Consider the following 57,671-nt stretch of genomic DNA (forward strand, 5'->3'; position numbering starts at 1 on the left):
GTGTGCTCGTTCCATTTAACAAGATTCCCGAGGAAGTCAAACAGATTTTCTTAACATCTGAGGACCGCCATTTTTACGAGCATAAAGGCTTTGACTTTATGGGAATGGTGCGGGCTACTGCTTCTAACGTAAAAGACAAGAAAATTGACCAGGGTGCCAGCACCATCACACAGCAGCTTTCAAGAAACTTGTATTTGAGCCACGAACGCTCCTTCAGCCGCAAGCTGACAGAGCTCGCGTATTCCTATCAGCTGGAGAAAAAATATACGAAAAATGAAATTCTTGAAGCTTACTTAAATACCATTTATTTCAACAACGGTGTTTACGGCGTCGGTTCAGCAGCTCAATTCTATTTCAGCAAACCGCTGAAATCTCTCACAGTGGGAGAAATGGCTTTTATCTGTGCTATACCTAATAACCCTACATTATATGATCCTCTCAAGCATTTTGACTACACGAAAAGCCGTCAAGAACGTTTGCTTAAAGGGCTAAAAGATGCCGGGGTCATTAAGGACAAAGAGCTGAAAAAAGCCGTAAAACAAAAAATCAAACTGGATGTTGAAAAAAGAGAAGACAAATATCCTGACTACGTTTCCTACGTCAATGATGAATTCACTCAGCTGGTGTCTGAATCAGAAGGCTTTGATAAACGCCTTCAAAAAGCATCAGGAAAACAAAAAGAAAAGATCGAGAACGAGCTGTCCGCAAGAGTCAGCACGCTGATGAAAGACGGTGTGAAAATTTATACTGCACTTGATCCGTATATGCAAAATCAAGTTGTGGCACAAATGAATTCCAAGCTCCCGTATGCGGACGTACAGGGCGGAGCGGCTGTGATTAATCACCAGACGCATCAAATCATCGCTCTATCCGGCGGGAAAAACTATCAAAAATATGACTTTAACCGCGCCTACCAGGCGTACAGGCAGCCGGGTTCATCCATTAAACCGCTTCTTGATTACGGCCCTTATATTGAACAGACCGCCGCGACAACAAGCAGCACCATTGATGCCAGCAAGTTTTGCAGCAAAGACTACTGTCCGCAAAACTACAATAACCGCACTTACGGCACAGTGACGCTTGATACGGCGTTTAAAAATTCATATAATACCCCGGCTATTAGAATGCTCGACCGCGTCGGCATCCAAAAGGCATTCAGTTATATTGAGCCGTATCATTTTGCCAAACTTGTCGACAGTGACTATCTTCTTCCGGCGGCGCTTGGCGGATTTACAAACGGCATGACGCCTCTTGAGATGACAAAGGCTTATACGACATTCGGAAACAGCGGAAGCTATACGCCGAGCCATGCGATTACAAAGGTGACAGACCTTAAAGGAAAAACGCTTTATAAATGGAATGATAAAGCGACTCAAATATTCAGCGTCCGCACGAACATGCAGCTGAAAAAACTGATGTCTTCCGTTGTGAAAAGCGGAACAGGGAAAAAAGCATATTTCAATGCGCCTTACATCGGCGGTAAAACCGGAACATCAAATGATTATCACGATATGTGGTTTGTCGGCCTGACTGATACGTATACAATGGGTGTCTGGGTCGGAAAGGACACACCGACCAGCGTTGAATATCTTCACAGCATCAGCCCTCAGCTTTCCATCTGGAAAGGAACGCTGCAAGCGGCTTATTAAAGGATCGGAGGGGATATGGAGTGACTTCAGAACAAATTCCAAATCGCGTTTTGCTGTTTGACGGTGTCTGCAATTTATGCAATGGCGCCGTGCAGTTTATCATTAAACGTGATCCGGACGGATTGATTTCTTTCACATCGCTGCAGTCGGAAACAGGACAGAGCCTGCTGAAAAAAAGCGGGCTTCCGACTGATCGGTTTGACAGCTTTGTCTTTATTGAAGACGGCCAAGTGTACACAAAGTCAACTGCAGCCATTAAGGTTTTCAGGCATCTGCGAGGCCCATGGCGGCTCTTCGTCCTGTTTTTCGCAGTGCCGAAGCCTGTCAGAGATATGGTCTATTCTTTCATTGCCAACAACCGCTATAAGTGGTTTGGCAAAAAAAATGAATGTATGCTCCCCTCCCCTTCTATTAAAAAAAGATTTTTACCGTAAATAAAAAATGGCTAGGAAGCTAGCCATCACAGATTGTTGACAAAATCCTAAAACGGCTTCGTTTTAGGATTTTGTCATCTTTTCAGCGTGATTGAAAACTTTTGAAGTCGATGAAGAGCGAGCATTGGATGTGAAACGGCGGAAACCTGAGAATCTAGCCGCCGTTTTATTGCGTATAGAGCACGAAGCGCAAATCTGACCACCAAACGCTGAAATGGCTAGCTTACACAGGTAAGCTAGCCATTATGCTATTATAAAGCTTGATAAATATGAACAGAATACCGATAACAAAGGTAAACCAAAACAGCAGTTCCAATAGAATGAACCCGACTAATGACATGAGAGAAAGCGTCGAATAAATCCGGTATACGGTAAACACAAAGTAAGCGAGCGTGACGACCGCAAACCAGATCACAATCCAAATGACATTTTGCAAGAGCACAAAGGATAAAATCCCGCCGCCCAAATAAATCATGGAACCCATTCTGAGTTTTTTCAGGTTGTTCCCTTCCGGATCATTAGCAAAAAACAGCAATGACAGCTCGGTCACGGTATTTGCAATCAATTTCAGAGCGGACAGAACCATAAAATATAAAAGTGCAAAGGCAGCAAATAACGCAAGCCTGATCCCTTTCTCTGAAAAATAATCGAGCATTCCATCATACATTCCAAATGAAGACAGCATCTTCAACGCATAAAGTGAAGTTGAGATGGATAAGGACGAACTAAAAAGCAGGATCGCAATCAGCGGAAAATATCCTGTCAAATAAGTATTTTTCATATAAAAAAGTCCCTTTCTATAATCTACCTCATTTATTATGGAGGACTTAAAACACATTGACAAGATAAATTATTCCATTTTTTCTCCTTTTTACGAATTACGGTCCCAAATCTTCACAAAGCAGCATTTTGAGAGTAAAGTAGTACGCAGGAATCATAAAACGTAAGGAAGTTTTATATGAAAAAAACATTAAAACTGCAAACCAGACTCACCATATTTGTTTGTATCGTTGTATTAATCGCATTGCTCATTACGTTTTTTACAGTCGGTGCCCAAACCACCAAACGAATTAGAGATCAGGAAAAGGCCACTGCGCTGCAGACTGCTGAAATGGTAGCTGAGGCGCCGATGACAGCCGCTGCTTTAGAAAACGGAAAAAAACAAAAGGAACTGCAGGGCTACACAAAGCGGGTTCAGAAAATTACCGGCACGGAATTTGTTGTCGTCATGGATATGAACGGTATCCGCAAAACTCATCCTGACCCGAGCAAAATCGGAAAAAAATTCAGAGGCGGTGATGAGTCCGAGGTATTAAAAGGGCATGTCCATATCAGCACAGCCTCTGGCACGCTCGGGAAATCGCAGAGAGCGTTCGTCCCTGTCTACGCGGAGAATGGAAAACAGGTCGGTGCAGTCGCGGTCGGCATCACCGTAAATGAAATTGATGAAGTGATCAGCCATAGCTTACGGCCGCTTTACTTTATTATTTGCGTCAGCATCTTCGTCGGTGTGATCGGAGCCGTTATCGTCGCCCGTACAGTGAAAAATATCATGTACGGACTTGAACCTTATGAAATTGCGACTCTGCTTGAAGAACGGAGCGCGATGCTGGAATCGACGAAGGAAGGAATACTCGCTGTCGATGAACATGGCAAAATTAAACTTGCCAACGCGGAAGCAAAACGCCTATTCGTCAAAATGGGCATCAACACAAATCCCATTGATCAGGATGTAGATGACATCTTGCCGAAAAGCCGCTTGAAAAAGGTCATTGAGACAAAAAAACCTCTTCAAGACAGAGACGTCCGCATTAACGGGCTGGAGCTTGTGTTTAATGAAGTTCCTATCCAGCTGAAAGGACAAACTGTCGGAGCGATTGCAACATTCCGCGACAAGACCGAGGTAAAACATTTAGCTGAACAGCTTTCCGGTGTTAAAATGTATGCAAACGCACTGAGAGCGCAGTCTCATGAATTTATGAACAAACTGCATGTGATATTAGGTCTCGTCCAGCTGAAAGAGTATGATGATCTTGGAGATTATATTAAAGATATAGCCATACAGCAAAAATCAGAAACAAGTGAAATTATAAATGATGTCAAAAGCTCCGTACTGGCCGGTTTTCTGCTCGGAAAGCAAAGCTTTATACGTGAGCAGGGCGCAAATCTTGATATTGAATGCAACGGTGTCATCCCGAACGCGGCAGACCCTTCTGTCATCCATGAACTTATTACAATCATCGGAAATCTCATCAACAATGGCTTAGACGCTGTTGCCGATATGCCGAAAAAACAAATCACCATGTCCATGCGCTTCCATAACAGCATACTTGATATTGAAATTACCGATACTGGAGCAGGCATGTCTGAAGAAGACCAAGCCAAAGTATTTGAACAAGGCTATTCAACAAAGGGCAAAAACCGGGGATTCGGCCTTTATTTCACACAGCAAAGCATCGAAAATTTAAAAGGCCAAATGATCCTCACAAGCGAAAAGAATGAAGGAACAACATTCAGTATTCGCATCCCGTACGAACCGAAGGAGGAAAATCATGATTAATGTACTAATAGTTGAAGATGACCCCATGGTGGGTGAATTAAATAAACGATATTTAAGCCAAATAGATGGCTTTCAGCTGAAAGGCATCGCTTCTTCCTTTCAAAGCGCTCTGCATATTTTAGGCGAGCATCATATCGACCTCATTTTGCTTGATATTTATATGCCGGGAAAAAACGGGCTGGAACTGCTGACGGAATTGAGAGCCCAAAATGAAGCGGTTGACGTGATTGTCATCTCAGCGGCCAGCGAGCTTGACGTGATCAAGAAAACACTTCGGTACGGAGCTGTTGATTATTTAATCAAACCGTTTGAATTTGAACGATTCCAAACGGCTCTGTCTGATTACAGACGAAAACAAAAGGTGTATTCAACCCATCGCAACATGAGCCAAAAAGAACTGGACGCCGAGCTTTTTCAAAAGAAAGAAGCAACAGAAAAAGTGCAGCTTCCTAAAGGCCTGACAAAAAGCACGCTGAAGCTGATCTGGTCCAGTATCCAGTCATTTGAAAATGAATCTTTTACGACAGAAGACTTGGCAAAGCACACTGAAATCTCTCAAGTATCCATACGAAAATACTTAAAGTTTCTTGAAGATATACAGGTTCTGAATGTAGAAATGGCGTACGGAACGATCGGAAGACCTGTGTTTCAGTACAACGTCAACAACAGTAACCTTAACGGAATAAAGCAATATCTATAAGAAAAACGCACTGCTTGCTTTGAGCAGTGCGTTTTTCCTGTCATATCTCTTGCCAAGATGCTTGATTCTATTGTTGATAAGTTATACAAGAATAACAAAGGGCCTTTCACATTTTTAAGCAAACAATTCTAAAAATAGATACTTTTTAAAAAATTATGCGAAATTCTATTTATTTCTTATTAGTTAAATGATAAATTATGATTGGTTAGTTGATCCCGAAAAACTAAGTCATAAGTCTTACTTCAGAAAACGATGTCACGGTTTTCCGCCCGGAACGCCTTCCGCATCCTTCTCTTCCCCGCCTTTCGAAGGAAATACTCACACCACGCTTATTCAGGGAAGAATAGAACTGTCTCAGCACATTCCATTTGTTATTATCAGAAAATTTTATCGATTTTAAGAAATTGTTCAGGACAGCCCATCACATGACTGGCCGGATCAGCTTTGAACCAAATTTTTCTGGGGGGTTATATCTTGAATAAACGAAAAATCGGATTGGTGATGTCACTTGTGATCGCAGCAGGCACCATATTAGGAGCATGCGGAAACAGCGAAAAAAGCAGCGGCTCAGGCGAAGGCAAAAACAAATTCAGTGTGGCGATGGTTACTGACGTAGGCGGAGTGGATGACAAATCCTTCAATCAATCAGCCTGGGAAGGCATCCAAGCCTTTGGGAAAGAGAATGGGCTGAAAAAAGGCAAAAACGGTTACGACTATCTTCAATCCAAATCTGATGCAGACTATACAACGAACTTAAATAAATTGGCGCGTGAGAATTTTGACTTAATTTACGGCGTCGGCTACTTAATGGAGGATTCAATCAGCGAAATTGCTGACCAGCGCAAAAATACAAACTTTGCGATTATAGATGCTGTTGTCGATAAAGACAACGTCGCAAGTATTACGTTTAAAGAGCAGGAAGGCTCATTTCTCGTCGGAGTGGCCGCAGCCCTATCAAGCAAATCAGGAAAAATCGGCTTTGTAGGCGGCATGGAATCAGAGTTAATCAAAAAATTCGAGGTCGGCTTCCGTGCCGGCGTGCAAGCAGTTAACCCTAAAGCCGTTGTAGAAGTGAAATACGCAGGGGGTTTCGATAAAGCCGATGTCGGCAAAGCAACCGCCGAAAGCATGTATAAATCAGGCGTAGATGTTATTTATCACTCTGCGGGCGCCACTGGCACAGGCGTCTTTACTGAAGCGAAAAACCTGAAAAAAGAAGATCCAAAACGCGATGTCTGGGTCATCGGTGTCGATAAAGACCAATACGCAGAAGGCCAGGTAGAAGGAACAGATGATAACGTCACCCTCACTTCCATGGTGAAAAAAGTAGATACAGTCGTTGAAGATGTAACGAAAAAAGCGAGTGACGGAAAGTTCCCGGGCGGCGAAACACTTACCTACGGGCTTGATCAAGACGGAGTCGGCATTTCTCCATCTAAACAAAATCTATCGGATGATGTGATCAAAGCGGTCGATAAATGGAAGAAAAAAATCATCAACGGATTGGAAGTCCCGGCAACTGAGAAAGAGCTGAAAACCTTCAAAGCTGAATAAGAATCGCAGGGATAAGGAGGTCGAGCCCTTATCCCTTGTTTTTCTTTTATTTTGAAATAAAGGAGCGGTCAATCAATGGAATATGTCATTGAAATGCTCAATATCCGTAAAGAGTTTCCTGGTATCGTCGCCAATGACAATATCAATCTTCAAGTCAAAAAAGGCGAAATACACGCGTTGCTCGGTGAAAACGGGGCGGGGAAATCAACGTTGATGAATGTCCTTTTCGGGCTGTATCAGCCGGAGCGGGGTGAAATTCGGGTGCGCGGCGAGAAGGTGCACATCAACAGCCCGAACAAAGCGAATGACCTTGGAATTGGAATGGTACACCAGCACTTTATGCTTGTTGACACCTTTACAGTTGCTGAAAATATTATTCTCGGGAAAGAGCCAAAGAAGTTTGGCAGAATTGACCGGAAGCGTGCTGGCCAAGAGGTGCAGGACATTTCCGATCGATACGGCCTGCAGATCCATCCTGAAGCAAAAGCAGCTGACATATCAGTCGGTATGCAGCAGCGCGCAGAAATATTAAAAACCCTCTACCGCGGTGCCGACATTTTGATTTTTGATGAACCGACGGCTGTTTTGACGCCTCATGAAATTAAGGAACTGATGCAAATTATGAAGAACCTGGTCAAAGAAGGGAAGTCCATCATCTTAATCACCCATAAGCTGAAAGAGATTATGGAGATTTGTGACCGCGTTACGGTTATCCGTAAAGGAAAAGGCATCAAAACCCTTGATGTCCGTGATACAAACCAAGACGAACTCGCCAGTCTAATGGTCGGCCGCGAGGTATCGTTCAAAACTGAAAAGAGAGCTGCTCAGCCGGGAGCGGAAGTGCTTGCGATTGACGGCATAACTGTAAAGGATACCCGCGGAATAGAGACAGTCAGAGATTTGTCTCTTTCTGTCAAAGCGGGAGAAATAGTCGGCATAGCAGGCGTCGACGGAAACGGGCAATCTGAGCTGATCGAAGCGGTGACAGGACTCCGCAAAACAGATTCAGGAACAATCACCTTAAACGGAAAACAGATCCAAAACCTGACGCCAAGAAAAATCACTGAATCCGGGATCGGGCATATTCCTCAGGATCGCCATAAACACGGTCTCGTCCTTGATTTTCCAATCGGAGAGAATATCCTGCTGCAAAGCTATTACAAAAAGCCGTATTCAGCATTGGGCGTTTTACATAAAGGCGAAATGTACAAAAAAGCACGCAGCCTGATCACTGAGTACGATGTCAGAACGCCGGATGAATATACACACGCGCGGGCATTGTCAGGCGGAAACCAGCAAAAAGCGATTATCGGGCGGGAAGTAGACAGAAATCCTGATTTATTAATTGCCGCCCAGCCGACTCGCGGCCTTGATGTCGGAGCGATTGAATTTGTCCATAAAAAGCTCATTGAGCAGCGTGATGCCGGGAAAGCCGTTCTTCTCCTCTCGTTTGAGCTTGAAGAAATTATGAATCTCAGTGACAGAATCGCCGTTATTTTTGAAGGACGCATTATCGCCAGCGTTAATCCGCAGGAAACCACTGAACAGGAACTTGGTCTCTTGATGGCAGGAAGCACGCAAAAGGAAGCGGGGAAAGCAAATGGTTAAACGACTCTCTCATTTACTCGTGCCGCTCATCGCAATCATCCTTGGTCTTGCGGCCGGCGCGTTGATTATGCTTGTGAGCGGCTACAGTGTAGCCAGCGGATATTCGGCTTTGTGGAATGGGATATTCGGAGAAATCTATTATGTCGGAGAAACAATCCGGCAAATTACGCCTTATATTTTATCCGGATTGGCTGTCGCCTTTGCATTCCGAACCGGACTCTTTAATATCGGCGTCGAGGGCCAGCTGCTCGTCGGCTGGACAGCAGCGGTTTGGGTCGGTACGGCGTTTGACGGACCGGCATATATTCACTTGCCGCTCGCATTGATTACAGCCGCAGCTGCAGGAGGATTATGGGGGTTTATTCCCGGCATTTTGAAAGCGCGATTTTACGTTCATGAAGTCATTGTCACCATTATGATGAATTATATCGCGCTGCACATGACCAATTACATCATTTCAAACGTCTTGACAGATCATCAGGACAAGACGGGGAAAATTCACGAATCCGCCTCCCTCCGCTCTCCTTTTCTTGAACAGATCACCGATTACTCACGGCTGCATTTGGGAATCATCGTTGCCCTTCTCGCAGCAGTTATCATGTGGTTTATCATCAACAAAACTACAAAGGGATTTGAGCTCCGGGCGGTCGGGTTTAACCAGCACGCTTCCCAGTATGCCGGCATGAGCGTGCGGAAGAATATCATGACCTCCATGCTTATCTCCGGCGCTTTTGCAGGCCTTGCCGGAGCCATGGAGGGCCTAGGGACATTCGAATACGCAGCAGTGAAAGGCGCATTTACCGGCGTAGGCTTTGACGGTATCGCTGTCGCTCTTCTCGGGGGAAACACAGCCATCGGGGTTATACTGGCAGCATGCCTGCTTGGCGGGCTGAAAATCGGCGCATTAAATATGCCGATTGAATCAGGCGTTCCATCAGAGGTCGTTGATATTGTGATTGCTATTATTATTCTATTTGTGGCTTCAAGCTATGCGATTCGTTTCGTCATGGGCAAATTGAAGAAAAAGGGGGCGAACTAAGTGGACATTGTGCAGATTTTATCTATCATTATCCCTGCCACACTCGTCTATGCAGCCCCGCTTATTTTAACTGCTCTCGGCGGCGTGTTTTCCGAGAGATCAGGTGTGGTGAATATCGGCTTAGAAGGCCTCATGATTATCGGGGCGTTCACCAGCGTGTTATTTAATTTATTTTTTGGTCCGGAATTAGGTGCCGCCGCACCTTGGCTTTCGCTCCTTGCCGCCATGGCAGCAGGCGCCCTGTTTTCACTGATTCACGCGGCAGCGGCGATTTCGTTTCGCGCCGACCAGACAGTCAGCGGTGTCGCCATTAACATGCTGGCGCTTGGGGCAACTTTATTTATCGTCAAACTGATCTACGGCAAAGCGCAGACAGACAAAATTCCAGAGCCTTTTTATAAGACGAAAATCCCCGGTTTGGGCGATATTCCCATCTTGGGAAAGATCTTCTTTTCGGATGTCTATTATACGTCTATTCTTGCAATAGCACTTGCCTTTATTTCCTGGTTTATCTTGTTCAAAACGCCGTTCGGCCTTCGTATCCGTTCTGTCGGAGAGCATCCGATGGCGGCCGATACGATGGGAATCAACGTATATAAAATGCGCTACGTCGGCGTGATGATCAGCGGATTGTTCGGCGGTCTCGGCGGCGGCGTATATGCCTCCACAATTGCGCTTGATTTCACGCACTCTACCATCTCCGGGCAAGGCTTTATCGCCCTGGCAGCGCTTGTATTCGGAAAATGGCATCCAATCGGAGCACTGGGGGCCGCCCTGTTTTTCGGATTCGCCCAAAGCTTAAGCATCATTGGATCGCTGCTCCCTCTTTTCAAAGACATACCAAATGTGTATATGCTGATGGCTCCTTATGTCTTAACGATTCTCGCTTTAACCGGCTTTATCGGGCGGGCAGATGCGCCAAAAGCCAATGGCGTGCCCTATATTAAAGGAAAAAGATAAAACATTTTCCCCTGGGAAGACGATTCTCAGGGATTTTTTTCTAATCCAAAAGACCCCCTTAATTTAATTGTTTATTAGTTTTTTAACTTAAAAAAATATGAAGTGTTAACGCTTTCTTGTAGACTGTAACAAACAATACATGGGGGTGTATGACATGGGAGCAATTCCAAAAACGGGGACAATTTCACCTGAGCCAAAAGACTCACAGGGGAAAAACCTGTTTCAAAAAATCTGGTCTTGGGAAATCGGTGTGATTCCTCTGCCATTATACACAGTATTAGCAGTTATTATTATTCTTGCAGCCTATTACAATGAGCTGCCGGCAAATATGCTTGGCGGGTTTGCCATCATTATGATTCTTGGTGTGTTTCTCGGAGACATAGGCCAACGCATACCGATATTGAAGGATATTGGCGGCCCTGCTATTTTATCTTTGTTTGTTCCTTCATTTTTAGTCTTTTACAATGTACTGAATTCAACATCTTTAGACGCTGTAACCAACTTGATGAAAACGTCTAACTTCCTTTATTTCTATATCGCTTGCCTTGTTGTGGGAAGTATCCTCGGTATGAACAGAATTGTTTTAATACAGGGGTTTATCAGAATGTTCGTTCCACTGGTTGCAGGAACGATCGCGGCCGTTGCAGCCGGCATCCTTGTCGGATTTATTTTTGGCTATAGTGCCTATGATTCCTTTTTCTTTGTTGTTGTCCCAATTATTGCCGGGGGAATAGGTGAAGGAATTTTGCCGCTTTCAATCGCCTATTCACAAATACTGGGCTCATCCGCTGATGTATTTGTGTCTCAGCTGGTTCCAGCCGCAATTATAGGAAACGTCTTTGCTATCATATGTGCAGCCTTAATGAAAAAGCTTGGTGATAAGCGTCCAGATCTAAATGGGAACGGACGTCTCGTAAAATCTAAAAAAGCAAATGAGATTTTCAATCAAAAAGAAGCCGAAGCAAAAATTGATTTTAAGCTAATGGGAGCAGGAGTTCTGCTCGCGTGTACATTCTTTATTTTTGGCGGGTTATTGGAGAAATTCATCTTCATCCCGGGCGCGATCTTAATGATTATTTCAGCTGCGGCTGTCAAGTATGCGAATATTCTTCCGAAAAAAATGGAAGAAGGCGCTTACCAGCTTTATAAGTTTATTTCTTCAAGCTTTACATGGCCGCTGATGGTCGGTCTCGGCATCCTCTTTATTCCGTTGGATGACGTAGCGTCTGTGATTTCTATTCCGTTTGTCATCATCTGTATTTCAGTTGTTATCGCGATGATTGGTTCTGGATATTTCGTAGGCAAGCTGATGAACATGTATCCGGTTGAATCCGCAATCGTTACCTGCTGCCACAGCGGCCTCGGCGGAACGGGTGATGTTGCCATTTTATCGGCATCAGGAAGAATGGGCCTTATGCCGTTTGCCCAAATTTCAACCCGTCTCGGCGGTGCAGGCACAGTTATTTGCGCGACAGTGCTGCTTCGTTTTTTCACTTCATAAACAGAAAGAGTTCCGTTTTATGCGGAACTCTTTTTTTATTTATTCACAATCCGAATATACTCCCGGGGACCAAACGGCAGATCCTTTGATTCCGTCTCACTCATTCTGGCTGACAGGTGGTGCTCCAGTAAATACAGCTCCCACTCATCACTAGCCGCCACACCGCTGCGCCCGTCATATTGATTCAACATGAATGCCCCTGCAAATACTGAGCAGAATAAACCTGAGCACATCACGACTTTTCTTTTCACATGACCAGCTCCTTTCCTTCAGCTTGATCAGGATTGATTTTAAATATACAAATAACCTCTTTTTTGTTAGACTTATTTTGAGGTCAAAAGAACTCATAAAACCCATTACAGCAGTTCGAAGCGTGGCAGCTTGCAGAAAAGTGCGATATAATTTGGACTAGGTCGTTTGACCGTATATTTCATACATAGCGCATTTTTCAATTGAGAACGAGAAAAGGAGGTCTTATCTTTGCAGCTCTTACATCTTGCTATTTTATCGCCTTTTTTATTTGCTTTTATCATTCCCTTCTTGGCAAAATACGCAAAAAGAGTGCATACGGGCTGGTTTGTGTTGATCTTGCCCGTCTTGCTGTTTATATACTTTCTCCCAATGATCAGGATGACGCAATCTGGAGAAACACTTCGATCGGTATTAGAGTGGATTCCGTCACTCGGCATTAACTTTACCGTTTATATAGACGGCCTCGGGTTATTATTCGCCTTACTGATCACAGGCATTGGCTCTTTGGTCACTCTTTACAGCATTTTTTATTTATCGAAAGAAAAAGAACAGCTTGGGCCCTTTTATGTCTACTTATTGATGTTCATGGGCGCCATGCTCGGCGTCGTTCTAGTAGACAATGTCATGGTTCTCTACATGTTCTGGGAGCTTACAAGCCTTTCATCCTTTTTGCTGATCGGCTATTGGTATAAGCGGGAAAAGTCGCGCTATGGCGCAGCCAAATCACTTTTGATTACGGTCAGCGGCGGGCTGTGCATGCTCGGCGGATTTATTCTCCTTTATTTGATAACGGATTCCTTCAGTATTAGAGAGATGGTTCATCAGGTTCAATTAATTGCCGGCCACGAATTGTTTATCCCGGCTATGATTCTCATTTTATTAGGGGCTTTTACGAAATCAGCGCAATTTCCTTTTTACATCTGGCTCCCTGACGCGATGGAAGCTCCGACGCCTGTCAGCGCTTATCTCCATTCAGCTACTATGGTAAAAGCCGGCATTTATGTGATTGCGAGATTCAGTCCTATTTTCGCCTTTTCAGCTCAGTGGTTTTGGATCGTATCCCTAGTTGGCCTCTTTACGATGGTTTGGGGTTCATTCCATGCCGTGAAACAAACTGATTTAAAATCGATTTTGGCGTTTTCAACCGTCAGCCAGCTCGGAATGATCATCTCTATGCTCGGAGTCAGTGCTGCGGCCCTTCATTACGGCCATACAGAATATTATACAGTTGCCGCTATGGCTGCCATTTTCCATTTGATCAACCACGCAACCTTTAAAGGAAGCTTGTTTATGGCAGTCGGGATTATCGATCACGAAACAGGCACACGGGATATCCGGAAGCTAGGCGGCCTGATGGCGATTATGCCGATTACATTTACCATTTCCTTAATCGGGACATTTTCAATGGCCGGCTTACCGCCGTTTAACGGATTTTTGAGTAAAGAAATGTTTTTCACAAGCATGCTTCGCGTGACACATTTTGACCTGTTCAACGTGCAGACATGGGGCGTTCTGTTCCCTCTTTTCGCATGGATCGGAAGTGTATTTACGTTTATCTACAGCATGAAATTGCTTTTTAAAACATTCAGAGGAAGTTACCAGCCTGAACAGCTTGAAAAACAGGCTCACGAAGCGCCTGTCGGCATGCTCGTACCACCGGTCATTCTTGTCGCTTTGGCTGTCAGTCTCTTCTTTTTCCCGAATATATTGTCGTACAGCCTGATAGAGCCTGCGATGAACTCAATCTATCCGACACTGCTGGACGGCCATGAGAAATTCCACGTTCACATTTCACAGTGGCATGGGGTTACAACGGAATTGCTCATGACTGCGGGTATTGTTGTGATCGGAACAATTGGTTATTTGTCGCTGAATAAGTGGAAAGGAATCTATAAACTGTTTCCTTCGAAACTCACACTCAACCGTTTATACGATAAGCTTTTGACTCTGATGGAGAAAGGCTCTTACCGGGTCACAAAACAATATATGACCGGGTTTTTAAGAGATTATTTGCTGTATATCTTCGCTGGTTTCATCATTCTGATAGGCGGAGCTTTTGCCATTAAAGGCGGATTTTCATTTAAAACGGAAGGCATGGCTAAAATCGGTGTATACGAAATCATTTTGACGCTTGTCATGATCAGCGCCACAGTGGCGACTGTTTTTGCTAGGTCAAGACTGACGGCGATCATTGCACTCGGTGTTGTCGGTTATACGCTTGCATTGTTTTTTGTCATTTTCAGAGCGCCGGACTTGGCATTGACTCAGCTCGTCATTGAAACGATTTCTGTGGCACTGTTTCTGCTTTGCTTCTACCATTTGCCGAAACTGAGGCTGAAAACAAAAACGAGAACGTTCCGGATGACGAATTTTATCATTTCTTTAGGCGTCGGTATTATCGTTACTCTGCTCGGCATCGCATCCTCAAGTCAGCGGACAAAAGACAGCATTGCGTCCTTCTTTGTCAAACACAGCCACGATCTCGGCGGAGGGGATAATGTCGTCAATGTCATTCTCGTTGATTTCAGGGGATTTGATACAATGTTTGAAATTACGGTATTAACAATAGCCGCTCTCGGCATTTACAGCATGATTAAAACAAAAGTAAAAGAGGAGGGGAAAAGCGGTGAATGAACAAAAAACAAATGACTTGATTCTTCAAACCGCGACAAAGCTTGTATCCTTTATCATTTTGCTTTTCTCTTTCTATTTATTTTTATCAGGGCATAACGCGCCCGGAGGAGGCTTTGTCGGCGGACTGATCACGTCCTCTTCCATCGTTCTCTTGCTTCTGGCATATGATTTAAAAACCGTGCGTTCCCTTTTGCCGGTCAATTTCATTTATGTCGCGGGAGCCGGCCTTCTGCTCGCTGTATTAACAGGCGTTGGCTCCTTTGTCTTCGGGTCTCCTTTTTTAACCCACACATTCGGATACTTTCAGCTGCCGATCCTTGGGAAAACGGAGCTCGCCACAGCGACGATATTTGATTTAGGCGTTTATCTTGTTGTCGTAGGCATAACGATGACCATTATTCAAACGATTGGAGAGGAAGAATAATGGAAATCTTAATGGCTGTATTAGCCGGTATTATTTTTATGGCTGCTACGTATTTGCTGCTGTCTAAAAGCCTGCTTCGCGTCATTATCGGAACAGCACTGTTAAGCCATGGCGTTCATTTAATGCTTTTGACTATGGGAGGATTAAAGAAAGGCGCCGCTCCGATTTTGAGCGAGCATGCCAAATCATTTGTCGATCCGCTTCCGCAAGCCCTGATTTTGACCGCAATTGTCATTTCTTTTGGCGTTACGTCATTCATCCTCGTCATGGCCTTTCGCGCTTATCAGGAATTGAAATCGGACGATATGGATCAAATGAGGGGAAATGATCAACATGAATAATTTTGTTATTTTGCCAATCCTGATCCCGCTTTTGTCGGCTATTCTTCTGATTTTCATGACGAAGAATCTTATGCTCATGAGAATCTTCAGCACGGCGGCATCGGCCATCGGGATTGTGATTAGCGGCATACTTGTACAGACTGTCTTCACAAAAGGCATCCAGACACTCAGCCTAGGCGGATGGAAAGCGCCGTACGGCATTGTGCTTGCCGCAGACCAATTCGCCAGCCTTCTCGTTCTCACAACAGCGGTCATCGGTTTATTGGTTGGGCTTTATTCCTTCCGTTCTGTCGGTGAAAAACGGGAGCGCTCCTTTTACTACTCCGGCGTTCAGTTCTTGCTTGCCGGCGTCAGCGGAGCGTTTTTAACAGGCGATTTATTTAATATGTACGTATTTTTTGAGCTTCTGCTTATTGCTTCCTATATGCTGATTGTATTAGGCGGCACAAAAATTCAGCTGCGGGAATCCCTTAAATATATTGTGTTTAATATCGTATCGTCTGCCCTGTTTGTCATAGGGGTCGGCTTTTTATACGCTGTAACCGGCACGTTAAACATGGCGGATCTTAGCGTGAAAATCAGCGAATCAGGACAAACCGGGCTGATCACTGTGATTGGTGTCCTGCTGCTTTTGGTATTTGGCATGAAGGGCGGAATCTTCCCCCTCTACTTTTGGCTTCCAGGCTCTTATTACGCGCCACCGGCGGCAATCTCCGCGTTGTTCGGCGCTTTGCTTACAAAAGTCGGGTTATATGCGATTGCGAGGGTTTTCACATTGATTTTTATTCACGATACTGCCTTTACCCATCAGCTGATGATTTGGCTGGCGGCGCTGACTGTGATTTTCGGTGTGATCGGTTCACTCGCCTATTCGAATGTCATGAAAATTGTGATCTATAACATTATTACCGCTGTCGGCGTGATTTTGTTCGGTGTGGCAGTACACACCCCCGCATCCATTCAGGGCGCGATCTACTATCTGATTCACGATATGCTGATTAAGGGCGCTTTGTTCATGCTGGCAGGTACGCTGATCGCATTGACTGGAACCGCGAGCCTGCATAAAATGGGCGGGCTGATCAAACGCTATCCTGTTCTTGGATGGATGTTTTTCATTTCCGCTATTTCTCTTGCAGGCATTCCGCCACTGAGCGGATTTGTCGGCAAATTTAAAATTGCAGAGGGCGGCTTCGCAGAAGGTGAATTTACGATATCCATGCTGATTCTGCTTTCGAGTCTGCTCGTACTGTACTCTGTGCTGAGGATCTTTATACATGCGTTTTGGGGCGAAGAAAAAGAAACGCCAAAACCAAATCATCGAACAGCTAAAGGACTTCTTTATCCGGCAGCTATTTTTCTCTTGCTGTCTCTTCTCTTCGGGTTGGGTACAGAATGGGTGTCGCCTTACGTTGATCAAGCGGCCGAGACGCTGCTGAATCCGGAAAAATATATCGAAGCTGTTCTGAAGGAGTAGATCGCATGGCATTTCAAATTTTATTAAATGTGTTTCTCGCTTTTTGCTGGATGTTCTTAAGCAACAGTCCAAGCGCCGCAGGATTCATTACAGGCTATATTCTGGGAATGCTCTCTCTCTTTTTCTTCCGGCGCTTTTTCACTCGCCAGTTTTATCTATGGAAATTGATTTCTATCATCAAGCTCTGTTTCATTTTTATAAAGGAACTGTACCTTGCCAATGTCAGTGTGATGAAATCAGTCTTATCTCCAAAACTGAATATCAGACCGGGTATTTTTGCTTTTAAAACTGAACTGACGAAGGACTGGGAAATCACCCTGCTTTCTCTGCTCATTACATTAACGCCGGGAACCTTGGTGATGGATATTTCAGATGACAGAACAATACTTTATATTCATGCAATGGATATCGAGGATGCGGAAAAAGCGATTTTTGATATTCGGGAGTCATTTGAAAAAGCCATACAGGAGGTGAGCCGGTGATGTTTACGCTGATCCTGCAAATCGCGCTCGGCATTATGGCAGTGTCTACCTTTTTGTATGTCATTCGTGTCATTAAAGGGCCGACTGTGCCTGACCGGGTCGTGGCTCTGGATGCAATCGGCATCAATCTGATCGCAATCACGGCGCTTGTCTCCATTTTGCTGAAAACAAGTGCGTTTTTGGATATTATTTTGTTGCTGGGGATTTTATCGTTTATCGGAACGATCGCATTTTCCAAGTTCCTGGAGAAAGGAGAGATTATCGAAAATGATCGAAACCGCTAAAGTCGTTGTGGCTGTATTCATATTGCTGGGAGCTCTTGTATGCCTCATTGCTTCATTTGGCGTACTTCGCCTTCCCGATGTGTTTACACGCGCTCATGCTGCTTCTAAAGGCTCAACATTAGGTGTCAATATGATTCTGCTCGGTGTCTTCTTCTATTTGTGGTTTGTGACGGGGGAGCTCTCCGCTAAAATCCTGCTTGGGATTCTCTTTATCTTTATTACGTCGCCGATCGGCGGGCACTTGATCTGCCGTGCTGCGTATAACTCCGGCGTCAAGCTTGATGAGAGAAGTGTACAGGATGACTATAACGGAATCAGAAACTTTGTGATTAAACGAAAAGAGGATTCTTATTTATAAAAATAAGCAGCCGGACAGGCAGAGTTCCGGCTGTTTTTTTATTTCTTGATGACAGCCAGCGTGCATCTGGATATACAGATCAGCCTCTCTTGCTCGTCATATATGTGAATGTGATAGACAATCGTCGTTCTGCCTATGTGAACGGGCTCGGCTATCGCCTTTACCGTTCCTTCCTTTACAGATTTTAAATGGTTGGCGTTAATCTCCAAACCGACACAAGCCTGTGTTGAATGATCAATCAAGTTCTGTGCACCTGCGCTCGCCGCTGTTTCCGCCAGGGCCACTGAAGCGCCCCCATGCAAATATCCGAACGGCTGAACCGTCCGATGATCCACCGGCATGACCGCAACGCATCGTTCTGCTGTGTTTTCAACAATCTCTATACCAAGCGCTTCAAGCAATGTGTGTTTCGTATCCATCATCTACACCTCCAACATTTAAAGTACACCGTCTGATTTCGCAATCAAAACCGCTTCCGTCCGTGAACCGACATTCAGCTTATTGAAAATCGATGTCAAGCTGTATTCAATGGACCGCTTGCTTAAATGAAGGGCATCTGCGATTTCTTGGTTTGTAAATCCCTTTTCAACTTCTTGAAGAATCAGGCATTCTCTAGGTGTGAGCACATCTTGTTCTTTTTGAGAGGAAGGAGCCGGCTTTGTTTTTTGCTGAGTCATCAGCTGTTTAAAGTAAGCAAAATCGACTAAAATTTCTCCGTTGAGCACGTGGTATATGTATTGGGTGATCTTTTCTTTAGATTCCGTTTTGCTGATGGCACCGTGCAGACCCGCACGAATCGCTTCCTCGAAATAATCCTCGACCTCATAACCGGTATACACGATAATTTTACAATGAGGATTCTCTTGTAAAATCTGTTTAGAAAGCTCCATCCCATTGACCTCGCCGCCTAAATTCAGATCCATTAAAATGAGATCATATGACGAGAAATCATGCTGCTTGATAAACTGTTCGCTCGGTTCAGGACTGAGACAATCAACAGACAAATTCGAATCCGTTTCCAAAATTGTCTTGGTGCCTTCCATGACAGCCGGATGGTCATCAATCACTAGTATCTTTTTCATGTTTTCCTCCCTTTTACTCACTCTTTTCCATTTTATAAAAAAGACTTGGCCTGTGCCAAGTCGTTTCCGTTATAAATCCATTACAATTCGATTTCAATATCAGCCTTAAAGCCCTTTCCTTCACTTGTTTCAATCCGAAGGCGCCCATCTAAAGCCCTGACTCTCTCCTTAATGCCAGAAAGCCCCATGCTCATGGAATGCTCAGTATTCTTTTCCTGATCAAACCCTACGCCATCGTCCTCATAATGAAGAACGATTTTGTTTTGAATACTGATGAGCATAATCAGCACATCCGTCGCCTGAGAGTGCTTGACCGCATTAGACAGAAACTCTTGAATGATCCGGTACAAATTCAGCTGCGAATCCAGATCAAGGGAAGCCGTAAATCTCCCGGTATTTAAACGGATATGAAACGGAACCCGCTCCTGCTGCTGCGCCACCAGCTTCGACAGCGCCTTCACCAATCCAAGATCATACAGAAGCTGCGGCCGCAGCTCATGACACGTCTCCCTCGTCATCGAAATCACATCAGACATCTGCTCATTCATCTGCACAAGCTTGTCCAGCACCTCTTCACGGCACGGATTATCATCCTTCTTAAAATCACCCAAAAACAGCTCACACTGGCGTTTTAAGGAAATCAAATCCTGAAGAACCGAATCGTGGAGATCGCGGGCGAGATCCGAGCGTTGTTTTTCCTCGATCGTGTACATGAGTTTTTTGAGCCATACGGGGTTGGATTCTTGTTGTTTTAAATCCTCAAGATGCACCATCAATTCCTCTATTTTCATCACGTTTTCCAATGAAACATTTGTATAAAACGCTAATGTTTGAAGCCATGCAATTTCATCTCTTGTTAATTTAAAAGTATTATAACTTGAGAAACAGAGTACTAAAAATGATTTGTCTCCTCGTTCACCTATTTTAATAATAAAACCTTGTTTAAACTCTTTAATTTTGCCGATATCACCAGTAAAATTTTTCACATATTGCTCATGATTTTTATAAGTGAGATCTTTAAAGTTATTCTTGCTAAGGAGAGTAATTTCTCCTTTTGAATTATCATACACACAAGCATTATCTATATTTAATACATCTAAGATTGTATTCTTAAAGTGATTAAGTACTTGATCTACTGATGATGCTTGCTTTATTAATTGAGTAAATTTAAAAATCCCATCTTGATAATTAAATTTTTCAGTAAATCTTTTTAACTTGAAACGAAAGTCAATAATCTCTTTAAAGTAAAAAACGGCAAACATAAGCACATATATTGCAATTGTTAGTTTAACTAAATAAAAGATATCCTTTGGTTGCTGAATGTAATTAAAGATGGTCACTACGATAATAGTAGGTGTAATGGCTAAAAAACCGTAGTACTTAAGCCGCCCCACAACAAAGTCGATATTATAAAGTCTATTAGTCATAAATTGATATACTAAAGAAAAAGGTATAACAAGTGTAAAAGCAGCCAAACTAAAAGGTGAGACATACTTCTCCAAAAACACATATGGAACAGCAAAAAAGACAATAAACGGACTGAAAGAAAAGATATTTGTATAAGCAAGGACTTTCAAAATTGACTTTTGCTCTTTTTGTTTAAATTTTCTTATCCCTTTATGGATAAGAATCGATACAGTAAGAACTAGGACAAAAAATGAAATCAAATTCAGATTAGACAAAAAAGCCGAAGATTTTAATCTATTACTCAGAACGTCCTCTAATAAAAGATTTATTAGAGGGAGCATATACATAATGATTAAAATCTTCTTTTCGAATAACTTTGTTCCTAATTCTATAAAGTATTTATATATAAAATGAATATATAACACCGGACAACTGACTAAAGTAAGAACAAGCAGGTAAGTGCTTAGCTCTTCACCTCTTCTTGCCCCGCATGCACTTACATACGCTACTGATACAAATAACAAAAATAATATTAAAATATAAGCAGAAGTTGATTTTCTTACTTTATTTATTCTATAAATAAAAAATATACAAAATAAACAGATTGAATAAGATATTACAGGAATGAGATACATAAATAAATTTTCTTCACTGATTAGGCTTACATTTTGTAAATGAAATGATTTATTATCTCTCTCAACAATTAAACTTTCTACATTGACTAATCTTCCACTTTTTAATTGAATATCACTGCCTTTCTCCCCATTTACTTCAAGAATGATATCTCCCTTTTTCACACCTGAATAATATTCATCTGTATAATCTAAAACATTGGTGACCTCTAACTTACCCTGTTCATTTATCTTTACATCCGCACCTACGAAGATGTTAAAAGCAAAGCTATACGAGAGGTATATAACATAAATAAAACTTAAAATGATAAAAACTAGAGACAAATATTTATAGACGTTAATATATCTGTACATCACATCATCCCGTAATTAAATCAAACTTTTTCTTTTATCATCCTCAAAAAAATTACTAATAGCTTCTATTGGAGGCCACTTGCTTGTTCTTGGCACCTCTCCTTGTTCAAACGCGTATAATATTGCTTTCTTTTCTTTTTCATTTATATTTAGCAAGGTTAAGTTCCCATTCTTAAATTGATCAAACGCTTCCGGGTTGTTTACTAGATGGCTAATGATTTTATCAATATGTTTCAAATTAAATCCCCCTTAATAATTGAATAAGTAATTTATTTTTTCTTTGTTCATCTAATCTCAGTTTTTTGAATGATTCCTTAAAATTTTCCACTGCTAAATTTTTTATAACATTCAAATATTGTATTACACCTGATTCTCTTAACTTTCCCTTCAAATCTTCCAAATTATTTATCATATGATTTTCTTGCGCATAAAAATTTAATAAGTCAATTGATGATTGGTTAAATTTATTTTTAAGATAATTGAAGGCAAGCGTATGTCTAGTTTTGAAGTCATTGTTGTTAGGGTAATAAAGTCCATAGTGATCATTTGCAATTTGCTCGACTACACCTAAATAACGCGAATACTCCTCAACTGTTTCATTACATTTTCCAGTTGCCAGATATACACCAAGAATACTGGGCAATGTTACCAGAGAACCAGACTTAAGTTTAATCATTTCAATATACTCTGATTCTGATGAGGCTGTTAAATTCAAATCTACATGTTGTCCTTGTAAAGATTGGAGTGAATATTGCAAAGTAAGGCTTAAAAGTTTTGGATGATTTGAGACTGAACCTATTACTTGCAGACTTAATGTATAAAGTGCGGTAGCTGCGTTAGTTGCTATAGAAGGATCTAATTTCATCCAAGAAGCCTGAAGATTGTCCTTATCCTCAATATCGTCAAAAATGTCCGCAGATAAAATTAAAAGTTCTATACCTGATGCCAATAACTCAATTGCTTTGTCGTTTTTTCCATCAAATGCTATGTAATGGTAATAAGCCAGTTCTGCAAATGAAAATTGTTTTTTTTCTTCGATAAAAGAAATGAGCTTCACTTTTAAGTCCTCATTTAAAATAATTTCATCTACAATCTCCTTCATTTTCTCCTTGATCCGGACAGAATCTAAACATATCTGCTCAATAACGACTTCCCCCCTCCCATTCCATTTTACTAAATGGGACATTTAAAGGACAGCAGGTTTTTCGTTTTTTAACAATCATATAATACTTTATCCATTTATTGTATCGGCAGAACGAAAAAAAAGACTTGTTTCCAAGTCTTTTTCACGAAATTTTCATTGCATAATTGTATTTATCGAGTTGATCAATGCTTTTGTTAATGTTTCGTAATGAATCTGTCGTTTCTTTAATATCAAGTTCGAGTCGGAATAACAATTGTTTTACTTCTTCAAGTTTCTTTTCCATCGTTTCCACACTCCTTTTTTTGAAAGATCAATGAATTGTGTATGGTGAACGAGTCCTAGGTATTTGATCTGTTACTAATAGTGTATCTGCTTTCGGCTCATTTTTCACCGAAAAGTATGCAAAAAAGTCCTGCGTGACACCGCAAATATCAATAGGTCCTTATACTCAAAGGGATCACAACAAGAACGGGACTATTTTTCTATGTGCAAGAGCTTACATTTCTGCTCAAATTGAGAAAGATTCTTAATTCCCTTGATTTTAACGTGTTTCGCATTTTCACTAAGTAAGACTATAGTCCTTCATACCGTATTTTCAAAATTGAATATGCGATTCTTGGCGTTTCCTGACCGACAAACACCGAAAAAGACCGCAACGCTAAAGTTGTGGCCTTTTCGCTTTGTCATATTCGGCAATTAGGGATCTATACATATAGAAACATCCCTTTTGTGTGAGGTGCTCCCATGAGATATCGTTATCCCTGGTTTTACGTGTATCCGTATGAGGTACGCCGTCCGCCCGCTCCTGCCAACAATATTGATACCTTTATCCGTTCAGCGAAGCAGGCCGCGGGGATATTTGCGGATGCCCAGCTCGTTCTCGGACGCATTGCGGGCTCGCGGGATCTCTCGCGCCGCATTCTGACCGCAGCCGAGCAGTCCGATAAACAAACCATAAGGCGCCTGATCAAACAAATGGGCGTCCGGCATGAAGTGGATACGGTCTTTAATCCCGACGGCATCTATATCAGCCTTATCGGAACGCAAAGCCGAATGATTCTTGCTTTGCGGTGGTCAGAGGACCGCAATCATTTTGCGTCCATAAGATTATGACACCATTCCAGAGCCTCTAAATAACATTCATACGCTTCTTCTTTGTCGAGTTGATTGCTTAATTCCGAGCAAGTGTCCCAGTTGTTGCTTTCAATTAATTTCACAAGCTCAAGCATTTGGTAGTAGTCGTTTTGATGGCCTAATAATGCTTGCCCGACTTCATCTTTTAAAGGCAATTCTTGAACAATTTCCTCTATTTCTCTATGCAGGAGGGTGTCTATGAGAGAAAACATTCCGATCAGCATATAAGAAGCAGGCTGCGGCCGGGATGTCTTTCTCGCCAGCAGTTCGCAAAGCTTTGCTCTTATCAAAGAAATCTTAATGATTTCGTGCTTGCTGGAATGCCCTTTCCTGCTTAAATCCTTAAAGGAAAGAATATATATCCACCGTTTGATTTCATTAAATCCCAACAGCATAATGGCCTGTTGAATGCTTTCAATTTTCTGGCTCAAACGGCTGTGGGATGAGTTTAAAAATTTTAAAATCTGATAGGACAGTGATAAATCCCGCTCTATGTACTCTGTCACACGCTTTATGTTAGGCTGCTCTTTGCTCAGTTCGTTAAGCAGTTCATAGTAAGAATAGAAATGAGTCGATAGGTCATGCCCGCTGATGATGCGCGGCTCGCTGAAAAAGTAGCCTTGGAATAATTGAAAGCCGTCTTGGACCGCCTGTTTATATTCTTTTCGGGTCTCTACTTTTTCCGCTAAAAAAATCAGGCCGCGGCAGCCGTAGGTTTGCAAAATTGTTCTGCGTTCCATTCGTGTTGTTTTGAGAAAATCAATTTTCAATATATCAATATAGCTCATGAGTTTTTCCAGTAAGTCCTCATCTTGCGGGTTTATTGCATAAAAATCATCAAGCGCCAGCATATACCCCATTTTTTTCAATTCTTTGCATCTAGAAATGAGGGCCGGCGTGATCGGTATATCTTCAAGGATTTCAATGACAAGCTGTTTCGGATTGAAGGAGGTGGGAAGATTTGAAAACATCAGGCTTTCCGTAAAATTAACAAAACAGCGTTTCCCTTCCGTCAGCTTCTCAATTCCGATGTTTAAAAAGCTGTTGATCACCAAATCTGTTGTTGCCTGATCGCCGTCTTTAGCGCTATACACGTTCTCTTCGCTTTCTCTATACAGCAGTTCATAAGCAACAACCTGTTCTTTTCTATTAAAAATAGGCTGTCTTGCAACAAACACCCTCATTGATTTATCCCCCTTACAATACGCGCGGCTTTCACCCCTAAGTATATCAAATAATTTGACGAAAATTGTCTAAACATGAAAAATAATATATACATAAAGAAAACTGGCCCTTCGCGAACGAAAGGCCAGTTTTTCTTTATTCTTCCTCAAGCTCTTCTTCAATTCTGCTTTTCACTTCGTGGATCCGCTGCATTTTATTGCTCCAGCAGTCCTCACTTAAATCAACCGGGTATTCCTCCGGCTTGCTGATTCTCTTATATTCCTCCCAAAGCAGGCTGAGGTTATCCTGCACATACTGCTGTATGTCTGAAATCTCAGGGTTTTGGTAGCAAAGAATACCCTTCTCAAAAATCAGCTCATGAAGATCCTTCGCATAAAAATTTGTGACAAATTTGCTGATGAATGTATGAACCGGGTGAAACATTCTGAGCCGCTTCTGATCATTCACCTGCTCATCATAAAGCGCAATATAGTCGCCTTCAGAATGATGGTTGGACTGATTAATAATGCGGTAGACTTTCTTTCTGCCCGGTGTCGTCACTTTTTCAGGATTGGACGAAATTTTGATCGTGTCAACCATTTTCCCGTCTTCTTCAATGGCAACGAGTTTATAAACTGCGCCGAGAGCCGGCTGGTCATAGGCTGTAATCAGCTTCGTACCGACACCCCAGACATCAATGCGCGCTCCCTGAGCCTTTAAATTCATAATGGTGTGCTCATCCAAATCGCTTGAAGCAATCACCTTCGCATCTGTAAATCCTGCTTCATCAAGCATTTTCCGGGCTTTTTTTGACAGGTACGCCAAATCGCCGCTGTCCAGACGGATGCCAATGAAATTAATGCGGTCGCCGAATTCCTTGGCAACCCTAATCGCGTTCGGCATGCCTGAACGAAGCGTGTCATACGTGTCAACTAAGAAGACGCAGTCCTTATGTGTTTCCGCGTATTTTTTGAAAGCTGTATATTCATCGCGGTAAGCCTGCACAAGCGCATGCGCATGTGTGCCGGAAACCGGGATATTAAAGCGCTTTCCGGCTCTTACATTGCTTGTCGCGCTAAAGCCGCCGATTAAGGCTGCTCTCGCTCCCCACATGGCCGCATCCATTTCGTGCGCCCGTCTTGTTCCGAATTCAAGCGCAACTTCATCACCAATGACGCCTTTAATCCGGGCAGCCTTTGTTGCGATTAATGTTTGATAGTTCACAATGTTGAGCAAAGCTGTTTCAATCAGCTGCGCTTCTACCAGGGGTGCCTCCACCCTCATAATCGGCTCATTGTTAAAAACGAGTTCTCCTTCTTTCATGGAGTAAAGTGAACCTGTAAAAGATAAGCCGCGCAAATATTCAATAAAATCTTCATGATACCCGAGTTCATCCTGTAAATAACTCAAATCGCTATCCGTAAACTTGAAATTTTCCAAGTATTCAATGGCTTTTTCCAAGCCCGCAAATACGGCATAGCCATTTTCAAACGGAAGCCTTCTGAAAAACAGCTCAAAAATCGCTTTCTTTTCATGAATGCCGTCTCTCCAGTACGTTTCCGCCATATTGATCTGATAAAGGTCTGTATGTAATGACAGGCTGTCATCTTTAAATCCGTACTCTAACACTGTTTTTCCCCTTCCTTACTCTGCCACTTGCGCTCCGATGCTGTTTGCAAAATGGGAAAGAGCCCATGCGTGCCCCTCCTGATTAAAGCTGGCAACAGCTTGTTTATGCACAACAATCCGAAAACCTTTGTTATATGCGTCAACAGCTGTATGCAACACACAAATATCTGTGCAGACACCGGCAAGGTGCAGTTCTCCAATCTGCCGCTCTCTGAGTTTGAGCTCTAAATCAGTTCCCGCAAAAGCAGAATATCTCGTTTTTTCCATGTAGTAAACATTAGGTTCATGTTCATGTTTCTGATATAGAGGCAAAAGCTTTCCGTACAGATCTTTTCCTTCCGTGCCTTTTATATTATGCGGAGGAAAAAGACGGGTTTCAGGGTGATATTGATCCCCTTCATCATGAGAATCTACTGCTAATACGACGTAATCACCGTTTGTGATGAATTCTTCAGTTAAATTGACGATCGCCTCTTCAATCATTCTGCCGGGCTCCCCGCAGGTCAATTTTCCGTCACTCGCCACAAAATCATTCGTATAATCAATACAAATAAGTGCTTTTTTCATAGCCGGCCTCCCCGCCATCAGTATGAGAACATTATATCTTATCTCCAGTTGTAAGTGAATTGCCATGAACAAAAAGACAAACGGTCCGTTTGTCTCTTAAGATTTCAGCACTGACCGATTATAAATGTCGTCCTGAATATATATCAATTCACGATTCACAGCGATGTCAGCTGCAATGACGAGGCCTAAAGGCGTATGAAACTGAAGATCAGATACAATCTTGAAGGGCACTCCGTACCGGTTCGCCATTTGGATATAAGGAGAGTAAGACTGATACTGAAGCTCTCCATTAATCAAAAGGGTGACGTTATGGCTGTTTTTCAGCTCGTGCTCTGCCTCTTTATACGGTTTGCTTCTAAGCACCTGTCCTTTCGTCAGTGCCAAAACGACTCTTTCTCTTAAAGAGCCTAAAAACAAATGGCGCTCGTCAGGTTTTGTCTCCAAAGGCCCATACATTCCTTGCTGCAAATAGAGATCCATTTTGTCTTCACTCAAAAGCCTGTCCTCCCGTCTTGTTTGTTTTCATTATCACCTGATCAGGCAGGAGCTAAACTTTCAAGCGCCGTTTACATTTCTGTTACCCAATGAATGATTTTTTTGGCCAGCTCACCAGCAGGGGTTTCCTCTGTATGCCGGCGCAACGACGCTTCCAGCCGTTCAGGCAGAGTTGCTTTATCTTCTTCATAGGAAATGATCGTGCTCCACTCCAGCTGCGGTACCGCTACAAGCGTGCGCAGTTCTTTTCTGTTTTCATGCAGATACACGTCCGTGATCATTCCGGTTTGCGTATTGATATTTGCTTTTCTGATTTTCATAACATGACCTCTCTATTCAAAGACTACCCATATTATACAATAAAAAAGCAACAGCCTCTTGTGAAAAGGCTGTTACCCGTTAAACGAAACTGTTTCATCAGTGATATCGGCATCTTTGAAGAGAGTTTTACTCGTTTGGTTGTTAATCTTCACAAAATCACCAAGCTGAAATGCGCCTGACCCCGCCCCTGAATGAGCGACGCTTTTGGGCGAAATCGCAAATACGTCTCCAAAGCTTGCCGCGGCATTACCCGTAACTGACATGATATAAATCGGCCCCACAATTGCAGGCATTTCCCCACCTCCGCATTGATTTACAGCATCATATGCAAAGAGCCAATAATGGTGCCCGCCTATTCAGCTGGCTTTGAGTTTTCCTCGAGTCGTGACCGCTGGCGCAGCTTGATTAAGCGGACAATATTCAGGAAGAACGCCTTCACTACCGCATAAACCGGCACCGCTAAAATCATGCCGAGAATTCCGCCGAAGCTTCCCGCTCCGATTAATAGCAAAATAATCGTAAGCGGATGGGTATTCAGCCGCTTTCCGATCACAAGAGGAGACAGCAAGTTTCCGTCCAGCTGCTGAACGATGACGACCACAATAATCGCAAACAGCGCTTTGGCCGGCGAGTCCATAAAACCGACAATGACAGCCGGCGCAGCACCGAGAAAAGGCCCGACATAGGGAATGATATTGGTAATCGCCATGACAATCCCGAGAATCAGGGCATACGGCAGTCCGGCAATTAAATAGCCGATAAAACACGCTGTCCCGACAAAAAGACAGATTAACAGCTGACCCTGGAAGTATGCCGCAAGCGTATCGGATAAATCTTTAAAAATTTTCAAGCCTTCTGTCCGATAAGAAGCCGGAAGAATTTTTACTGCCAGATGCGGAAAGCGGTGTCCGTCTTTCAGCATGTAAAAAAGGATAAATGGAACAGTAATAATAACAAGCGTGATGTTTGTCACGACACCAAACACCGCAGATAAACTGGACGTGATATTTTGCGGCAGGTTTTGGAGAAAACTTGTCAATGACTGTTCAATTTTTGATATCGATACATAATCCTGGTTCATCATCCAGGTAAACCATTGAGAATGGGACAAATCCTTTGTCAGCGCCTGAATCTGTTTTATATAATCAGGAAGGTTGTTAAACAGCCCTGTCACCTGTGAGGTGATGATAGGTCCGACTGACGCTGAAATAAAGGCAAGCAAACCGATAAACAGTAAATAGATCAATAGAATGGATAATGTCCGCGGAATTTTTTTCTCAAGCAGGCGGACCACCGGATTAAATATGAAATACAAAATTCCCGCAATCAGCATCGGGAAAAACAATGTCGAGATAAAAACAATAAACGGCTGAAATACAAATGAAACTTTTGTTGCTACAAAAATAATCAGCAAAACAAATAAAATCTGCAATGTCCAAAAATGGACTTTTGATTTCAACAAGCTTTGTTCCTCCTAGTTTTTCTTTGTCTGTCAGATAAAAGAACTTATACCCCATCATTGTAACAAAAATGAACTCATATCAGAACTCTTAATATAATGAAAGGAGTGTTGGTGATGAAGGCCGTGACATACGATACAGATTCAGAACTGGCTTATATCTATGTTCATCCTCCGGAAAAGAACAGGAATATGCGGTCTGAGGAGCTTAAGGTCAATGATTGTATCCTGCTGGATATCAGCCAAGACGGCAAAATTGCCGGATTCGAATGTTTTGGTAAGGCAGCACACCTCTGTGCCCATTTACCGGGAAATCCCGGCTTTATGTAAAAGATTCAGACGGTTTTCATTTTCGGGTCTGCCAGCATGCTGCAGTCCGTTCCTGCTATACAGTGTACGGCGTCATTTTCTGTTTTTCAGATGGTAACTATCAGGAATTTGCCGGTTTTGACCTTGACGGAACAATGTATCATAGTACATTTTTACAGCGCTTAACTGAAAAATAGGACGTCCTGTTGTACGCCTATTTTTCATGCGCAAGCACTGTTAGACCCGCTCACTGTAATCTGGGGTGACGGAAATCATGTGCTGGATTCTGATCAAACAAACAGAGTTTCGGGCTCCTTCAATTGTGATATGGTCAGGTTTTACATCGATCAGTCTGCCTCTGACCGTATCTCGTACTGTCTGTATAACGAACCTTGAGCCGATGAGCTTTTTAATGGTCTGATAGACATAAGGATCGACTAAAGAGACCAGTTGCGGACTACCTTGGTTGACCATACTTTTATCCCCTTTGTGTGTTTTATCTCAGCTTATGCCGCGCTTATGGATAATGACACAGGCTTACCTGATAAAACAAAGGGGTGCGGAGATTTTAGGAGAATACGTTTGGAAGCGGGTGTAAAGGAAGTATCGATGAAGCGGAGACAGCGAAGAAAGCTGGGCGCTGTTCCGTACTTATACAGGCTTTATCACGGATGCCTGGGCTTGGTCGATTAATTGGTCCAGCTTTTCTATTTTTTTTCGTGCGGTTGAAGGATCAATTTGGCGGTAATGATGGTGGCCGCCCGGCTCTTCATCCAGTTCGTCCGCTTTTTTGACAATCTGCTGCAGCGTGTTTTTATCTAATTCGCCTTCAGGCAAATAGGAATCTGTATGAAGCAAAATGGCTAGTGCAATCTCTTTTGCCGCTTTCGGTTCCTCGCCAAGCCGAATCAGAAGCTTATGCGCGCGTTCCGCCCCTTTAATGGCATGAATGTCATTTCTTTTATATTTCTCATAATCCCACTTTCCGTCTGTATACCATTCATAATGGCCGATGTCATGCAGCAGTGCCGCTTTTGCTGCTAAATCAGGATTAATGTCAGCCTTCACAGACAGCCTGTATGCATGATAAGCGCAGGCAATCGCATGTGCCACGCCGGAACGCTGAAGATATTTTTGTGCAATTGGATGGGTGAAAACATCCATTAATGTAACCTTTCTCATGGAAACCCCTCCTTTAGATATTTTTAGAATCCTAACATAATTTGCAGAGAAACTCAATTCTTATGTCACATCATTTTGATCTTCTTATCATCATTGTTATACCCTAAAAGCAGCGTTTCAGTCAGTATATGCGGCTGTTCAATAAAATGCGCTGGCTGTAGCCTTTTGTATAAAAAAAAGAGCAGAAAATATCTGCTCTACAAAAACTCTTTAATATCATAAATGCGGCCGTTTTCCGTCCCTTTTTCTAGTAAAGAAAGCAGCGTGCCGGCAATAAAGTCCGGACTGCGAAGGCTTCCTGTTTCATTTAATTTCCGGAATCGTTCAATGTGGTGGAAATCCTTTTTCGATGAAGAACGGATGACGGCCTGCATCTCAGTGTCCATCACTCCAGGTGAGAACGAAATCATGTTCACTGGCAGCTCTTCATCCTCCTGTTCAAATCCGAATGTCCTCGTAAACATGTCGAGCCCGGCTTTTGAACTGCAATACGCGCTCCATCCCTTATATGGATTTTTGGCGGCTCCTGAAGTAATGTTGACAACCGTTTTTTTGCCGCTGTATGAAGCAAACCGTTTTGTAAACAGCTGACTCAAAAGCACGGGCGCAGTCAGGTTCAGCTGATAATGGCGCTGAAGCTCGTCAAGAGACGCTTCGCCGGCACGTTTGATCGGCGTTACCATTCCGGCGTTATTGACCAGGGTAATACCAGAATAACGATCTGGATCGATGGATGAGAGCAATGTTTCAAATTGCTGTTCAGCTTCTTCGAGATTGATGAGGTCTATTTGATGCTGCGTTAGTTTTTTGTGAGAGACATCTGTTTTCGTTCTGGATAAGGCATGGACTTCATGCCCCTTTTCTAAAGCCTGTAATGCAATGGCTTGACCCAGCCCTTTTGACGCTCCGGTGATGATATAAAGTTCCATTGGAAACCTCCTTTTCCGTTATTATTGTACGGCACCGCTTTTACACAACACAAGCACGCGGCTTACGCCTTCTTGTTTTCCTGCGCTGTGACTTTTGGGATGAGGAACACGATGCCTGCAATTCCGAGCAGGATCAGTACGACATAGATCATCGGCAGCAGCAATGATGATGTTTCTTGTTCATCTTCTGTTTCCGTTGATGATGTCTTTGTCATTGGTTTTTCAGCAAAAGTAATTCCAAGCTGTTTCGACTGGGCCGCAATCGTGTTGGAATCCTCGGCATTTGTTGATGTAAACAAATCTTTTATCAGCTCGGCGTCCTTGTCCTTTGGTTTATCAAAAGTGATATCCTTCTGTTCCTCAGGCAGTTCTGTTTTTTCTTCATAGTAGGTATCTTCATGCAAATAATTCGTATCGATTTCGATGTCTTTTTTCTCATACTGGTTTGGCGCGACATCTGTATTTTCTTCAGTTTGGGCAGCAGCTGCAGAGGGTATGAAAAGGGAAAAGGAGAGCATACAAATCATGATCCCCTTTTCCATGCTGCGATTACGCTTCATACGTTTCATCGCTTTCTGCTGTGTGTTCAGCCATCAGCCGGATAATCAGCGGCAGAGCCGCGGCAATCACCGTAATGATCAGCAGAACTGTTATTCCCATTGTAAACAAGTGCCCAGTACCGTACTGGATGTCGATATATACTTTCGAAACCGGATCTTCAAATGTAAAGTTCGGCATGATCAAATCAATAAGCGGTGCGACATAGAATAGAATCATTGCCGCTGAAGCAACCCAGCCAGGGATTGATCCGAATCTGAATGCCGTCCGGATGAAGGCAGAGCTTGCGACCAGCAATAGAATCGTAAACACCGACCACTTAATCGTCTGATCGTCCGGCAGTGAATAAATATTCAAACCGAACAAGCTGATCATAAGTCCGACAAGGATATTCAGAATTCCGAATAACGCTCCTTTGACGAGAAGCGGTGCGTTTTGGTAATACGAGCTGAAATAGCCGATTAACAGACTGCTGATCAACACAATGACAAGGATGACAACCGGAGGTACCGTCTGAATTTTTTCTTCCGGAACCTCTCCGCTGATTTTAAGCGGATTCGCCAAGTAATCATATACATAGCCATTGTTTTGCCCGTCTACTAATGTGTTTCCGAGTATGCCGTATACGTCATTGCGCACGAGTTTCGTGGAGGCTACATTTTTCCCCCAGTTGTTGTTTAAGGTGTCGGCTTTCGCTTGAACATCATTGACGCTTTGCTGCATGTTGGTTGTGTAATCAATGATGCCTGACTGGCGATCAGACAATGAACCCATCATGTCTGACATTTGCAGCACTTCCTGACCGACCGTATCTTGGACACTCAGTGCCATGGTGCCAGACAGCCCATCGTTGCTGAACGTCGCAGATTCCTGTGTTGCGCCCGTTACAAGCTGTTCTGACGCTTTTGCGGCACTTTCAGAGATTTTCGTCAGTTCGTCGAGAACACCTGCTTGAGAGTCACGAATAAAGCCGCTGTAGTCATCCGCAAATTTGGTCATTCCTTCGATGAAGGTGTTAATGTCTTCATCAGTTTGCATCGTGTTGTTTTTCAGAGCTTCCCAGCTGGCTGATTCTTCAGGTGAGAGAGCCAGGACTGATTTGACGTTGTCCTGCTGGCCGTTAATGGCGCCGGCTTTTGCAGCACTGTCAATCGTACCGGATAATACAGAGTCATAAACAGACAAATATTTATAGTATCTCATTAAAGCGGAGATGCTTTCTGTATTGATTTCTCCTGAGAATTGAAGCTGATCTTTATTTTCAAGCTCGCGAATCGCACTGTAAATCCCTTCAAACTCCCGCTTCCGTTTCGCTTCGAGATTTTCAAGTTTACCTTCGAGCTTTTTCACTTTGTCTTTCAGGTCATCAATTTCATCAGTGAGACCATTCATTTGCTCTGTTAGTTCCTCTAACTTCTTTTTCAACTCTTCATTATGAGCAGTTTCTTTTTCTTTGAGCTCTTCTTCAATTTGCTTGATTCGCTCAGACGCTTTGCTGAGCTGTTCTTTTGCTTTGGCGATATCAGAAATGTCGTCGTTTCCTGGTTGATCTTGGTCACCAGGCTCCATCGTATCTCCCGTATCTCCGGTTCCGCCTTCATTTGCTAGCTTGATAAATTGAAGGGCTGAGTCAGATGAAGCAGTCTGTTCGGCAGATGTGCCCGTTTCGGTTTGTCCGCTGTCGGACGCACCATCAGAGGCATCGCCGTTCTGCACCTGACCGTCAGTTCCCTTCTGCTGGTCTTGATCCTGAGTACTGCCGTCCGTTTGTCCGTCATTACCGGTATCACTGCTGTTATTGTCGTTCCCTGTGTCGCCCTGTGTATCATCGGGATTTGTACTGCCCCCGTCATCAGGTTTTTCTGGGTTATCAGTGGACGGATCGTCTGGTTCAGTACCCGGGTCCTCCGGTGTTGGATCCTCTTTTTCAGGCTCCTTCAGATTGTCTGAAATATCCTGAATATCAGCAGCGATATTTTTCAGTTCTTCACGCTGTTTTTCAAGATCAATTTTGAGTTCTTCAGGATCTTCTTCTTTAGGGTCTTTATCTTTATCATTGTTGTCAGAACCATCGTCTATGACTGGGTCGTTCCCTTTCGCAACTGTCAATGCCTGACGTGCCGGGACAAGCAATTCATACACCTGATTTAGTGCAGCCTGTCTTGATGCGGCCTGATATTGTTCGATTAAATTACTTTGGATTTTTGCCATGCCAAGTTCCTGCTGGGACACTTGCCCTTCCCTAATTTGCTGGGCGTTTGCCAGCACATTACTGGTTTGTCCGAGCTGTGTCTTCGCTTGGCCGATCCCAGTTGCCAATCCGCTCATGCGTTCGCTGAACTGATTCGCCTTTTGCTGTGCCTGGATGGCATCCAGACCTGTCCGGATTTGCTGCTGTGTTGAATCCTGGGCTGCCAAAAGCAGCTTTTTCTGATTTTCTTGATATTCCTTGTATCTTTCAACTGTATCAATGAATTCTTTCAGCGTATTTTTGGCTTCCTCCGCTGTAGAAGCTTTTTCTTTTGTCGTGCCTTGCGCTTCATTCATTGATTTCTTCAGCTCATCGATTAAGTCTTTTTGCTGTTTGATTTCACCTGCTAAATCATTAGAGCTTGGTTTGTAAAAGTTGTACATGACATTCTGGAATTCAGATTCTTTATTGACGATCTTGTCAAATTCTCCTCTGATGTTGTCCACTTTTTGTGAAACAAAATTCCAGTATAAGGCCGACATTTTTTTGTTCATTGTCTTTTGGGCATCCTCAAGCTCACGCTGAACTTTTTCTTTGTTAACCGCATTCAGGTTATCTTGAATGCTGAATTCGAGCGTTGCTTTTTGAGGATGGTCTTTGTCATAGCTCAAAATGTTTTTTGAGAAGTCTGAGGGAATGTAGACGATCGCATCGTATTTCTTTGAAGCGAGACCGGTCTCGGCCGCGCTTCGGTTTACGACCGTCCACGAATAATCAGGACGTTCACCCAGAACGGCCGCTACTTCCTTGCCGAACTGGGCGGATTTGTCCTCTTCATCAGACTTTACCTCATCACTCAATACGCCTGTGTCTTCATTCACCACCGCGATTTGCCGGGTGGAATTGACTGCTTTTTTCGTTGGGTCGTCTCCGATAAATCGGAAAAACAACACCGGCAGCAGCAAAATGATGATGACGGCAGATATTAACTTGATCAAGCTTTTTCGTTGTTCTGTCATCTAGCACTCTCCCTTTCAGCAGAACATAAAGGAATTTGAACTTTTTGCTCCTTCCCGTTTTCCACAACATATCCGAAGCCCGGCTGAATCTCAGGCTCCTGTCTTTGGTACGGGAGAGGAATGACATTTTGCTCAGACTTTTTCATCAGCAGAATCGCGTGGCGGATTTGCTTCATCTCAGTTGTCAAGGAGTCATAGCCTTTTGAGAATTCGCTGTGATTTCCGCCCGGGATAAAGCTGAACCCAAGATGAGCGTATGATTTCATGAAGTTAGCGAGACGGTCTTGTATTCTCGTATCAATCGTCTGCTGGAATCTCGTTATCCCGTCAATCATCAGCACCACTTGTGAGAATCGCAGATTTTGCGCGTCTCCTTGGCGGACGGCTTCTACATACATGGCCTCTCTTGTTTTGAAAATGTCTTCTGCTGTTTCAATCCACTGCTCAATATCTTCTTTCGTTTCCAAATATGAAACATCTGATTCCTTCGCATAATGAGATAAGCCGCGGTCAATCGAGTCAAACAGGCCGATCATTTCGGTTTCATCATCAATCAGATGTTCGAGCATTACTTTTAAGACGTTTGTTTTCCCGCGCTGAGTCTGGCCTAAAATCAGGCAGTGCTTATGCTTGCCTAAATCAAAATAGACTGGGCTGACTGTTTCTTCATGAAGCCCGATCGGTACAGATAAAGGCTTGCGTTCCAGCTTGAAGCGGAGAGAAAATTCTCTCGTAGACAAGCTCTCAGGCAGCATCGGAATCGGTGCCGGCTGCTCCATTGAAGCAAATCGCCCTTGAAGTTTCTGTACGTCTGATTTCAGCTCGTTGAACATGCCGATATCATCATCGGCGTCAACAGGCAGGAACATTTGCGCGAAATAAAGCTCTTCCTTTTGAATGATGACGCGTCCCGGAATCGGCTCAAGATTGAATTTCGGACGGCCGTAAATGGAATATCCTTCTGATTGATCCATGAGATAATGGACAACCTTTGTTTTCAAGTTATTTAACAATGACTGGCGGACAGCATTCACCCGCGTTGCTGTCAGCATAAAGTAGATACCCAAGCTTTGTCCGTCTCTGGAAAGCTGAACAAATTCCGATTCAAGCTCATGCATCTCATCCTTGACAATGTCAAAGTTGTCAATGGTGATAAAAATGAACGGAAGCTCTTCTTCGCTCAGCGCATTGTACATTTTGATGTGGCTGATTTCTTTTTCCCGGAACAAACGTTTACGGCGGTCAATTTCTTCTTTGATGCGAATCATGAACTTTTCAATTTTCCTTGACTGGTCCATCAGGAAGTAATCCGCGGTATGCGGGAGCTTCGCTAATGGCAGCAGCGTTCCGTTTCCGAAATCAAAGATATAGACATGAAGCTCTTCAGGTGTGTATACGTCCGCAAAACTCATCAGGAACGTTGCGGCTGCAATCGATTTTCCGTAGCCCGAAGAGCCGAAGATGCCGATATTTCCATCTTCCATCATCTTATAAGCAATTGGCGCCTGTCTTTGCAGATCAGGTTCATCGACATACGCAAAGTGGAAATGGTCTTTTTCGTTTGAAGGGAAAAGAGTGCGCGGAATACGTTCCGCAAGCGGCGGCAGCCAAGGGCTTTGCAGCTTCTCGATTCCCATTTCATCTTGGATGCGTTCAATTTCGTCAACTACAGCTTCGATTTCGGTTTGAACGTCTTTTTTCGCGTTATCTTCGGTATCAACCTCAGAAAGCGGGATCAGACCCGTATCTGTAACGATCGCGATTTCATCCTCGGTACCGTAGACTTCCTCTAAGTAAGGCGCCCCGCTCCATGCAGATTGGAACAGCTCATACACTTCATTGTTTCCGACCTGCAAATAGCCGCGGCCGGTTACGGTAATGTTTGCGGCGTCGCTGTTTTTCAAAATTTCTTTACTGTCGGTGGCATCCTGGACCTTGAGCGCTACTTTAAAGCGCGAGTTACTCCAGATTTGGTCGTCGATGATGCCGCCTGGCTTCTGTGTCGCCAAAATCAAATGAACGCCGAGGCTTCGTCCGATACGCGCGGCACTGACAAGCTCCCTGATAAAATCAGGCTCCTCGCTTTTCAGCTCGGCAAACTCATCAGAAATTAAGAACAAGTGAGGCATCGCCACTTCTGCTTTCCCCTGCTTGTACAGCTTTGTATAGTCATTGATGTGATTGACTTGATACTGGTCAAACAGGCGCTGCCTTTTTTTCAGCTCGCTTTTAATGGAAGCAAGCGCACGCATACTGAAGTTTTTGCTTCCTTCAATATTTGTGATCGTGCCGAGGAGGTGGGGAATGTTGCGGAACGGCTGCGCCATTCCTCCGCCTTTATAGTCAATTAGTAAGAAAGCCGCTTCATGCGGATGAAAATGCACGGCAAGTGACAAGATGTAGGTCTGGAGAAATTCACTTTTCCCTGATCCCGTTGTCCCCGCAAGCAAGCCGTGCGGACCGTGTGCTTTTTCGTGAAGGTTCAGATACACAATGTCATCTTTCCCTTTATAGCCGATCGGCACTGACAGCGACTTTGACGATTCACTTGTCAGCCATCTTTGCTGAATGCCGATTTCTTTTACTTCCTTCGCATGAAAAAGCTCCAGGAACGATACCGTTTCCGGAATGGAATTCGTAATGCCGACCTGGTGGTTCAGCGTCCGCAGCGTGCGTGAGAACCGTTCGTTGTCCTCGCGCTGATGATGATCGAGACGGAACGGAATTCTTACCGCTTTTTTCTTTTGTATTAAAATGTCGCCTTCATGCTCATTAATGTAGCGGACAAGAGTCGTAATGTTTTCCGACAAGCTTTCCTTTGTTTCCGCAGCGACAATTGTCGAGATGCCCAGATGCTCATGCTGTCCTTCTAAATATTCGAGAATGACATGCTCGGAGATCAGCTGCTGATTCGTGATGACAAATACAAAATGCGGTTTGAACTGCAGTTTTTCTTTGTCATCTTCGAGATCACGCTCTCTGATCAATTCGTAAAGTGAAGACAGGAGCTGATCTCGGGTTTGCTCATTATAAATAAATCCTTTTGCATAAATATGGGGCATTTGAAATTGCGGAAGCCACTTCATCCACTCCCAGTCTTTATACTCTTCTTCATGAAAAATAAATACAAAACGCAAATCGTGATAGCTGTTAAAGAACGACAGCTGTCCGATCAACTGGTGAATCTCATTTTTCACAATTTGCGATTTACCGACAAGCCCCATCGGACCTTCTGCCAAATCGACCGTCACCGGCGCATTGCGGATATCTTTATAGACGCGCTGCATGTGCTGCGATTTCTCCATGAGGTCATCGATATCACGATTCGCCAAGTCTCCGCCGCTCATATTGATTTCATAGCTTGACGGAACTGTTCCCGTCCCAAGCCGCAGCTGGAGATAATCCTTGCTTTCAAGTGATTTTTCCCAGATCCGGTCACTGATTTCACTTGTTAAGTATTTCATTTGTTCAAATGAGGGAAAGTGAAATTCAAGAACCTGCTTTTGCTTTTCAGCAAGTGCCTGAAGCTCTTTCCGCTTATTGTCTAAGTAAAGCTTATATACACGCTCCCGTTTTTCCTCGCGTTTTTTCCGCTGGTTTTTATCCCGGAAATATTGCACTGTCGAGGTAATGAGAGTCATCATAAACATCGCCAAAGAAACGAGTATAAATATGCCGCGCGGCTGGATGATGGCAACTACGCCCATCACGATCAGCATCACAAGCGGAGGCAGGATGACGAGCCACAGCCCTCTGTTGGTTTGATCGCTCTCCTGAGAGGGAAAACTGAAAGAAACGCGGTCATCCGGCAGATCGTAAACCATCCGCGGCGTTCTTCTGTACTGCGGATATTTTTTCTGCATCTCTGTACTCGGTTTGACCGTTTCTGTTAACGCTGTTTCAAACTGGGCATAATGAACAATTTCTAAAAGGTCTTGTTCCGTCACCCTCATTTGCGTGAAGTTCCAGAATATTTCATCCCCCGGCTTGAGCGGCGTATTGGTGTTGATTTTCTCTCCGTTCAAGAAGATCGTTCCGCTTTCAGGGCGGACCGACCAGCTGCCGCCTGCACGAAGCAAAGAAAACGTGCTTTGTTCTGCAAATGCAAAATCTTGCGGATTCAGATAAATATCTGCATTCGTTTTTTCTGAGGAACATACAATTTCATCCCGATTTCCCGTAAAATAAACGGATTTTTCAGGTTCACTGCCCGTCAATATCAAGCGTATATCCTGCTGATCCGTTTGGAGAGTAAATGATATATCCGTCTCAATCGTGCCGAGACAATCATTTCCCAGGAAAACTTCGTATTGGCCGCCGGATTCCTTTCTTTTAAGAGAAATCACTCCGCTATTAAATGGAATGGAGCTGATCGTAACGGAATCCTTCACATCAGGCCCTATGGTCACCGGATGAGACGACGGGAGGTTAGACAGATTTAATTTTTGAACGTTATTTTGGTAAAAAACCCATAATAGACTCAAATGGCGAACCCCCTTACGGCCGAATGGCAGCATGCGATGACCTGTGCTTCATGTCTCACGTTATTTGTCATCTTTTTTCTCATCTTTCTTTTCTGTTTCTTTTTTCTCGTCTTCTTTTTTCTTCTGTTCTTCTTTTTTCGCTTTTTCCTCGGCTGCGGCTTTTTCTTCTGCCGCTTTCTCTTCTGCTTGTTGTTTTTCTTCGTCTGTTTGTGTCTGTTCTTCGCTTGTATCGACTAACGATGTTTCAGAATTAGACTGTTTATTTTCTTGACGTTCTTTTTGGGCTTTTTCAAGCTCACTATTTACTGAGTCAAGTTCTTTTTGTATGTCTTCATCATTTGTATCCTCAGATAAAAGCTGTTGTTTATATTTAGCTAGGGCAAAGTAAATATAATCATTGTATTCAAGCTTACGGCCAATACTGATCGCTTCTTTGTATTCTCCTCGACCATAATCAATCCAATACAAGAAATGCTGAGGGTCTGATTGAAGGGTGACTAAATTATTTTCTATATTTTTGGTTTTTGCACTCCCCAGGTTTTCGACCTCAACATAGGACGTCGCCAGCTGATACTGCACCGATTCAGGCAGGCTTTCCGCATCGTACTTGGACAGTGTGCTGATGACTTCACTGTACTGCTTGTTTAAGAACGCACGGTTGCTGTCCACTATCGCCTGGTGCTTTGGCTGCGCGAAAAATAAGGCGTACATCGAATAAATAAGTGCCGGTACAAGCAAAACAATGAGCCCCAGGCCGATATATCGCTGGATGTTCCACTTCTTTCTCGGGATATGTATGTATGTTTTTGCTTTGGCTTCGAGCTCATCAATATGGGTTTGAATCAGCTCGAGCAAATCATCATAGGATTCAGCATCTAATATCGCCTTTGCCTCTGCGGAGAACGTCAGCGTTTCATTGAATTTCAGGTAGTCTTCAAACGCAAAAGCGCCGTCAACTGCCAAAGCCGCTGCCGCTTTCAGCTCCTGCCATACTCTTTCGTCATCACGCTCGTAAGGAGGAATGCTTTCTTTTACTCCATAATGGAGAAAATAAGGCGTAAGCCCTTTATCGAATACAATGTTTTCAGGAGCGACAATCACATTCAGCCTCGACAGATTGTGCTGCTGTACGGCTTGAACAAGCTGATAGGCAAACTGCCATTTACTTTTTTTATCCTTAGCTTTCATGAAGCGGAATGCTTTATAGGAGGAGGGAGGTTGGATTGTGATGATTACTTCATCATCCGTCACATCGATTTCTTTATGAAAAAATGGATTTATATCTTTGATCACGTTAGCTTCAAGACCGTCGAGAAGCTTTATTTTTTCCCGTTGAAAGGTAAATGTATAGCCGGCATCTGTTTTCTCGGCATCAGCTTCTAATTGGTTTTCTAAATATGATTTTTGTTTACCTGACATTCAACCAGATCCTTTCATAATATTTCAAGTCGGTCTCCGTTTGTAATGCCGCAATCAGACAGCTTGCATTCTCCGGAAAACACCTTATCCTTGTTCACCACTCTGATCCAGTGCCCTTCGCGCGGAGGCATAGATACGCTTTGGGCCTGCCAAGCAATATCAATTACTTTTTTCACCGGGTGGTAATCTGACAATCTGAGATCAAAGACACTGCCGTTATAATGTTTCAAATCTATTGTAATATCAATATACATTTAGGATCACCCTTACATAGAAAGAGCGCCGTCTTCTTTTGAATCAGGCGCTCCTTCCCTTTCATACTGTTATCCGCGGATTTGATTTGCGATGTCTTGGTCAGTAGACTCAAGTGTATTTGCTGTTTGATCAAGCTGCTGATTCACATCTTGAAGCAAATCTGACATTTTGATAAATGAAGGTTTGAGCTGCTCGTATTGATCTGCGAACGCTTCGCTTGAAGCACCTTCCCACATGCTTTTCAAATCAGAGATCATTCGGTTTAAACGATCAACCTGATTTAATACTTCTTGGCTTTCAACGCCGTATTGCTTCGCCATCGCTCTTAGCTCTTCGGGTGTGACACGAATTAATCCTGCCATATTCCTCATTACCTCCTGTGCCATCAGCCTAAATATGGGCTAATTCACTTATTTTTAGAACGTCATTATTATAAAAACAGTTTTTCGGCATAGTCAAACAAATATGTTTTAATTTTACAAAATGAGTCCAATGGTTTACCCCGAATCACTTAAAAATGACATATACTGTAAATTAAATAGGTTTATTTTCTTAATCTCCTCTTCATTCTCCGAATAATCCAAAAGACCCAAATAACGCTCCAACTCCCAAAAAAAACCTTTCAGAAAATTTGATGCTACAGCACCATTTCTGAAAGGTTCAATTTTTTCTTTCCTTAATTAGTCTCGCCTCCGATGACTTACTTAGAAGATTAATAGGATAAGCTGTCGTATTATATGAGGCATACAACTGTCCTGCAAAAAGGCGATTACACCGCCAAATGTATATAGAACGTTTCTCTCATGAAATTGTTTTTTTGCTTCTGTTCTTTGTTGTTGATTTTCACAAACAACAACAATCATAATAAAAGGAAGGGGATGAGATGTCAAAGAGAAATCAAGCACGAAAAGTAGGGAGATTTATGACCATGCCGAATGATCCGTTTAAATATAGTTTTGACAGACTTGAAGATGTGGCTGATCATATCAGCGACGTTCTGCGGTGCCCGATCACCATAGAGGATGTTAACCACAAACTGCTTGCCTACAGTACACACAGCGACTGCACAGACCCTGCCCGGACGTCTACCATTATTGGCAGAAGGGTACCGGAGAAGGTGATTAACAAGTTGTGGAAAGATGGGACAATTCCAGCTCTCTTAAAAACGGACCAGCCGATCAGAGTCAAGCAAATTGATGAAGTCGGGCTGAGCAATCGCGTCGCTATTTCGATTTGGAAAAACAAGCAAGTACTTGGCTTCATATGGGCGCTTGAGATCCAAAAAACATTGTCCGATGAAGATCTGCTGACATTGCAAATGGCAGCAAAAGCAGTGAAAAACAAGCTTCTCAAACTTCAAATCAGAAAAACGAAAAATGAAGAACGCAGCCAAGAATTTTTCTGGAAAATGCTGACCGGACACATCCATCAGGAGGATGATATGGCGGATGGGTTCCATAAGCTTGGAATGGCCGCTCCTTCAGAGTTTTCCGTTATGATCATCCGCATAAATGGCGAGCTGACTGAAAAAATCGAACAGCAGCTGCAATATTTACAGGAAACGACCCAGCAGGTTTACGTGCTGCTGGCGACCGTAGATTCCAATGAACTTATTATATTAACCTCACCCAAAACAGATCATCCTTTTCAAGATTTAAAACAGTTTGCTTTAAGTACGCAAAAACAGCTGAAGGAGCGGTATAAAATAGAAGACGTTTCTATCGCTTTTGGCGGAATATACAACTCTATTTCTTTTGTCTCCCGCTCCTATCAGGAAGCATTGTCCGTCTTAAAAACGAAGGAACGGTTCGCTGAAGAGACCAAACATCTTTTCAGCTTTTCTGAGTTAGGCATTTATCAATACTTAGATGTCTTATATGAAAAACGGAAACAGGCGGGCCATTATAATTACTCGCTTTCCAAACTGGAACAATATGACCGGGATCACCAGTCAAATATGGTAGAAACACTAGAGCGCTTTATTGAAGCAGACAGCAACGTGAATACCGCTTCTAAGCTGTTAAATATACACGTTAATACGTTGAATTACCGACTCAAGCGGATCAGCCAGATCGCTGAAATTGATTTGAAAAATGTGAATCAAAAATTCACCATCTATTTAGATATCAAACTTCGGCACATGGATTTGTGAAATTTCACAAATCCATGTTTTTTTATTTTCTTAATCAAACAAAGAATTTTCCAAAATATCAAGCTACACTAAAAATATCACAGATACAGGAGGAGACAGATATGATCATAGGGGTTCCTAAAGAGATAAAAAACAATGAAAACCGTGTCGCATTAACACCCGGGGGCGTTTCTCAGCTCATTTCAAACGGCCACCGGGTGCTGGTTGAAACAGGCGCGGGCCTTGGAAGCGGATTTGAAAATGAAGCCTATGAGTCAGCAGGAGCGGAAATCATTGCTGATCCGAAACAGGTTTGGGACGCCGAAATGGTCATGAAGGTAAAAGAACCGCTGCCGGAAGAATATGTTTATTTCCGCAAAGGACTTGTGCTGTTTACGTACCTTCATTTAGCAGCTGAGCCTGAGCTTGCACAGGCCTTGAAGGATAAAGGAGTAACTGCCATCGCATATGAAACGGTCAGTGAAGGCCGGACATTGCCTCTTCTGACACCAATGTCAGAGGTTGCGGGCAGAATGGCGGCGCAAATCGGCGCTCAATTCTTAGAAAAGCCTAAAGGCGGAAAAGGCATTCTGCTTGCCGGGGTGCCGGGTGTGTCTCGCGGAAAAGTAACGATTATCGGAGGAGGCGTTGTCGGGACAAACGCGGCGAAAATGGCTGTCGGCCTCGGTGCAGATGTGACCATCATCGACTTAAACGCAGACCGCCTGCGCCAGCTTGATGACATCTTCGGCCATCAGATTAAAACGCTAATTTCTAATCCGGTCAATATCGCAGATGCTGTGGCAGAAGCGGATCTTCTCATTTGCGCGGTATTAATTCCGGGTGCTAAAGCTCCGACTCTTGTGACTGAGGAAATGGTAAAACAAATGAAACCTGGTTCAGTCATTGTCGATGTTGCGATCGATCAAGGCGGCATTGTCGAAACTGTCGACCATATTACTACCCATGATCAGCCGACATATGAAAAACACGGTGTTCTCCACTATGCTGTAGCAAACATGCCGGGTGCTGTCCCTCGTACATCAACAATCGCCCTGACTAACGTTACTGTTCCATACGCACTGCAAATCGCGAACAAAGGGGCAGCAAAAGCGCTCGCAGACAATGCGGCACTGAGAGCGGGTTTAAACACCGCAAACGGACACGTGACCTATGAAGCTGTAGCAAGAGATCTAGGCTATGAGTATGTTCCTGCCGAGAAAGCTTTACAGGATGAATCATCTGTGGCGGGTGCTTAATTCACAATGAGCTTGCAGAAAGATTTCTGCAGGCTTTTTTATTTTTTAAAAGGAAAAAAGAGACCATTTCACGAATTATGACTATGAAGTTGATCATAAAGGAGGATTCATATGGCTGTTCAGCAATATGGCGTGTTAAAAGGCATAGTCTTAGACATGAAGCGGGAAACAGATGATGACAGTCCTCATTTCCAAGTCAAAATGCTCGGTGAAGAGAATACGTATTACAGGTGCGCCATCAATGTGATGTCCAGTTCTGAGGAATCTGAAGTATTGTATTTGGCTGACGATCAGTTTGATTCGGGCTCAATTACCATCCTTCCGAACATGCCGTATGGATATACAAGGATCAATGAAGCAAACCGTGAAGTGGCACTGGATTATGTGCGGGGCAATTTGTTTGACCCGCGGGAAATGAAGCCTTTGCCTCATGAAATCACGGGACCTGATAATGATTTAAATGATTTTATTGAAACCTATATGAAGAAAGCACAAGATGAGAAAGCGCCGGTTTATATATTCGGTTCAAAATTCGGCCCTGAACAGGCTGCAGATAAAATATTCGGCTTTACCCCGACTAACGGAATGCACAATATCCATATGAATCAAGGGAATGCAATGGATACGCGCTGGAAAAAAGACAACGGCTCTTGGCATGACGGGGGTATTCTGATTCAGTTTGCAGATCAGTGGGCCGCTGTGTTTTTAGCGTTTTTATCCCAATCTTGGTGTACGGATGAAAACGGAAACCCGGTCAGAGATTGTGATCATACCCAAACGTCTGCGTAAGATAGAAAAAGAGACTGCGGCGAGCAGTCTCTTCGGAAGATTGTTGACAAAATCCTAAAGCGTTTTAAAAGCTTTAGGATTTTGTCATGTTTTCAGCGTGATTGAAAACCCTTGAACTCTAGGAAAGGTGAGCATTGGAGCGGAGCGAATGTTCTAATTCGTGAGCACCAACGCGCAGACTTGACAACGAATGCGAGGGTTTATCGACACGCTGAAGAGACTGCGGCGAGCAGTCTCTTTTTGATACGATTACACATTTTCAACAGTCTTTAGGCTGTTTGGCCTCATATCGCTCCAATGCGATTGGATATAGTCCAAACAAGCTTCACGCCCTTTTTGCTCATGAACGACTGTCCAGCCGCTCGGCACATCTATAAAACCCGGCCATAGGGAATATTGGCCTTCTTCATTGACCAGCACCAAATATGTGCCATCCGCATTTTCAAAAGGATTTGCCATTCTATTTCTCCTCCCTTATTTATTCAACTCTTCCAATTTGACAGCGAGAACCTTGCCGATTCGAGCCAGAGGTTCCGGCTGACATAAATCTTTATGACGGCAGTCGATGTCGATTTGTTCAATCTGTCCGTTAATATAAGGCTTCCACGAGTCAGGTTCAATCGGGTCAAACCATTCAGGAATGATTGTTGATCTGAAAAACAAAACATTTCCACGGAAGGTTTTAGGCTTATAGGAACCTAAAATGCCGACAGAATTGACATACGTATTCTTCAAATTTAAAATGACCGTTTCATCCAGGCTCGCAAGCGCACTGCCGTCACGGCGAAGAATCTCAATTGCCGCTTCAAAGTCTAGCGGTTTTTCCCCTAAGCTGTCTGGATCGTACCCGCCTAACGCCAGAAGGGCAATAAGCGCTTCCTCATCATCCGGTGCCTTTTTTATAGGAAGGAAGTGGTTCGGATAGGCGTCTAGCATCACCAACAGGGATACTTCTTCTCCTTGATTTTGCAGCTGGGTAGCCATCGCTTGAACGACATTCCCGCCCAGGGACCAGCCCAGCAGATGGTACGGGCCTTTTGGCTGGACCGTTCGGATTTGTTTAATGTAATCGGCAGCCATGTCATCAAGTGTTTTCGGAAGCTCCTCGCGCTTCCCGATTCCCCGTGCCTGCAAGCCGTAGATCGGATAATCTGTTCCTATATTGGTCATCAAACCGGCATAGCACCAGCTGAGCCCCCCTGCCGGATGAACACAGAATAAAGGAGGCTTGTCTCCGCTTGTTCGGAGCGGCAGCAGAACGTCAAGAGCGCTTTGGCTTGATCCCATTTCAAGTCTTTCAGCGAGCCCGGCTACAGTAGGTGCTTCGAACAAGTTGCCGATGCTGAGTTCAACGCCGAGCGCTTCACGAATGCGGCTCATGAGCTGTACAGCAAGCAAGGAATGTCCGCCTAAATCAAAGAAACGGTCATCAATGCCGACACGCGGCAAGTGAAGCACCTCCATAAAGAGGTCACAGAGAATTTCTTCCTGCGGCGTTCTCGGTCCTCGTCCTGTCACTGCCGCTGCGAAATCCGGAGCGGGCAGTGCTTTACGATCAAGCTTTCCATTCGGTGTCAGCGGCAATTCTTTCATCGTCACAAAGGCAGCAGGCACCATGTAATCCGGCAGTCTCTCCGCAGCATATTTGCGCAGTTCCGCCGTATCAAATGTTTCTTCCGAAGGGATGACATAAGCTGCTAACCGTTTATCTCCCGGCTGATCCTCACGAACGATCACTGCCGCATCTTCAAGCTGCGGATGCTGAACAAGCGCGGCTTCAATTTCTCCCAATTCAATCCGGAATCCCCGAATTTTCACTTGATGGTCTGCACGGCCGACATAGTCGAGAGAACCGTCAGCGCGGAGACGGGCCACATCCCCAGTGCGGTACATCCGGGTGCCTGGAGGACCGAACGGATCAGCTATGAAGCGTTCAGATGTTAAACCAGGCCGGCCTAGATAACCTCGTGCTAACCCCGCTCCTGATACATACAGCTCTCCGGCAACACCCGGCGGGACCGGCTGCAGGCGTTCATCCAGCACGTATACACCAAGATCGGGAATGCCGCAGCCGATCAAGCTGTTTGCCCGTAAAGCTGCCATGCTTCGGTCTAATTCGATATAGCTCACATGCACCGTCGTTTCTGTAATCCCATACATATTGATAAGCTGCGGTCTATTTTCAGGGTGGCGGTTATACCAATCCTCTAAACGGCTGAGTTCAAGCGCTTCTCCGCCAAAAACGACATAGCGCAGACTGAGCGCCTGTCCGAGATCCGGCTGTTCCCGTTCCGCCTGCATAAACTGATAGAAAGCAGACGGTGTCTGGTTCAGAACGGTCACACCCTCTTTGACAAGCAGGCGCAGAAACGCTTCTGGCGATCTGCTGACGTGGTGAGGCACGATCACAAGACGTCCGCCATGCAGCAGAGGACCCCAGATCTCCCACACCGAAAAATCAAACGCATAGGAATGGAACATGGTCCAGATATCGTCTGAGCTGAAACGGAACCAGTGCTCGGTCGCTGCAAATAAACGTGTTACATTTTGGTGAGGAATCATCACACCTTTTGGAACACCTGTTGAGCCGGATGTATAAATGACATATGCCGTATTCAAAGGCGAAAGCGGCTGAGTCCTATCCTTATTTTTTGGATTCTCTGCAGGGTACGTGTTTAGTTTCTCTGCCAGCTCGGGATCATCCAGCACGATTTTCGGCACGTTTTCAACTGGCGGAATGTGATTTGCAGCTTTAGTGTTCGTCATGATAAACGCAGGCTGTGCATCTTTTAGCATAAAAGCAATTCGATCAGCCGGATAATCCGGATCAAGAGGGAGATAAGCTGCCCCGGCTTTTAGCACCGCCAATAGGCCGACAGCCATTTCCAACGATCGGGGCAGTGCCAATGCCACAAATTGCTCCGGCCCGACACCTTCACTAATCAGCATTCGGGCAAGCCGGTTTGCTCTTTCATTCAGCTCTGCATAGCTCAGTTCCTGATTTTCATATACAACGGCAATGGCATCAGGACGTAAAGCAGCCTGCTTCTCAAATTGCTCTGGCAAACATGCGTGCGGAATCTTTTCAGATACACTTTGCCAATCAGTCACCATGCTGCTGCGTTCCTCTGGTGCAAGAATATCCAGATTTCCGATTTGCTCGTCAGGATCAGACTCGGCAGCCTCCAACAGGCGCATCAATCGGTCAGCAAGAGCCTGAGCAGTTTCCCGCTTTAAAAGATCAGTGCTGTATTCAAGCAGTCCTTCCATCCCGTTTGGTGTCCCGTCAGCAAGGCGATCTTCACTGATTTCCAGCGTCAAATCAAACTTGGCAGAACCGACACTGTTGATTCGCAGGCTGCTCTCCATATCAGGAAGATGCAGTTCAGCGTCCGGTGTGTTTTGGAACGCAAGCATGATTTGGAATAAAGGATGCGTCGCACGCGAACGAGCCGGATTGAGCACCTCTACAAGTCTCTCAAACGGCAGATCCTGATTGTCATAGGCGGCCAGATTCACTTTCCGTACTCTGTCTAGAAGCTCACGAAAGCTTGGGTCACCGGACGTATCAGTTCTGAGCACCAATGTATTAATAAACAGCCCTACAAGATCGCCCAGCGCATCATCATTCCGTCCCGCGATCGGACTGCCGATCGGAATGTCGGTGCCCGCCCCGAGCCTTGTCAATAAAGCGGCGAGACCGGATTGAAGCACCATAAACAGGCTCACCCTATTTGTGCGAGCCAGCTCCTGCAATCGCTTGTGAAACTCGGGCTCAATACGAAAATGAATCGTATCTCCATCATGACTCGGCTCAGCCGGACGTGAATAATCGATTGGCAGTTCAAGCTGATCAGGCAGGTTTTTCAAGGTTTCTTTCCAGAAAGCAAGCTGACCGGCAATCAAGCTGTTTGGATTATCCTCGTTTCCAAGCAGTTCTTGCTGCCAAAGCGCATAGTCTGCATACTGCACAGCAAGAGGCGCCCATTCGGGAGATCGTCCGTGGCAGCGAGCCGCATAAGCCGTCCCAAGGTCTCGGGTCAGCGGTGTTAAGGACCAGCCGTCCCCGACAATATGATGGACGAGAAGAAGCAGCACGTACTCGTCAGGACCGATCACAAAAAGCTCGGCACGAAAAGCAGGTTCAGCTGCAAGATCAAAGCTGTAGCGTACAGCTTCGGCAAGCCGATCAGAAAGCTCCTTCTCAGCAATTTCAGTAACATGTAACTCAGGATGGGCTTGATCGGCATCTAAAATATGCTGATAGGATGTCCCCTGTGATTCAGGGAAGATCGTCCGAAGGCTTTCATGACGGCAGACGAGGTCATAAAGTGCCGCTTTCAGCAATCCTTGATCCAACTTACCTGACAAACGGACAGCAACCGGAATATTATAAGTAGGACTCGGTCCTTCCAGACAATGCAGGAACCATAGCCGGCGCTGGGCAAATGATAGTGGGATCTTTTCAGGCCGCTCAGCTCTCTGCAAAGCGGGACGTGCACTCTGCGCCAAATCAAGATGGGCAGCGAGTCCGGCTACTGTCGGTTTGTCAAAGAGCTTGGCGATACCAAGTTCGGCTCCCATTACCTCGCGAATGCGGCTCATCAGACGGGCTGCAAGAAGAGAATGGCCCCCAAGCTCGAAGAAACTGTCATCGATACCGACGCGTGCCAAACCGAGAACCTCTGCAAACAAGTCACACAATATCTCTTCCTGAGGAGTCCGCGGGGACCGATCACTGACAGATGTGCTGAAGTCTGGTGCCGGCAGTGCTTTCCGGTCAAGCTTGCCATTAGGTGTTAATGGCAGCTCGTCCATCTCCACAAACGCCGCCGGTACCATATAATCAGGAAGACTAGCCCCCATATAACGACGAAGCTCTGCAGTATCAATAGCAGCATCAGCGACTACATAAGCCGCCAATCGTTTGTCTCCCGGCTGATCTTCCCGTACGACAACCGAGGCCTGTTCAATGTGCGGATGATTGGCAAGCACGGCATCAATTTCTCCAAGTTCAATTCGGAATCCGCGAATTTTGATTTGATGATCCGCCCGCCCGATATAATCCAAAGACCCATCGGCACGCCAGCGGGCCTGGTCTCCGGTCCGATACATCCTAGTTCCCGGCGGTCCGTATGGATCTGCAACGAAGCGCTCCGCCGTTAAATCAGGGCGATGGAAATAACCTCTGGCCAAGCCGGTGCCTGCAATATAAAGCTCTCCGACAACGCCCGGCGGCACCGGCTGCAATCCATTATCAAGCACATACACCTGCGTGTTCCAAATCGGTTTCCCAATCGGAGGAACGCCCTGCAACCCTTCTTCAAGAAAAGCTGCGGCAGACCAAATCGTTGTTTCAGTGGGACCGTATAAGTTCGTGACTGAACAATGAAGGTCTTGAAGCGCCTGCAAAAGACCGCTCGGCAGCGCCTCGCCTCCTACAAGCACTCTAAGCCCCCGAAGTTTCTCAGGTTCACTCGTTACCAAAGCGTGCCACAGTGTCGGTGTCGCCTGCATGATGTTAATATCGAAATTTTCAATCATTTGAGCTAATGCCTGCGGCTCACGGATCGTTTCTTTCTTTGCGATCACGATTTGCGCTCCGCTAATCAGCGGAAGATATAACTCTAATGCTGAAATATCAAAAGCGACAGTCGTCACAGCCAACAGCCTGTCTTCTTCTCCTAGAGAAAACGCCTCCTGCATGGACAGCAGAAAATTGCTTAAGCTTTTCTGTGTCACAACGACTCCCTTCGGTCTTCCTGTTGATCCTGAGGTATAGATGATATACGCAGGATGGTCAAGAGAAACCGATACATCCGGATTTTCCGGCGAATAGCGTTTTATAATCTCCTGTGTAACAGCCTGATCAAGCACAAGCTCCGGTACAGCCAGGTCATCAGGCAGACTGGCTGCTATTTCCTCAGTCGTTATGATGCATGAAGGTTTCGCATCCTCCAGCATGTAAGAAATGCGGTCGGCTGGAAACTCCGGATCAAGGGGGAGATACGCCGCACCAGTCTTGAGCACACCAAGCATTGAGGCCACCATCTCAGGGGAACGCGGCAGCGCCAAAGCGACAAACTGCTCCGGACCAATCCCTTTTTCGATCAACAGACGCGCGAGGCGGTTTGCCTCTTCATTGAGCTTTCGATAGTTGACTTGAATGTCATCACACATGAGAGCGATACGTTCTGGCGTAAGAACTGCCTGCTTTTCGAACATGTCCTGAAGGCTGACCAGCTTCTCGGATTTTGCCGTCTCATTCCATTTAGAAATGACTTTTTCTTTCTCCTCTGGCAACAGAAGCTCCATTTGCCCAATCAGCATGTCCTCTCCGGCAGAAGCCGTTTGCAGCAGCTGCAGGATACGCTGCTGATGAAGCTTAATATCAGACTCACTGTATACCTCGGGATTCGCATCAACATCAATTCGCAGCCCGCTGCCGTCTGTTCTGTCATATACATTGATTGATAGATCATCAACAGGACCTGCTGAAAGATTATGCGTTGTGCCCCGGGCGCCGGCAAAGTCGAGACCGTAATCAAACGGCATAAGATTGATTTGAGGGCCAAATAATCTATGATTTTCTCCTATCAATTTCAGATCGCGCCGAAGCTCTTCATGGCGATACTTATGATGTCGCCGAATACTGCGGATTTCCCGGGAAATTTGCTGAATCAGTTCAGAAAAGCTCATCGAAGAGCTTACCGTCAGCCGGAGCGGGAGAAGGTTCATCACCATAGCCGGTACATTCAGTGACGCGGACCCTATCCGACCCATCATGGGCAGGCCGAGCACAACATCCTCAGAGCCGGTCATACGGTGCACATAAACAGCTGACACCGCAATCATGACTTCATGCCAGCTTCCTGAGAAATAGCGCGCCGCTTCTTTTAACGCGTTTACATCAGACGGAGGCAGATATGCCGTATGACGAAGAAAACTGTTAGATGTTCTTGGCGCCCGATCAGCCAAGCTCACAACTTCAGGTGCATCTGCAAAACGGTCCAGCCAGAATTGACGATCCTTCTCATACTGCTCTGATCCGCGATAATCTGTATCCTCCTCCAAAATGGCCTGGAGAGACCCAAAGGAACGGCCTTTAGCTGTTTGTCCTTTTATAAGCGCAGTATATGTACTTGCCACACGCTGGGCTATCAGGGAAAAACCAAAGCCGTCGATCGCTATATGATGAATGCGCTGATACCAAAAGAAACGATCAGGCCCGGCAATAAACAGAGCTTCATTGAACAAAGGGTCATACCCTAAATCAACCGGCTTTGCTAAATCAGCTTTCATCCAGTTTAATGCTGTTTTTTCCGGATCAGGCTCAGAGCTGACGTCAATGACGTGCAGCTGTACATCCGGAGACGGGTTTATCATCTGCCAAGGCCCGTCCATATTTTCACCGAAGCGGACATGCAGCGATTCCGCTTCCTTGATCACGTGCCGCAAAGCTTCTTCAAAAAGAGCAATATTGAGTGGTCCATTGATTTCTATATATTCCGCTGTATTGTAGATTGGATTGTCCGGATCAAGCTGCTGAGCAAACCATATGCCAGTTTGCGCCCCGGTCAAAGAATATTGAAGATCTTTTGTATCAGGCATCCGTTTGTTTACCCTCCTTTTATAAATAATCCGCGTTTGGCAGCACTTGCTGGCTGCGGGTTGTGAGCAATTTCTGCCATTCTTCGATCGTTGGGCGTTCAGCCAATTCCACGAAAGTCACCTCTGCCCCTTCACGGCGCCATTGTTCCACCAATGTCATGATCCTTACCGAATCAAGACCACGATCGAGCAAATCCTCTTGATCTGTGATGTCTTCCGGTGTTTCTTGTAGAAGCTCAGCAATTTGTTTACGGATATTCTCACATGTAAACACATTCTTTTTGCCAGTGTTTGCTGACGTTTTTTGAACGTCTGCCGGCGCATTCTGCAGCTGATCAAGAAGACTGTCAGTCATCACGGTAAACGCACAGCGTCCAGCCGCATAGTCCAGCGCCATTTGATGTTTTTCTAATGAAAAATCAGCAACTGCATCTCCCACAAAAAAGGCTTTAATATCCTCCATAAATGCTTCACATGCTGTAACAAGACAGCCGATATGGGCGTAAATTCCTGTAATGATCAGCTGATCGCGTCCCTCTTTGCGCATCATTTCAAGCAGATTCGTTCTCTTAAACGCGCTGTATCTCCATTTTGTCAGCACAAGATCATCATCCTCTGGTGCCAGCTCGGTTATAATTTTCTCCTCATAAGGACCGCTGTTTAATCCCGGGCCCCAAAAGTCTGTCAGCAGCGCACGGTCATCCGGATTTTGGCTTCCCGGCTGTGCGGTATAAACAACAGGAATCCCAAGCTGAACACATTGATTCTTCAGCTTTCGTATATTCGCTGAAAGCTCTGTTACCGGAGACGCTCCCGCTGTGAAAGCATCGACAAAATAGTTTTGCATATCGTGAATTAACAAGACAGCCCGATTCGGATCAGGCACCCATGATACTTTGTTTTGCGGCATATCAGATGCTGTCGGCATTTGATACGGCTGAATGGCAGGTATAGCCATTTGAACACTTCCTCTCAAATTGTTGTTTTATTTTTTTGATCCTGCAAGAAGCTTCTCAGAAATGGCTTCACGGAGCGCTTTTTTGCTGACTTTTCCTACTCCTGTCTGCGGGAAGGATTCGACAAATTCAACTCGGTCAGGGATTTTATATGCCGCCAGTCCGCGCTCTCTCAAAAATGCTTTAAGCTCTGCGGCTTTTGGGGCTTCATCCCGGGGAATAATGAACACACAAGATCTCTCGCCAAGAAATTGATCAGGCATGGAGACCATTGCCGCATCATGGACAGCCGGATGCGCCAGCAGATGATTTTCCACCTCTTCAGCCGCAACCTTTTCTCCTCCACGGTTAATTTGATCCTTCGCCCGGCCTTCAACGACAATATACCCGTCTCGTGTCAGCCTGACGATATCACCCGTACGGTAAAAACCGTCCTCAGTAAATGAAGCGGCGTTATGCTCTTCTGCCTTATAGTAACCTCGAATTGTATACGGTCCCCGCGTCAGCAGATGGCCTGTTTCACCAGGTTTTACGTCGCGATCATGATCATCCCAAACACGCACTTCATCATATGGGGACATCGGTTTTCCTTGGGTGTTGACAATGATCTCCTCAGGATCATCCAATCTCGTATAATTGACGAGACCCTCTGCCATTCCGAACACCTGCTGCAGCGTGCAGCCGAAAACAGCTTTTACTCTGCGAGCGGCTTCAGCACTAAACTTGGCACCGCCGACCTGCAGCACTTGAAGGCTGGATAAATCATCACGGCGTGAGGATGCCGCATCCATCCATACCATCGCAAGAGGCGGAACAAGAGCGGTTATCGTGACCTTTTCCCGTTCAATTAAAGGAAATGCGTCATCTGGACTTGGAGAAGGAGATAATACCACTCTTCCTCCAGCGTATAATACGCCGAGAACGCCAGGCGAGCTCAGCGGATAATTGTGTGCCATCGGCAGCGCGGCCAAGTACACCGTGCTGTGGTCGAGCCAGCAGACCTCCACACTCCGCTTCAGGCTGTATATGTAGTCATCGTGGGTCCTCGGAATCAGTTTCGATAGCCCGGTGCTCCCGCCAGAAAGCTGGAGGAACGCCACATCCGAAGATTTGACTTCAGGCAGTTTTACAGGTTCTGTATGCAAATCCTCCAGCGGCAAAAATTCCTCTGCCTCACCTGCGACAATGACGTGTTTCAAAGTCGGCAGCTTGCTTTGAACTTGTCTGGCAAGCGTACGGTAGTCAAAACCGGAATAAGCGTCGGGAATGATATATGCAGCCGCTTCAGCAAACTCGCAAAAATATGTAATTTCACTGCTTCGATGAGAAGGCAGTGCGAAGACTGGAAGCGCCCCCAGACGGAATAGCGCGAAAATAACTTCAAAAAACTCTTTGATATTTGGCAGCTGCACTACGACACGATCCATCTGTTGAATGCCGAGCTTCTGAAATCCGGCAGCCAGACGATCAGCCCTTGTGTCAAGCTCTTGATAGCTCCAATGGGTGTTCCCGCATGTAATCGCAATGCGGTCGCCATATTTGGCTGCCCGGTCTCTTAACAAATCTCCAAACGTCTCGCCGGCCCAGCAGCCATTCTTTCGATAGGTCTCAGCTAACTCATCAGGCCAAGGCGTAAATCCTTTCAGCATGTTGCATCCCTCCAGCAATTCATTCTGTTCATATGTGATCCACGCCCATTGCCCGCAGCATTGTCCGAAACTTTGCGGACGTCTCCTTAAGCTCGTCCTCGGGCTTTGAACCGGCCACAACACCAGCTCCAGCATACAGGCGGAGTGAGCGTTCTTCTGCCTCTGCACAACGGATCGTCACGATCCATTCTCCGTCACCGGCATCGTCACACCATCCGATCATGCCGGTAAAGAACCCGCGGTCAAACGGTTCAATGCTAAGAATCGCTTCTCTCGCAAGATCAGTCGGTGTTCCGCAGACTGCTGGCGTCGGGTGAAGCGCCGCCGCCAATTCAAGTGCGGTTACAGACGGGTCGGAAAGCTCTCCCTTAATCACGCTGGACAGGTGCCACATTGTCTCCGTTTTGATCAGTGAGGGCTTTTCCGGAACCTCCAGCGTCCGGCAGAAAGGTCTTAGCGCTGCCGCAACTGCATCAGCGACAACCGCGTGCTCATGAAGATCCTTTGCGGAAGCAAGCAACTCATCTGCCCGGCGCTGGTCTTCAACAGGATCATCACTGCGCGGCCTTGAACCGGCTAATGGATTGGAAACGACCTGTGTTCCCATCCTTGAAACGAGAAGCTCCGGACTTGCTCCGAGCAATGTTCGGCGGGGAGACGTTTCATCCTGGCTGGACACGTCTGCGGCAAACGTGTAGCCATGCGTGTTATGCTGAGCCAGATGGCGAAGCAATTCATCCGTCTGAATCGGTTCAGGCGATGTCAAATGCAGCGATCTGGACAGGACGATTTTGCTGAGTGTTCCATCGGCAATGCGTGTCAGCCCTTGTTCAACACCATTTTTATAATCCTCAGGTTCAGGAACAGGCTTTATGTGGTATGTATGCCCAGCCTGCTGTTCCTTTTCCTCATGATCAAATTGAAGCGGTCCTGACCAGCGCACTTCCTCAGGTACAACGAGCCGCGCTGCTTTTACTTGATCAAAAGGAACGGCCCCGACAACAAGCGGCCGGCTTTGCCCTGATTGTTTTGCCTGACGTAACGTCTCTGCAATTCGGCCAGAAAGGGTTTCCATTTGGTTTTGCCCGTCTGCCTCCGGTACGATTTCACATATGCCTTTCGCTAACAGTACACGATGAGGAGACGCTAAGAAAAAGGCGCCCGGCTGATATTCATGAAGCAAATGCTCCGCTTTTGTTTCTGTTATAACGTTTTGATCCAACATTCTCATGAACCTCCTTTAAATTCAGTTACACGCCTAAGGTAGCGCCGCCATCTACGCATAAAT

General features: G+C 44.7%; 50 protein-coding genes and 2 pseudogenes (2 of these 52 cut by a window edge). 22 read left to right on the forward strand and 30 right to left on the reverse strand.

Annotated features, from left to right (window positions below; genetic code table 11):
* Together NYE53_RS15790 and NYE53_RS15795 are read left to right on the forward strand one after the other, a co-directional pair.
* Positions 1-1,649 carry the 3' portion of a transglycosylase domain-containing protein gene (locus NYE53_RS15790; protein ID WP_339245564.1) on the forward strand. Its footprint begins 226 nt before the window's first position, so the window shows 1,649 of its 1,875 coding nt (coding positions 227-1,875); its start codon lies beyond the left edge, outside the window; it ends in the stop codon at positions 1,647-1,649.
* 20 nt (positions 1,650-1,669) lie between these two features.
* Positions 1,670-2,083 carry a thiol-disulfide oxidoreductase DCC family protein gene (locus tag NYE53_RS15795; RefSeq protein WP_015384506.1) on the forward strand — a complete coding sequence of 138 codons (414 nt, stop codon included), beginning with the start codon at positions 1,670-1,672 and terminating at the stop codon, positions 2,081-2,083.
* A 223-nt stretch (positions 2,084-2,306) separates the two neighbouring features.
* Here NYE53_RS15795 and NYE53_RS15800 read toward each other — a convergent pair whose 3' ends face one another.
* Positions 2,307-2,864, reverse strand: a complete 558-nt coding sequence (locus NYE53_RS15800) for a YufK family protein (protein ID WP_003228837.1) — start codon at positions 2,862-2,864, stop codon at positions 2,307-2,309.
* A gap of 177 nt (positions 2,865-3,041) precedes the next feature.
* Between NYE53_RS15800 and maeL the strand changes: the two genes are divergently transcribed.
* The 7 genes from maeL to maeN all read left to right on the forward strand — a co-directional run bounded on the left by maeL (position 3,042) and on the right by maeN (position 12,005).
* Positions 3,042-4,643, forward strand: coding sequence for a two-component system sensor histidine kinase MaeL (gene maeL / locus NYE53_RS15805; RefSeq protein ID WP_339245566.1), 1,602 nt, complete (start codon positions 3,042-3,044; stop codon positions 4,641-4,643).
* Positions 4,636-5,343 (forward strand): two-component system response regulator MaeM, encoded by a 708-nt coding sequence (gene maeM, locus NYE53_RS15810; RefSeq protein ID WP_014477821.1) that lies wholly within the window; start codon positions 4,636-4,638, stop codon positions 5,341-5,343. The genes maeL and maeM overlap by 8 nt, the downstream gene beginning before the upstream one ends.
* A 474-nt stretch (positions 5,344-5,817) precedes the next feature.
* A complete protein-coding gene (gene nupN, locus NYE53_RS15815; protein WP_339245569.1) occupies positions 5,818-6,897 on the forward strand; it encodes a guanosine ABC transporter substrate-binding protein NupN in 1,080 nt (359 codons plus the stop codon).
* 75 nt (positions 6,898-6,972) lie between these two features.
* A complete protein-coding gene (gene nupO, locus NYE53_RS15820) occupies positions 6,973-8,505 on the forward strand; it encodes a guanosine ABC transporter ATP-binding protein NupO (RefSeq protein ID WP_339245571.1) in 1,533 nt (510 codons plus the stop codon).
* Entirely contained in the window at positions 8,498-9,544 is a 1,047-nt protein-coding gene (nupP, locus tag NYE53_RS15825; RefSeq protein ID WP_014480696.1) for a guanosine ABC transporter permease NupP, read from the forward strand. Before nupO ends, nupP begins: the two co-directional genes overlap by 8 nt.
* A complete protein-coding gene (gene nupQ / locus NYE53_RS15830; protein ID WP_339245574.1) occupies positions 9,545-10,504 on the forward strand; it encodes a guanosine ABC transporter permease NupQ in 960 nt (319 codons plus the stop codon). It abuts the gene before it with no gap.
* 154 nt (positions 10,505-10,658) lie between these two features.
* The gene (gene maeN / locus NYE53_RS15835; RefSeq protein WP_029725866.1) at positions 10,659-12,005 is read left to right on the forward strand and encodes a sodium/malate symporter MaeN; all 1,347 of its coding nucleotides are present in this window, start codon (positions 10,659-10,661) and stop codon (positions 12,003-12,005) included.
* 35 nt (positions 12,006-12,040) lie between these two features.
* On the opposite strand, the gene NYE53_RS15840 is transcribed toward maeN, so the two are convergent.
* Complete coding sequence (locus tag NYE53_RS15840) at positions 12,041-12,256, reverse strand: hypothetical protein (RefSeq protein WP_015483630.1); 216 nt, start codon at positions 12,254-12,256, stop codon at positions 12,041-12,043.
* Positions 12,257-12,485: 229 nt separating this feature from the next.
* Between NYE53_RS15840 and NYE53_RS15845 the strand changes: the two genes are divergently transcribed.
* The 7 genes from NYE53_RS15845 to mnhG are packed head-to-tail and all read left to right on the forward strand — an operon-like array spanning position 12,486 to position 18,254.
* The gene (locus NYE53_RS15845) at positions 12,486-14,891 is read left to right on the forward strand and encodes a Na+/H+ antiporter subunit A (protein WP_167560301.1); all 2,406 of its coding nucleotides are present in this window, start codon (positions 12,486-12,488) and stop codon (positions 14,889-14,891) included.
* Positions 14,884-15,315, forward strand: a complete 432-nt coding sequence (locus tag NYE53_RS15850; protein ID WP_251188280.1) for a Na(+)/H(+) antiporter subunit B — start codon at positions 14,884-14,886, stop codon at positions 15,313-15,315. The genes NYE53_RS15845 and NYE53_RS15850 overlap by 8 nt, the downstream gene beginning before the upstream one ends.
* Positions 15,315-15,656, forward strand: a complete 342-nt coding sequence (locus NYE53_RS15855) for a Na(+)/H(+) antiporter subunit C (RefSeq protein ID WP_003220730.1) — start codon at positions 15,315-15,317, stop codon at positions 15,654-15,656. Before NYE53_RS15850 ends, NYE53_RS15855 begins: the two co-directional genes overlap by 1 nt.
* Positions 15,649-17,130 carry a Na+/H+ antiporter subunit D gene (locus NYE53_RS15860; RefSeq protein ID WP_019712488.1) on the forward strand — a complete coding sequence of 494 codons (1,482 nt, stop codon included), beginning with the start codon at positions 15,649-15,651 and terminating at the stop codon, positions 17,128-17,130. Before NYE53_RS15855 ends, NYE53_RS15860 begins: the two co-directional genes overlap by 8 nt.
* A 5-nt stretch (positions 17,131-17,135) precedes the next feature.
* Complete coding sequence (locus NYE53_RS15865) at positions 17,136-17,612, forward strand: Na+/H+ antiporter subunit E (protein WP_003228815.1); 477 nt, start codon at positions 17,136-17,138, stop codon at positions 17,610-17,612.
* A complete protein-coding gene (locus NYE53_RS15870; protein ID WP_003228814.1) occupies positions 17,612-17,896 on the forward strand; it encodes a Na(+)/H(+) antiporter subunit F1 in 285 nt (94 codons plus the stop codon). The genes NYE53_RS15865 and NYE53_RS15870 overlap by 1 nt, the downstream gene beginning before the upstream one ends.
* Complete coding sequence (gene mnhG, locus NYE53_RS15875; RefSeq protein WP_014477830.1) at positions 17,880-18,254, forward strand: monovalent cation/H(+) antiporter subunit G; 375 nt, start codon at positions 17,880-17,882, stop codon at positions 18,252-18,254. Before NYE53_RS15870 ends, mnhG begins: the two co-directional genes overlap by 17 nt.
* Before the next feature lie 38 nt (positions 18,255-18,292).
* Here mnhG and NYE53_RS15880 read toward each other — a convergent pair whose 3' ends face one another.
* The 6 genes from NYE53_RS15880 to degQ all read right to left on the reverse strand — a co-directional run bounded on the left by NYE53_RS15880 (position 18,293) and on the right by degQ (position 23,156).
* Positions 18,293-18,673 (reverse strand): hotdog fold thioesterase, encoded by a 381-nt coding sequence (locus NYE53_RS15880; protein ID WP_017695528.1) that lies wholly within the window; start codon positions 18,671-18,673, stop codon positions 18,293-18,295.
* 18 nt (positions 18,674-18,691) lie between these two features.
* Complete coding sequence (gene comA, locus NYE53_RS15885; RefSeq protein WP_003220716.1) at positions 18,692-19,336, reverse strand: two-component system response regulator ComA; 645 nt, start codon at positions 19,334-19,336, stop codon at positions 18,692-18,694.
* 80 nt (positions 19,337-19,416) lie between these two features.
* Positions 19,417-21,729, reverse strand: coding sequence for a histidine kinase (locus NYE53_RS15890; RefSeq protein WP_339245592.1), 2,313 nt, complete (start codon positions 21,727-21,729; stop codon positions 19,417-19,419).
* Positions 21,730-21,744: 15 nt separating this feature from the next.
* A complete protein-coding gene (gene comX / locus NYE53_RS15895; RefSeq protein ID WP_014480704.1) occupies positions 21,745-21,966 on the reverse strand; it encodes a competence pheromone ComX in 222 nt (73 codons plus the stop codon).
* Position 21,967: 1 nt separating this feature from the next.
* Positions 21,968-22,831 (reverse strand): polyprenyl synthetase family protein, encoded by an 864-nt coding sequence (locus tag NYE53_RS15900; RefSeq protein ID WP_339245595.1) that lies wholly within the window; start codon positions 22,829-22,831, stop codon positions 21,968-21,970.
* A gap of 184 nt (positions 22,832-23,015) precedes the next feature.
* Complete coding sequence (gene degQ / locus NYE53_RS15905; RefSeq protein WP_003220708.1) at positions 23,016-23,156, reverse strand: degradation enzyme regulation protein DegQ; 141 nt, start codon at positions 23,154-23,156, stop codon at positions 23,016-23,018.
* A 221-nt stretch (positions 23,157-23,377) separates the two neighbouring features.
* On the opposite strand from degQ, the pseudogene NYE53_RS15910 reads away from it, so the two are divergent.
* Together NYE53_RS15910 and NYE53_RS15915 are read left to right on the forward strand one after the other, a co-directional pair.
* A pseudogene (locus tag NYE53_RS15910) lies at positions 23,378-23,440 on the forward strand (hypothetical protein); the annotation flags it as partial.
* Between the two features lie 177 nt (positions 23,441-23,617).
* A complete protein-coding gene (locus NYE53_RS15915) occupies positions 23,618-23,986 on the forward strand; it encodes a hypothetical protein (protein ID WP_339245597.1) in 369 nt (122 codons plus the stop codon).
* On the opposite strand, the gene pdeH is transcribed toward NYE53_RS15915, so the two are convergent.
* The 7 genes from pdeH to NYE53_RS15950 form a co-directional block, all read right to left on the reverse strand.
* Positions 23,962-25,191, reverse strand: a complete 1,230-nt coding sequence (gene pdeH / locus NYE53_RS15920) for a cyclic di-GMP phosphodiesterase (RefSeq protein ID WP_133954407.1) — start codon at positions 25,189-25,191, stop codon at positions 23,962-23,964. The two genes, NYE53_RS15915 and pdeH, sit on opposite strands and share 25 nt — an antisense overlap.
* A gap of 136 nt (positions 25,192-25,327) precedes the next feature.
* Positions 25,328-26,800: a nicotinate phosphoribosyltransferase gene (locus NYE53_RS15925; protein WP_003228788.1), complete on the reverse strand. Its 1,473-nt coding sequence runs from the start codon at positions 26,798-26,800 to the stop codon at positions 25,328-25,330.
* A 15-nt stretch (positions 26,801-26,815) separates the two neighbouring features.
* Positions 26,816-27,367, reverse strand: a complete 552-nt coding sequence (locus tag NYE53_RS15930; protein WP_014477836.1) for an isochorismatase family cysteine hydrolase — start codon at positions 27,365-27,367, stop codon at positions 26,816-26,818.
* 96 nt (positions 27,368-27,463) lie between these two features.
* Positions 27,464-27,862, reverse strand: coding sequence for a YueI family protein (locus tag NYE53_RS15935; RefSeq protein ID WP_014477837.1), 399 nt, complete (start codon positions 27,860-27,862; stop codon positions 27,464-27,466).
* Positions 27,863-27,933: 71 nt separating this feature from the next.
* Positions 27,934-28,182, reverse strand: coding sequence for a YueH family protein (locus NYE53_RS15940; protein WP_003228783.1), 249 nt, complete (start codon positions 28,180-28,182; stop codon positions 27,934-27,936).
* 72 nt (positions 28,183-28,254) lie between these two features.
* Positions 28,255-28,476 (reverse strand): spore germination protein, encoded by a 222-nt coding sequence (locus NYE53_RS15945; RefSeq protein WP_015384524.1) that lies wholly within the window; start codon positions 28,474-28,476, stop codon positions 28,255-28,257.
* 59 nt (positions 28,477-28,535) lie between these two features.
* The gene (locus tag NYE53_RS15950; RefSeq protein ID WP_339245599.1) at positions 28,536-29,645 is read right to left on the reverse strand and encodes an AI-2E family transporter; all 1,110 of its coding nucleotides are present in this window, start codon (positions 29,643-29,645) and stop codon (positions 28,536-28,538) included.
* A gap of 114 nt (positions 29,646-29,759) precedes the next feature.
* Here NYE53_RS15950 and NYE53_RS15955 point away from each other — a divergent pair.
* Positions 29,760-30,148: pseudogene (locus NYE53_RS15955) on the forward strand (DUF2283 domain-containing protein).
* Positions 30,149-30,188: 40 nt separating this feature from the next.
* On the opposite strand, the gene NYE53_RS15960 reads toward NYE53_RS15955, so the two are convergent.
* From NYE53_RS15960 to NYE53_RS16000, 9 genes are all read right to left on the reverse strand, one after another.
* On the reverse strand, positions 30,189-30,425 hold the full coding sequence (locus NYE53_RS15960) for a YuzF family protein (RefSeq protein ID WP_003220677.1): 237 nt from the start codon (positions 30,423-30,425) through the stop codon (positions 30,189-30,191).
* A gap of 177 nt (positions 30,426-30,602) precedes the next feature.
* On the reverse strand, positions 30,603-31,133 hold the full coding sequence (locus tag NYE53_RS15965) for an HD domain-containing protein (protein ID WP_003244444.1): 531 nt from the start codon (positions 31,131-31,133) through the stop codon (positions 30,603-30,605).
* 197 nt (positions 31,134-31,330) lie between these two features.
* The gene (locus NYE53_RS15970; protein ID WP_101172176.1) at positions 31,331-32,062 is read right to left on the reverse strand and encodes a (S)-benzoin forming benzil reductase; all 732 of its coding nucleotides are present in this window, start codon (positions 32,060-32,062) and stop codon (positions 31,331-31,333) included.
* Positions 32,063-32,124: 62 nt separating this feature from the next.
* Positions 32,125-32,580 carry a type VII secretion protein EssA gene (essA, locus tag NYE53_RS15975; protein WP_010886603.1) on the reverse strand — a complete coding sequence of 152 codons (456 nt, stop codon included), beginning with the start codon at positions 32,578-32,580 and terminating at the stop codon, positions 32,125-32,127.
* Positions 32,581-32,611: 31 nt separating this feature from the next.
* Positions 32,612-35,830, reverse strand: coding sequence for a type VII secretion protein EsaA (esaA, locus tag NYE53_RS15980; RefSeq protein ID WP_339245600.1), 3,219 nt, complete (start codon positions 35,828-35,830; stop codon positions 32,612-32,614).
* On the reverse strand, positions 35,827-40,314 hold the full coding sequence (essC, locus tag NYE53_RS15985; RefSeq protein WP_339245602.1) for a type VII secretion protein EssC: 4,488 nt from the start codon (positions 40,312-40,314) through the stop codon (positions 35,827-35,829). Before essC ends, esaA begins: the two co-directional genes overlap by 4 nt.
* Positions 40,315-40,374: 60 nt before the next feature.
* Positions 40,375-41,733 (reverse strand): type VII secretion protein EssB, encoded by a 1,359-nt coding sequence (gene essB, locus NYE53_RS15990; RefSeq protein WP_339245605.1) that lies wholly within the window; start codon positions 41,731-41,733, stop codon positions 40,375-40,377.
* A 14-nt stretch (positions 41,734-41,747) separates the two neighbouring features.
* On the reverse strand, positions 41,748-41,987 hold the full coding sequence (gene yukD / locus NYE53_RS15995) for an ESX secretion system protein YukD (RefSeq protein WP_003228763.1): 240 nt from the start codon (positions 41,985-41,987) through the stop codon (positions 41,748-41,750).
* A 69-nt stretch (positions 41,988-42,056) separates the two neighbouring features.
* On the reverse strand, positions 42,057-42,350 hold the full coding sequence (locus tag NYE53_RS16000) for a WXG100 family type VII secretion target (protein ID WP_003220661.1): 294 nt from the start codon (positions 42,348-42,350) through the stop codon (positions 42,057-42,059).
* A 521-nt stretch (positions 42,351-42,871) separates the two neighbouring features.
* On the opposite strand from NYE53_RS16000, the gene adeR reads away from it, so the two are divergent.
* The 3 genes from adeR (at position 42,872) to NYE53_RS16015 (ending at position 46,167) form a co-directional block, all read left to right on the forward strand.
* The gene (gene adeR, locus NYE53_RS16005; RefSeq protein WP_080263037.1) at positions 42,872-44,140 is read left to right on the forward strand and encodes a sporulation transcriptional activator AdeR; all 1,269 of its coding nucleotides are present in this window, start codon (positions 42,872-42,874) and stop codon (positions 44,138-44,140) included.
* Between the two features lie 101 nt (positions 44,141-44,241).
* A complete protein-coding gene (ald, locus tag NYE53_RS16010) occupies positions 44,242-45,378 on the forward strand; it encodes an alanine dehydrogenase (protein WP_339245608.1) in 1,137 nt (378 codons plus the stop codon).
* Positions 45,379-45,489: 111 nt separating this feature from the next.
* On the forward strand, positions 45,490-46,167 hold the full coding sequence (locus tag NYE53_RS16015) for a YukJ family protein (protein ID WP_003228755.1): 678 nt from the start codon (positions 45,490-45,492) through the stop codon (positions 46,165-46,167).
* A 249-nt stretch (positions 46,168-46,416) separates the two neighbouring features.
* Here the strand turns inward: NYE53_RS16015 and NYE53_RS16020 are convergent, their stop codons facing one another.
* The 6 genes in view from NYE53_RS16020 to NYE53_RS16045 are tightly spaced (at most 28 nt apart) and all read right to left on the reverse strand, a layout consistent with a single transcriptional unit that may run on beyond the window.
* On the reverse strand, positions 46,417-46,626 hold the full coding sequence (locus NYE53_RS16020) for an MbtH family protein (RefSeq protein WP_003243183.1): 210 nt from the start codon (positions 46,624-46,626) through the stop codon (positions 46,417-46,419).
* Positions 46,627-46,641: 15 nt separating this feature from the next.
* The gene (gene dhbF / locus NYE53_RS16025; RefSeq protein WP_339245610.1) at positions 46,642-53,778 is read right to left on the reverse strand and encodes a non-ribosomal peptide synthetase DhbF; all 7,137 of its coding nucleotides are present in this window, start codon (positions 53,776-53,778) and stop codon (positions 46,642-46,644) included.
* A 19-nt stretch (positions 53,779-53,797) separates the two neighbouring features.
* Entirely contained in the window at positions 53,798-54,736 is a 939-nt protein-coding gene (locus NYE53_RS16030) for an isochorismatase (RefSeq protein WP_029318480.1), read from the reverse strand.
* 27 nt (positions 54,737-54,763) lie between these two features.
* Positions 54,764-56,383 (reverse strand): (2,3-dihydroxybenzoyl)adenylate synthase, encoded by a 1,620-nt coding sequence (locus NYE53_RS16035; protein ID WP_021480515.1) that lies wholly within the window; start codon positions 56,381-56,383, stop codon positions 54,764-54,766.
* Between the two features lie 28 nt (positions 56,384-56,411).
* Positions 56,412-57,608 (reverse strand): isochorismate synthase DhbC, encoded by a 1,197-nt coding sequence (gene dhbC / locus NYE53_RS16040; protein ID WP_339245614.1) that lies wholly within the window; start codon positions 57,606-57,608, stop codon positions 56,412-56,414.
* Positions 57,609-57,633: 25 nt separating this feature from the next.
* Positions 57,634-57,671 carry the 3' portion of a 2,3-dihydro-2,3-dihydroxybenzoate dehydrogenase gene (locus NYE53_RS16045; protein WP_339245616.1) on the reverse strand. Its footprint extends 748 nt past the window's final position, so the window shows 38 of its 786 coding nt (coding positions 749-786); its start codon lies beyond the right edge, outside the window — the gene reads right to left on this strand; its stop codon occupies positions 57,634-57,636.

Origin of the sequence: Bacillus sp. FSL R5-0523 (assembly GCF_037975295.1) — a bacterium.
GTDB classification, from domain to species: Bacteria; Bacillota; Bacilli; order Bacillales; family Bacillaceae; genus Bacillus; species Bacillus subtilis.

What these genes read in the sequence shown, in the direction of transcription:
- NYE53_RS15945 (WP_015384524.1), bottom strand. Translation starts at nt 28,476, where the DNA reads ATGCCTGCAATTGTGGGGCCGATTTATATCATGTCAGTTACGGGTAAT.
- NYE53_RS15860 (WP_019712488.1), top strand. Translation starts at nt 15,649, where the DNA reads ATGAATAATTTTGTTATTTTGCCAATCCTGATCCCGCTTTTGTCGGCT.
- NYE53_RS16015 (WP_003228755.1), top strand. Translation starts at nt 45,490, where the DNA reads ATGGCTGTTCAGCAATATGGCGTGTTAAAAGGCATAGTCTTAGACATG.
- NYE53_RS16030 (WP_029318480.1), bottom strand. Translation starts at nt 54,736, where the DNA reads ATGGCTATACCTGCCATTCAGCCGTATCAAATGCCGACAGCATCTGAT.
- NYE53_RS15970 (WP_101172176.1), bottom strand. Translation starts at nt 32,062, where the DNA reads ATGGAACTTTATATCATCACCGGAGCGTCAAAAGGGCTGGGTCAAGCC.
- adeR (WP_080263037.1), top strand. Translation starts at nt 42,872, where the DNA reads ATGTCAAAGAGAAATCAAGCACGAAAAGTAGGGAGATTTATGACCATG.
- NYE53_RS15800 (WP_003228837.1), bottom strand. Translation starts at nt 2,864, where the DNA reads ATGAAAAATACTTATTTGACAGGATATTTTCCGCTGATTGCGATCCTG.
- NYE53_RS15960 (WP_003220677.1), bottom strand. Translation starts at nt 30,425, where the DNA reads ATGGTCAACCAAGGTAGTCCGCAACTGGTCTCTTTAGTCGATCCTTAT.
- nupO (WP_339245571.1), top strand. Translation starts at nt 6,973, where the DNA reads ATGGAATATGTCATTGAAATGCTCAATATCCGTAAAGAGTTTCCTGGT.
- maeN (WP_029725866.1), top strand. Translation starts at nt 10,659, where the DNA reads ATGGGAGCAATTCCAAAAACGGGGACAATTTCACCTGAGCCAAAAGAC.
- NYE53_RS15880 (WP_017695528.1), bottom strand. Translation starts at nt 18,673, where the DNA reads ATGGATACGAAACACACATTGCTTGAAGCGCTTGGTATAGAGATTGTT.
- maeM (WP_014477821.1), top strand. Translation starts at nt 4,636, where the DNA reads ATGATTAATGTACTAATAGTTGAAGATGACCCCATGGTGGGTGAATTA.
- dhbF (WP_339245610.1), bottom strand. Translation starts at nt 53,778, where the DNA reads ATGCCTGATACAAAAGATCTTCAATATTCTTTGACCGGGGCGCAAACT.
- NYE53_RS15930 (WP_014477836.1), bottom strand. Translation starts at nt 27,367, where the DNA reads ATGAAAAAAGCACTTATTTGTATTGATTATACGAATGATTTTGTGGCG.
- degQ (WP_003220708.1), bottom strand. Translation starts at nt 23,156, where the DNA reads ATGGAAAAGAAACTTGAAGAAGTAAAACAATTGTTATTCCGACTCGAA.
- NYE53_RS16000 (WP_003220661.1), bottom strand. Translation starts at nt 42,350, where the DNA reads ATGGCAGGATTAATTCGTGTCACACCCGAAGAGCTAAGAGCGATGGCG.
- nupP (WP_014480696.1), top strand. Translation starts at nt 8,498, where the DNA reads ATGGTTAAACGACTCTCTCATTTACTCGTGCCGCTCATCGCAATCATC.
- NYE53_RS16035 (WP_021480515.1), bottom strand. Translation starts at nt 56,383, where the DNA reads ATGCTGAAAGGATTTACGCCTTGGCCTGATGAGTTAGCTGAGACCTAT.
- essB (WP_339245605.1), bottom strand. Translation starts at nt 41,733, where the DNA reads ATGTCAGGTAAACAAAAATCATATTTAGAAAACCAATTAGAAGCTGAT.
- essA (WP_010886603.1), bottom strand. Translation starts at nt 32,580, where the DNA reads ATGCTCTCCTTTTCCCTTTTCATACCCTCTGCAGCTGCTGCCCAAACT.
- yukD (WP_003228763.1), bottom strand. Translation starts at nt 41,987, where the DNA reads ATGTATATTGATATTACAATAGATTTGAAACATTATAACGGCAGTGTC.
- pdeH (WP_133954407.1), bottom strand. Translation starts at nt 25,191, where the DNA reads ATGAGGGTGTTTGTTGCAAGACAGCCTATTTTTAATAGAAAAGAACAG.
- NYE53_RS15940 (WP_003228783.1), bottom strand. Translation starts at nt 28,182, where the DNA reads ATGAAAATCAGAAAAGCAAATATCAATACGCAAACCGGAATGATCACG.
- maeL (WP_339245566.1), top strand. Translation starts at nt 3,042, where the DNA reads ATGAAAAAAACATTAAAACTGCAAACCAGACTCACCATATTTGTTTGT.
- NYE53_RS15855 (WP_003220730.1), top strand. Translation starts at nt 15,315, where the DNA reads ATGGAAATCTTAATGGCTGTATTAGCCGGTATTATTTTTATGGCTGCT.
- NYE53_RS15915 (WP_339245597.1), top strand. Translation starts at nt 23,618, where the DNA reads ATGAGATATCGTTATCCCTGGTTTTACGTGTATCCGTATGAGGTACGC.
- esaA (WP_339245600.1), bottom strand. Translation starts at nt 35,830, where the DNA reads ATGACAGAACAACGAAAAAGCTTGATCAAGTTAATATCTGCCGTCATC.
- NYE53_RS16020 (WP_003243183.1), bottom strand. Translation starts at nt 46,626, where the DNA reads ATGGCAAATCCTTTTGAAAATGCGGATGGCACATATTTGGTGCTGGTC.
- dhbC (WP_339245614.1), bottom strand. Translation starts at nt 57,608, where the DNA reads ATGTTGGATCAAAACGTTATAACAGAAACAAAAGCGGAGCATTTGCTT.
- ald (WP_339245608.1), top strand. Translation starts at nt 44,242, where the DNA reads ATGATCATAGGGGTTCCTAAAGAGATAAAAAACAATGAAAACCGTGTC.
- NYE53_RS15965 (WP_003244444.1), bottom strand. Translation starts at nt 31,133, where the DNA reads ATGAGAAAGGTTACATTAATGGATGTTTTCACCCATCCAATTGCACAA.
- NYE53_RS15870 (WP_003228814.1), top strand. Translation starts at nt 17,612, where the DNA reads ATGTTTACGCTGATCCTGCAAATCGCGCTCGGCATTATGGCAGTGTCT.
- mnhG (WP_014477830.1), top strand. Translation starts at nt 17,880, where the DNA reads ATGATCGAAACCGCTAAAGTCGTTGTGGCTGTATTCATATTGCTGGGA.
- NYE53_RS15865 (WP_003228815.1), top strand. Translation starts at nt 17,136, where the DNA reads ATGGCATTTCAAATTTTATTAAATGTGTTTCTCGCTTTTTGCTGGATG.
- NYE53_RS15890 (WP_339245592.1), bottom strand. Translation starts at nt 21,729, where the DNA reads ATGTACAGATATATTAACGTCTATAAATATTTGTCTCTAGTTTTTATC.
- comA (WP_003220716.1), bottom strand. Translation starts at nt 19,336, where the DNA reads ATGAAAAAGATACTAGTGATTGATGACCATCCGGCTGTCATGGAAGGC.
- NYE53_RS15900 (WP_339245595.1), bottom strand. Translation starts at nt 22,831, where the DNA reads ATGAAGGAGATTGTAGATGAAATTATTTTAAATGAGGACTTAAAAGTG.